This window comes from Streptomyces canus (assembly GCF_041435015.1).
GTDB classification, from domain to species: Bacteria; Actinomycetota; Actinomycetes; order Streptomycetales; family Streptomycetaceae; genus Streptomyces; species Streptomyces canus_G.
Genome location: NZ_CP107989.1, coordinates 7529720 through 7586548 on the forward strand (window position 1 = coordinate 7529720; position 56829 = coordinate 7586548).

The window sequence follows — 56829 nt, forward strand, 5'->3', positions numbered from 1 at the left end:
GCAGCGGGCGGGCGCGGAGTGGCTGCACCTGGTCGACCTGGACGCGGCGTTCGGCACCGGCGACAACCGTGAGCTGGTCCGGCAGGTCACCGAGGCGATGGACATCAAGGTGGAACTGTCCGGCGGCATCCGGGACGACGCCTCGCTGGCGGCCGCCCTCGCCACCGGCTGCACCCGGGTGAATCTCGGCACCGCCGCCCTGGAGAGCCCGGAGTGGGTCGCCAAGGTCATCGCCGAGCACGGCGACAGGATCGCGGTGGGTCTGGACGTCCGCGGTACGACGTTGAAGGGCCGCGGCTGGACCCGCGACGGCGGTGACCTCTACGAGACGCTGGAGCGGCTCAACTCCGAGGGCTGCGCGCGGTATGTCGTCACCGACATCGCCAAGGACGGCACGCTCCAGGGCCCGAACCTGGAGCTGCTGCGCACCGTGTGCGCGGCGACCGACCGCCCGGTGGTGGCTTCCGGCGGCGTGTCCTCGCTGGACGACCTGCGGGCCATCGCCGAGCTGGTGCCCCTCGGTGTCGAGGGCTCCATCGTCGGGAAGGCGCTGTACGCGAAGGCGTTCACCCTGGAAGAGGCCTTGGAGGCGGTGGCCAAGTGAGCGACGTACGACGTGTCACGACCGGCGGGCCCTGGGAGGAGACCTTCGGGTACTCCCGCGCGGTGGAACTGCCGAACGGCCTGGTGCTGGTCTCCGGCTGCACCTCGGTGGTGGACGGCGAGATCGTCGCGGGCGACCCGTACGAGCAGACGGTCAACGCCTTCGACGTCGCGTTCGCGGCGCTGGGGCAGCTGGGGCTCGGCCGCGAGGACGTCGTGCGGACGCGCCTGTACATCACCCACGCCCGGGACGTGGAGGAGGTCGGACGGGCTCACAAGGAGCTGTTCGACGCCGTCCGGCCCGCCGCGTCCATGATCATCGTCTCCGGTTTCGTGGACCCGAGTCTGGTCGTCGAGGTCGAGGTGGAGGCGTTCCGAGGAGTGTCCTCATGACGTTGGCCGTACGAGTCATCCCCTGCCTGGACGTGGACAACGGCCGGGTCGTCAAGGGCGTCAACTTCCAGAACCTGCGCGACGCGGGCGACCCCGTCGAGATGGCCAAGGTGTACGACGCCGAGGGCGCCGACGAGCTGACGTTCCTGGACATCACCGCCTCGTCGGGCAACCGTGAGACGACGTACGACGTGGTGCGCCGCACCGCCGAGCAGGTGTTCATCCCGCTGACGGTCGGCGGCGGTGTCCGCACGGCCGAGGACGTGGACAAGCTGCTGCGGGCGGGAGCGGACAAGGTCGGGGTGAACACCGCGGCCATCGCGCGCCCCGAGCTGATCAAGGAGATCGCCGAGCGGTTCGGCCGGCAGGTGCTGATGCTGTCGGTGGACGCGCGACGCACCGCTGAGGGGACCTTCGAGGTCACCACCCACGGCGGTCGTCGCGGTACCGGCATCGACGCCGTGGAGTGGGCGCACCGGGCGGCCGAGCTGGGCGCCGGCGAGATCCTGCTCAACTCGATGGACGCGGACGGCACCAAGGACGGCTACGACCTGGAGATGATCGAGGCCGTTCGCAAGCACGTGACGGTGCCGCTGATCGCCTCCGGCGGTGCGGGCAGACTCGACCACTTCCCGCCGGCGATCGGGGCGGGCGCGGACGCGGTGCTGGCGGCCTCGGTGTTCCACTTCGGTGATCTGCGGATCGGCGAGGTGAAGGAGACGCTGCGGGCGGCGGGGCACCCGGTGCGGTGACCCCTTTCTCCGTCTGAGCCCCGGTCGTCGAGGCGGCCGGGGCTTTCTCCTGGATAGACAGGAAAGGGAAGTTGCGCAAAATATATTGTGCAAGTTTTCTTTTGTATCTACGGTGAGGGCATGTCACGCGAGCAGAACCGCCCGATCACCGACCTCGGCACGCTCAAGGCCCTCGCCCACCCGCTGCGGATGCAGCTCTACCGGGGGTTGTGCGTGTCCCGGGTCGCCACCGCCTCCCACCTCGCCGACCAGGTCGACGAGGCCGTGTCGCTGGTCAGCTACCACCTGCGCAAGCTGGCCGAGCACGGGCTGATCGAGGAGGCGGAACCGCAGAGCGGGGACGGCCGGGAGCGCTGGTGGCAGCCCTCCTCCCAGGGTGTGAGCATCCGGGACCGGGACTTCCGGGATGCGCCGGAGCGGGCGGCCGCGCATCTGGCGGCCACGCGGCTCTTCCACGAGCAGCGCGCCGACATGTACCGCCGCTACCTCGACGAGCGGCCGACCTGGAGCGCCGAATGGAACGCCGCCGCCCCGGACAGCGAGTCCCTGCTGCGGCTGACCTCGGCCGAACTGGACGAGCTGCGCGAGGAGTTGCTCGCGCTTGCCAGGAAGTACGACGAGAAGGGCCGGGCCGCCGAAGCCGCGGGCGACACCGAGGGGCGCGAGAACGTCGCGCTGCACATGTACGGATTCCCGTTCCGCGTCTGAGAGGGCTCCCTTCAGTGACCGCCACGCTCACCACCCCGACCGACACCGTCGACACCCCTGCCCACCGTGACGGCAACGTCCTGCGCTGGCTCGGCGGCTACACCGCGTCGATGATCGGCGACAGCGTCTACTACATCGCCCTGTCCTGGGCGGCCGTCCAGACCGGTACGCCCTCGCAGGCGGGCGTCGTGATGGCGGTCAGCGCGGTGCCGCGCGCCGTACTCATGCTGGGCGGAGGAGTGATCGCCGACCGGTTCGGGCCACGCAGAGTCGTCATCATCAGTGACACGGTCCGCTGCGCGGCCGTGCTCGCGGTGGCGGGGCTGCTCTTCCTCACCGGGCCGGGCCTGTGGCCGCTGGCCCTGCTCGCGCTCGTCTTCGGCACCGTCGACGCGGTGTTCCTGCCGGCTGTGGGAGCCCTCCCCGCGCGCGTGACGAGCCGCGGGCAACTCGCGCGCGTGCAGGGCATGCGGGGCCTCGGCATCCGCTTCGCGAGCGTGGTCGGTGGACCGCTGGGCGGACTCGCGGTGGCGGTCGGAGGTGCGGCGGCGGCATTCACCTTCGCGGGGTTGCTGATCGCGGTGTCGGTGCCGCTGCTGATATCGGTACGGCTGCGGGAGCTGCCTGCCGGCGCCGCGACCCGGGAGGGAGCCGGGGCGGCCGACGGAGCGGTCGACGGAGCCGAAGGCACGGGGGTCTCCGGCGCGGGGTGCGGGGGCGCAGGAGGATCGGGCGGTGCGGACGCGGGGACGGCGGGTGGCGGCGAGCGGGTTGGTGGGGACGGTGGACGGGTGGTCCGGGGGCGGGTGGTCGGTCGTGGTCGTGGGGCAGGTGCGGCGGGCGGCGGCCGGGTGGTTGGTGAGGGCGGCGGTCAGGGGGTCCGTGGTGGTGGGGCGGGCCGCGGCCGGGTGGTTGGTGGGGGCGGTGGACGGGTGGTCCGGGGGCGGGTGGTTGGTCGTGGGGGTGGGACGGGTGCGGCGGCCGGCGGCCGGGTGATGGGTGAGGGCAGCGGGCGGGTGGTCCGTCGTGGTGGTGCGGCGGGCCGCAATCAGGTGGCTGGTGAGGGCGGCAGGCGGGTGGGCCGTCGAGGCGGTCGTGTGGGCGCGGTGGCCGACAGCGGTGAGCGGGTGGTCGGGGAGGCCGGGGGAGGCGCCCTCGGTCCTGGTGGTGCCGCCTGGCAGGACCTGGTCGTCGGGCTGCGCTACATCCGCCGTCACCGCGTCCTCGCCCCGCTGATGCTGGCCATCGCCCTCGGTGACCTCGGGTTCGTCGGACCGCTCAACGTCGGGCTCACCCTGCTCGCCGACGAGCGTGGCTGGGGTGCCTCCGGGATGGGCTGGGTGCTCGCCGGGTTCGGGGTCGGCGCCGGGGCCGCCTCCCTGCTGCTCGCCGTACGCGGCCGCGTGCCGCACGCCGGGCACGTGATGGTGTACGCCTGTCTCGGCGGGGCGGTCGCGATCGGTGCCCTGGCCTTCGTGCCCGGGGTCCTCGCCGCCGTCGGGGTCGCCCTGCTGATCGGACTGCTCGCCGGACTCAGCGGCGCCCTGTGCGGCGCCCTGTTGCAGACCCAGGCCGATCCCGCCTACCTGGGCCGCGTCACCGCCGTCGCCTCACTGGTCAGTCTCGGATTCGCACCGCTGAGCATGCCCCTGTCGGCCGCCGCCATCGGCGCCTGGGGCACCGGACCGGTCTTCGTGGTCAGCGCGGTGGTGTGCGGGCTCGGCGGGCTGGTCGCGCTGTGCGCGCGGAACCTGCGCCGCGCCGAGCTCCCGACGTGACCTCAGATCCCGAGCTCCTTCGCCTCGTGCAGCCTGGCGATCGCCTCCTTGTCGCCGTCCAGCTCCACCTTGGCCGCGCTCTGCCGGCCGTACAGGAACAGCAGCAGCTCCGACGGCTCACCGGTCACCGTGACGACCGGTGTGCCGCGGTGGGCGACCGCCGTCTGGCCGTCCGGGCGCCGCAGTACCAGGCCGGTGGGGACGCCGCGGCCCATCAGCCGGGCGGTGCGCTCCAGACGGGACCACAGGGCGTCCTGGAAGACGGAGTCCAGCTCGCGCGGCGCCCAGTCGGGGCGGGCCCGGCGGACGTCCTCGGTGTGGACGTAGAACTCGACCGTGTTCGACAGTTCCTCGACCTGCTTGAGCTGGAACGGCGAGAAGCGCGGTGGGCCCGTACGAATGAGCTGGATCAGCTCTTCGTAGGGCTTCTCGGAGAACTCGGTCATCACCCGGTCCAGGCGGGACGCGAGCTGCTTGATCAGCAGGCCGCCGGCGGCGTCGGGACGGCGCTCGCGCACCACCACGTGCGCCGCGAGATCGCGGGTGAGCCAGCCCTCGCAGAGAGTGGGGGCGTCCGGGCCCTCGGCCTCCAACAGGTCGGCGAGGAGAAGTCGTTCACGCTTGGCGAAAGTCGACATGCAGTCAGCCTACGGCCGCCCGACGGGTCCGCCCAGTGGACACGGCGCCTGGCTTGTCGGTGGCGCGCGGCACAATGGCCATCATGACCAGCACGCCCCAGCCCAGCACCCTGGCCCCGGAGATCGCCGCGCGCCTCAAGCGCAGCGCCGACGGGCTCGTCCCCGCGATCGCCCAGCAGTACGACACCGGTGAGGTGCTCATGCTCGGCTGGATGGACGACGAGGCGCTGCACCGCACGCTGACCACCGGCCGCTGCACCTACTGGTCGCGCAGCCGCCGGGAGTACTGGGTCAAGGGCGACACCTCCGGCCACTTCCAGTGGGTCAAGTCCGTCGCCCTGGACTGCGACGCCGACACCGTGCTGGTCAAGGTCGACCAGGTCGGTGCCGCCTGCCACACCGGTGCGCGCACCTGCTTCGACGCGGACGTGCTCCTCAAGGACGGCGTTGATTCCGGTGCCGCCGCCTCGGATCAGTAAGGTCAGCCGCCATGGACCTCGAGACCTTCCGCAAGCTGGCCACCGACCGCCGTGTCATCCCCGTCACGCGCAAGCTCCTGGCCGACGGCGACACCCCGGTCGCCCTCTACCGCAAGCTCGCCGCCGAGCGCCCCGGCACCTTCCTGCTGGAGTCCGCGGAGAACGGCCGCTCGTGGTCCCGCTACTCCTTCGTGGGCGTGCGCTCGGCCGCGACCCTGACGGCACGCGACGGCCAGGCCCACTGGCTCGGTACCCCGCCGGTCGGCGTCCCCGTCGACGGCGACCCGCTCGCCGCCCTGCGCGCCACCATCGAGACCCTGCACACCCCGCACCAGGAGGGACTGCCGCCCTTCACCGGCGGCATGGTCGGCTATCTCGGCTACGACATCGTCCGCCGCCTGGAGAAGATCGGCCCCGGCGACCGCGACGACCTGAAGCTCCCCGAGCTGACCATGCTCCTGACCAGCGACCTCGCCGTCATGGACCACTGGGAGGGCTCGGTCCTGCTGATCGCCAACGCGATCAACCACAACGACCTCGACACCGGCGTGGACGAGGCCCACGCCGACGCGGTGGCCCGCCTGGACGCCATGGAGGCGGACCTGTCCCGCGCGGTGGCCCAGCCCCCGGCGGTCCTGCCGCCCTCCGAGCTGCCCGAGTACACCGCGCTCTGGGGCGGCCCCGACTTCCAGGAGGCCGTCGAGGACATCAAGGAGCGCATCCGGGCCGGGGAGGCCTTCCAGGTCGTCCCCTCCCAGCGCTTCGAGACGCCGTGCACGGCAAGCGCGTTGGACGTCTACCGCGTCCTGAGGGCCACGAATCCGTCCCCGTACATGTACCTGTTCCGCTTCGACGGCTTCGACGTCGTGGGCTCGTCCCCCGAGGCCCTGGTCAAGGTCGAGGACGGGCACGCCATGGTGCACCCCATCGCCGGCACCCGGTGGCGCGGGGCGACCCCGCAGGAGGACCAGGCCCTCGCCGACGAGCTGCTCGCCGACCCCAAGGAGCGCGCCGAGCACCTGATGCTGGTGGACCTCGGCCGCAACGACCTGGGGCGCGTCTGCGAGCCGGGCTCCGTGGAAGTCGTCGACTTCATGTCCGTCGAGCGGTACTCCCACGTGATGCACATCGTCTCGACGGTCACCGGCAAGGTCGCGCAGGGCCGCACCGCCTTCGACGTCCTGACCGCCTGCTTCCCCGCGGGCACCCTCTCCGGCGCCCCCAAGCCCCGCGCGATGCAGATCATCGACGAACTCGAGCCGTCCCGGCGCGGGTTGTACGGCGGCTGCGTCGGCTACCTCGACTTCGCCGGCGACTCCGACACCGCGATCGCGATCCGTACGGCCCTCCTCCGCGGCGGCACGGCCTACGTCCAGGCCGGCGCCGGCATCGTCGCCGACTCCGACCCGGTCGCCGAGGACACGGAGTGCCGCAACAAGGCGGCGGCCGTCCTGCGGGCGGTCCACACGGCGAACCGGCTCGGCAAGTAGGGGTCTTCACCGAGGAATGGGGCGCTTCTCACGGAGCCCCGGGTGCCCGTTCGCCCGGGGTTCGGGTGATAGTGGGGTACGTGACTGCTGTACCTCACCCCCGTTCCGAAGCCGCCGGACCCGCCAGGGCCGGACGTCTGAGTCTCGCCGTCGCTCTGCTGTGCGGCGCGCTCGGCGCCGCCGTGGCGCTGCTGGCCACCCGTCAGCGGTGGTCCGAGGGCACCGCGACCGTGGCAGGCGGCGCCTTTCCCCTGACCGCCAAGGGCAGTGACGTCACGGGCGTCCCCGCCGCCCTGGCCATAGTGGGCCTCGCCGCGCTCGTCGCCGTCTTCGCCGTCCGCAAGGCCGGGCGGCTCCTGGTCGCCGCGCTGCTCGCGCTCTCCGGCGCGGGGATCGTCGCCGCGGCGCTGTTCGGGGCGAGTGACGCGTCCGCCCTGGACGAGCAGGCGGCCCAGGCCTCCGGCGACACCTCGGCGACGGTCGCCGCTCTCTCCCACACCGCCTGGCCGTACGTCGCGGTGGTGGGCGGTGCGCTGATCCTGCTCGCCGGGTTGCTGGCGCTGCGCTACGGGCGGTCGTGGCCCGCGATGTCCGGGCGGTACGAGCGGGACGGGGCGCCTCGGGTGCGTCGTAAGGCGGCCGTTGTGGATCCCGACCGGCCCGAGGACATCTGGAAGGCCCTGGACCGGGGAGAGGATCCCACGGGGGCGTAGCGGTCGCCCGCGAAGCGCGACCCCGGATCACTTCGTGCCCTCGCGTGCGGGACAATGACTTCGAGCGTCGGGCTCAGACACGTACTTCAGCACCTAGGAGCAAGCAATGGCGGGCAGCAGCCACGGTCACACCCCGGCCGCCTGGACCGGTGTCACGATCGCCTTCATCGGTTTCTGCGTCGCGGGCGCCTTCATGGTGATGGCCCAGCCGGCGGGCTTCTGGGCCGGTATGGCGATCGTGGTCATCGGTGGTGTCGTCGGCTGGATCATGAGCGCGATGGGGATGGGCATGCCCAAGGACGCCCACAAGGCACTCGTCACCTCGCAGCAGCGTGAGACGGCCGAGGCCAAGAGCTGACACGCGGAGAACCTCGTGGAGGGGCGGCCGGGCGGGAGCGCCGGGGCCGCCCCTCACGCGCGCGCGGGGCCTTAACAGGGCACAATGCGAGGCGTGAACGCCGACACCCAGCGCGCACCCCGACTCACCGGGCTCGCCGTCCCGGGCGGAATCCTGGCGGTCGTCGCCGGGGCCTTCGCGTACGTGGGGACCGTGGACCCCAACCAGCCCGGCCACTATCCCGTCTGTCCGCTCTACCTGATCACCGGCCTCTACTGTCCCGGCTGCGGCGGTCTGCGCAGCGCGCACGCGTTCATCCACGGTGACTTCCCGGCCGCCCTCCAGGACAACGCGATGGCCGTTGTGGGCTATCTGGGCTTCGCCGTGCTGTGGACCGTCTGGGTGGTCCGCGCGGCGCGCGGCCGACCGCTGCGGCTCGGTCTCGGACCGGTGCACCTGTGGACACTGGGCACATTGCTGCTGGTCTTCACGGTTGTCCGGAACCTGCCGTTCGGTGGCTGGCTTCATCCTTGATCAACTGATGAACGTCCAGGTAGTGGGACCGGCGTCAACCGGATGCGAGGCCTACGCCCTCCTGCGGATACCATCGCAGTGACCACTTGTTTTCATCAGTCGCCGGAACTGCCGACCGTCTGGAAGGGGGCCGCTCGCGTGAGTGTGCTCGACGAGATCATCGACGGAGTCCGTGCCGACCTCGCGGAACGGCAGGCGCGCGTCAGCCTCGACGAGCTCAAGGAGCGCGCGGCGAAGGCTCCCGCGGCCAAGGACGGCGTGGCCGCCCTGCGCGGCGACGGCGTCAAGGTCATCTGCGAGGTCAAGCGCTCCAGCCCCTCCAAGGGCGCGCTGGCCGCGATCGCCGACCCGGCGGGCCTGGCCGCGGACTACGAGGCGGGCGGCGCGGCCGTCATCTCCGTCCTCACCGAACAGCGCCGCTTCGGCGGCTCGCTGGCCGACCTGGAGGCCGTCCGCGCGCGCGTGGACATCCCGGTCCTGCGCAAGGACTTCATCGTCACGTCGTACCAGCTCTGGGAGGCCCGGGCCTACGGCGCCGACCTCGTGCTGCTCATCGTCGCGGCCCTGGAGCAGCCCGCCCTGGAGTCCCTCATCGAGCGCGCCGAGTCCATCGGACTCACCCCGCTCGTCGAGGTCCACGACGAGGACGAGGTCGAGCGCGCGGTGGACGCCGGCGCGAAGATCATCGGCGTCAACGCGCGTAACCTCAAGACCCTCGAGGTCGACCGCGGCACCTTCGAGCGCGTCGCTCCCGAGATCCCCGCCCACCTCGTCAAGATCGCCGAGTCCGGCGTCCGCGGCCCGCACGACCTGATCGCCTACGCCAACGCCGGCGCCGACGCGGTCCTGGTGGGCGAGTCCCTGGTCACCGGCAAGGACCCCAAGACGGCGGTCTCCGACCTGGTGGCGGCGGGCGAGCATCCGGCTCTCCGGCACGGGCGCGGCTGATCTTTCGCTAGGCTTGCCCCGATGACGCTCACGACGACAACCACGGACAGGTACGCCCGCCTCGCGCGCGGCTGCCGCCCCCGTGGTTGCCGCGCGCCCGCACGCAGGGTGCACGGTCGTCGGGTGCGATACGTCATCGGAGACGAACCCGGCCAGGTGAACGGCATGCGATGGCAGCGCCCCGTCAGGGGCGCGGGGCTGTATTGATCAGCGGCTACCGCCGCGCGGGCGCGACCGGCCACAACGGTCCCGCGGCCGACCGACTGTCTCCGCCCCCACGGCGAATGGTGTCTTTTCCACGCACTCACCGTGAGGTATTGCCATGCCCAGCGAGTTCTTCATCCCCGACCCCGAGGGTCAGATCCCCAGCGCCGAAGGCTACTTCGGCGCGTTCGGCGGCAAGTTCATCCCGGAGGCCCTCGTCGCCGCCGTGGACGAGGTCGCCGTCGAGTACGACAAGGCCAAGCACGACCCCGAGTTCGCCCGTGAGCTGGACGACCTGCTGGTCAACTACACCGGCCGCCCGAGTTCGCTCACCGAGGTCCCCCGTTTCGCCGCGGAGGCGGGCGGCGCCCGGATCTTCCTGAAGCGGGAAGACCTCAACCACACCGGCTCCCACAAGATCAACAACGTCCTCGGCCAGGCCCTGCTCACCCGGCGCATGGGCAAGACCCGGGTGATCGCGGAGACGGGTGCCGGTCAGCACGGCGTCGCCACGGCCACCGCCTGCGCGCTCTTCGGTCTCGAATGCACCATCTACATGGGCGAGATCGACACCCAGCGCCAGGCCCTCAACGTGGCCCGGATGCGCATGCTCGGCGCCGAGGTCATCGCCGTGAAGTCCGGCAGCCGCACGCTCAAGGACGCGATCAACGAGGCCTTCCGCGACTGGGTCGCCAACGTCGACCACACGCACTACCTGTTCGGCACGGTCGCCGGACCCCACCCCTTCCCGGCCATGGTCCGCGACTTCCACCGAGTGATCGGCGTCGAGGCCCGCCGCCAGCTCCTGGAGCGCGCCGGCCGTCTCCCCGACGCGGCCATCGCCTGCGTCGGCGGCGGTTCGAACGCCATCGGTCTGTTCCACGCCTTCATCCCGGACACCGGCGTACGCCTCATCGGGTGCGAGCCCGCCGGGCACGGTGTGGAGACCGGTGAACACGCGGCGACCCTCACCGCGGGTGAGCCCGGCATCCTGCACGGTTCCCGTTCCTACGTCCTCCAGGACGAGGAGGGCCAGATCACCGAGCCGTACTCCATCTCGGCCGGTCTGGACTACCCGGGCATCGGCCCCGAGCACTCCTACCTCAAGGACAGCGGCCGCGGCGAGTACCGCGCGGTCACCGACGACGCGGCGATGCAGGCCCTGCGCCTGCTCTCGCGCACCGAGGGCATCATCCCGGCCATCGAGAGCGCCCACGCGCTGGCCGGTGCCCTGGAGGTCGGCAAGGAGCTCGGCAAGGACGGACTGATCGTCGTCAACCTGTCCGGCCGCGGCGACAAGGACATGGACACGGCCGCCCGCTACTTCGACCTGTACGACACCGACGCCCAGGTCGCCGCCGACCAGGACGCCGACACCGCCGAGATCGAGGGGGACGCCAAGTGAGCGGGAACATTCAGCTGCTGTCCGACACCCTCGCCGGTGCCAAGGCCGAGGGCCGTGCCGCGCTCGTCGCCTACCTCCCGGCCGGGTTCCCGACCGTGGACGGCGGGATCGAGGCGATCAAGGCCGCGTTCGACGGCGGTGCCGACGTCGTCGAGGTGGGTCTGCCGCACAGCGACCCCGTCCTCGACGGCCCCGTCATCCAGACCGCCGACGACATCGCCCTGCGCGGCGGCGTCAAGATCGCGGACGTCATGCGCACGGTCAAGGAGACCTACGAGGCCACCGGGAAACCGGTGCTCGTGATGACGTACTGGAACCCCATCGACCGTTACGGCGTCGAGCGCTTCACGGCCGAGCTCGCCGAGGCGGGCGGCGCGGGCTGCATCCTGCCCGACCTGCCGGTGCAGGAGTCGGCGCTGTGGAGGGAGCACGCGCAGAAGCACGCGCTCGCCACGGTCTTCGTGGTCGCGCCCAGCAGCAAGGACGCGCGGCTCGCCGAGATCACCGCGGCCGGCAGCGGATTCGTCTACGCCGCCTCGCTGATGGGCGTCACGGGCACCCGTGAGTCGGTCGGGGCGCAGGCCCAGGACCTGGTCGAACGGACCCGGGTCGCCGGTGCCGGTGCCGACCTGCCGGTCTGCGTCGGGCTCGGCGTCTCCAACGCCGCGCAGGCCGCCGAGGTGGCCGGCTTCGCCGACGGCGTGATCGTCGGCTCGGCCTTCGTGAAGCGGATGCTCGACGCCGCGGACGACAAGGCCGGGGTGGAGGGCGTCCGCGCACTCGCGGGCGAGCTGGCGAAGGGCGTGCGCCGACAGGCGTGACCCTGCCGCGGCCCGTCATGGCGCAGTGAGATATTCGGTCACTCGAAGGGGTGGTCCTGGGGCCGGGGAGGCGCGGTGCGCCTCCCCGGTTCGTTCTGCGGGTGTGAGCGAGAAGAACCGTGAGGGAAAGCGCACCGCCCGCGAGCGGCTGGCGGAGGAGCGCGCGAAGCAGAAGACCGCGGACAAGCGGCGCCGGGTGCTGATCGTGGGCACGAGCGTGGTGTGCGTCCTGGGTCTCGCGGCGGTGATCGGTGTCATCGCGGCGAACTCCGGCAAGGACAAGGCCTCGGGTCCGGTCGTGGCGCCCTCGGGGGCCAACGGCCAGGACAGCCTCGCCGTCCCGGTCGGCAAGGAGGGCGCCAAGTCGACGCTCGTCGTCTGGGAGGACTTCCGCTGCCCGGCCTGCAAGGCCTTCGAGGCGGCGTACCGCCCGACGATCCACGAGCTCACCGGGTCCGGCAAGCTCAAGGTCGAGTACCACCTGGCGACGATCATCGACGGCAACATGGGCGGCACCGGCTCCCGCAACGCGGCCAATGCCGCGGCCTGCGCCCAGGACGCCGGGAAGTTCCCGGCGTACCACGACGTGCTCTACGAGAACCAGCCCGAGGAGACCAGCGACGACTACGCCGAGAACGGCAAACTCCTCGAACTGGCGAAGAAGGTCGACGGGCTCGACACCCCCGCCTTCCGCACCTGTGTCGAGAAGGGCACCCACACCACGTGGGTGGACAAGTCCGCGGCCGCCTTCCGTAATGGCGGCTTCTCCGGCACTCCGACCGTGCTGCTCGACGGCAAGAACATCTACCAGGACCGGACGATGACGCCGACGAAGCTGAAGCAGCAGGTGGAGGCCGCCAACAAGGGGTGACGGCGGGTAAGGCGGCGGCCGCCGTCTCTCACGCGCCTGTTATGGACCCGTTGCCGGGCCGCTTGCCGTGGGCCCGGCCCGGCAGGGTAGCGTCGACCCTGCCATGGAACTTGCCTACATTCCCAGCCCGTCGCGCGGGGTGATTCACCTCGGTCCCATCCCGCTGCGTGGCTATGCGTTCTGCATCATCATCGGTGTCTTCGTTGCCGTCTGGCTCGGCAACAAGCGCTGGATCGCCCGCGGCGGACGGGTCGGCACGGTGGCCGACATCGCGGTCTGGGCCGTGCCGTTCGGACTCCTCGGCGGCCGCCTCTACCACGTGATCACGGACTACGAGCTGTACTTCAGCGAGGGCCGTGACTGGGTGGACGCCTTCAAGATCTGGGAGGGCGGCCTCGGCATCTGGGGTGCGATCGCGCTCGGCGCGGTGGGCGCGTGGATCGGCTGCCGACGCCGGGGCATCCCGCTGCCCGCCTGGGCCGACGCCCTCGCCCCCGGTATCGCCCTCGCGCAGGCGATCGGCCGCTGGGGCAACTGGTTCAACCAGGAGCTGTACGGCAAGCCGACCGACCTGCCGTGGGCCCTGCACATCACGTCCTCCACGGACGGCCGGGTGCCGGGCCACTACCACCCGACGTTCCTGTACGAGTCGCTGTGGTGCGTCGGCGTCGCGCTCCTCGTCATCTGGGCCGACCGCCGCTTCAAGCTGGGACACGGACGGGCCTTCGCGCTGTACGTCGCCGCGTACTGCACGGGGCGCGGCTGGATCGAGTACATGCGCATCGACGACGCCCACCACATCCTCGGGGTCCGGCTCAACGTCTGGACCGCGATCATCGTGTTCGTGCTCGCGGTGACCTACTTCGTGCTGTCGGCGAAGAAGCGGCCCGGCCGCGAGGAAGTGGTCGAGCCGGGTGCCGACGTCACCGACGGTGAGGCCGAAGAGGACGAGAAGGCCGACGGTGTCGTGAAGCCCGAGGCTGAGACCGACTCCGACGAGACCGAGGCCGACTCCCGTGAGGTGACCGACGAGGCCGGGTCGGCGAAGAAGACCTGACGCTTGGTTGTACGTCGACGAGGGCGCCCCGACTGCTCGGGGCGCCCTCGTCGTATGTCAGCGGCGGTGGGCGAGGGAGAGCGTGCGGTGGGCCTGGGTCACCACCGCCGCGTCGATGAAGGTGCCGTTCGCGAGGGCCTGGGCCCCCCGGTGGGCCTCCGCTGCCTTGAGGACCGTCTCCGCGTGCTCGATTTCCTCCGCCGTGGGGAGATAGACGCGCTCGATCACCGGGAGTTGACGGGGGTGGACGGCCGCTCGGCCCAGGAAGCCCAGGGCGCGACCGTGGGCGCAGGACGCTTCGAGGCCCTCCAGGTCCCGGGTGTCGGGGTGGACCGACTGGGGTGGGGGAGGGAGCGACGCCGCTCGTGCCGCCACGATCACGCGCGAGCGGGACCAGTCCAGGCCTCTGTCGTGTCGTACGCCGAGGTCGGCGCGCAGATCTGCCTCACCGAGGGCGATGCCGCGCAGACCCGGGTGGACGGTGGCGATGGCGTAGGCGCGCTCGATGCCCAGGGCCGACTCCAGGAGGGCGTACAGGGGCGGGGCGCCTCCTTCGGCCCAGGCTGTCGTCTGTGCGACGTGGGTGATCTGGTCGGGGGCGGTGACCTTGGGCAGGCGCAGACCGGAGATGCCCGGGAGGGCGGCGATCGCTGCCAGATCCGCTGCCGCCAGCGGGCTGTCCAGGGCGTTCACCCGGACGTGCACCGGGATGGGCTGCGGGTCGGTGAGACGTTCGGCCGTCGCCTCGCGGGCGTAGCGCTTGCGGTCCGGGGCCACCGCGTCCTCCAGGTCGACGACCACGACGTCGGCGCCGGAGGCGAGGGCCTTGGTGACGGTCTCCGGGCGGTCGCCGGGGGCGTAGAGCCAGGTGAGCGGATACGGTCTCACAGCGCGCCCTCCGTGCGCAGGGCGCTCAACTCGGCCTCGGTCAGGCCCAGTTCCGTCAGGATCTCGTCCGTGTCCGCGCCGTGCGGGCGGCCCGCCCAGCGGATCGTGCCAGGGGTCGAGGAGAGCCGGAAGAGGACGTTCTGCATGCGCAGGGGCCCGAGCTCGGGGTCGTCGACCGTGGTGACGGTGTCGAGGGCCTGGTACTGCGGGTCGGCCATCACGTCCCGGATGTCCTGGATCGGGGCGACCGCGGCCTCCGCCTTCTCGAAGGCCGCGAGGACCTCGGTGCGGGTGCGTTCGGCGATCCAGGAGCCGACCGCCCGGTCGAGGACGTCGGCGTGGGCGGCCCGCTGGGCACCGGTCGCGAACCATGGCTCGTCGATCAGCTCCGGGCGGCCCACCAGGTGCATCACGCGCTCCGCGATCGACTGGGCCGAGGTGGAGACGGCGACCCAGGTGCCGTCCGCCGTGCGATAGGTGTTGCGCGGGGCGTTGTTGGCGGAGCGGTTGCCGGTGCGTTCCTGGACGAGGCCGAGCTGGTCGTACCAGGTCGGCTGCGGGCCGAGGACCGTCAGGATCGGTTCGATGATCGCCATGTCGACGACCTGGCCCTCGCCGGTGTGGTCGCGGGCCGCGAGCGCCGTCATCACCGCGTACGCCGTGGCCAGGCCCGCGATGGAGTCGGCCAGGCCGAAGGGCGGCAGGACCGGGGGCGCGTCCCGTTCGCCGGTGATCGCCGCGAAGCCGCTCATCGCCTCGGCGAGGGTGCCGAAGCCGGGGCGGTGGGCGTACGGGCCGAACTGGCCGAAGCCGGTGACCCGGGTGAGGACCAGGCGGGGGTTGACGGCGGAGAGCTCCGGCCAGCCGAGGTCCCACTTCTCCAGGGTGCCGGGGCGGAAGTTCTCGATGACCACGTCCGCCGTCTCGGCCAGGCGGAGGAAGGTGGCGCGACCGCCCCGCTTCGAGAGGTCGATCGTGAGCGTGCGCTTGTTGCGGCCCAGGACTTTCCACCACAGGCCGATGCCGTCCTTCGAAGGCCCGTGGCCACGGGAGGGGTCCGGCTTCGTGGGGTGCTCGATCTTGATGACCTCCGCGCCGAAGTCGCCGAGCATCGTGGCCGCGATCGGGCCCGCGAACAGGGTGGCCAGGTCGAGAACGCGGAGGCCGGTGAGAGGTGCGTGTGTCATGACGTGTACCGGGCCTCGATCTCGGATCGGTAGGGCATCGACGCCGAGGCGCCTTCCCGCTGGACGGAGAGTGCGGCCGCCGTGGCCGCCCAGGTCATCGCCTCCCGGATCGGCCGTTCCTCGCCGAGGGCGACGGCGAGGGCGCCCACGTAGGTGTCGCCGGCACCCGTGGAGTCCACCGCGGTGACGTGCGGGGCGGGGACGGCGAGGGGTTCGGCGTCCCGGGTCAGATAGACGCTGCCCGCCGCGCCCAGGGTGATCACCACGCGCGGGACCCGGTCGAGGAGGGCGGCGCCCGCGGCGAACGGGTCGCCGCGGCCGGTGAGGGTGGTCGCCTCGTGCTCGTTGGGGACCAACAGGTCGGTGGCGTCGAGGAGTTCGGGTGGGAGGGGCCGGGCGGGGGCGGGCGTGAGGATCGTACGGACGCCGTGGGACCGTGCCGTCTGCGCGCCCGCGAGGACAGCTGCCAGGGGGATCTCCAGCTGGAGGAGCAGGGCGTCGGCGGAGGCGATCAGGCCCTCGTCGCCGGGGGCGAGATGATCGACGGTGCCGTTCGCTCCGGGGATGACGACGATCGCGTTGCCGCCCGCGTCGTCCACGACGATGTGCGCGGTGCCGGAGGGGCCCTCGATGGTGCGCAGGTGGTCGGTGGTCACACCGGAGTGTTCGAGGGTGGAGCGCAGCCGGGTGCCGAAGCCGTCGTTGCCGACCGCGCCGATCATCGAGACGGTGGCGCCGGCGCGGGCCGCGGCGATCGCCTGGTTGGCGCCCTTGCCGCCGGGGATCGTACGGAAGTCTCTGCCGGTGACGGTCTCTCCTCGTCGGGGTGCCTTTTCGACGTAGGTGACCAGGTCCATGTTCGTGCTGCCGAGCACGGCGATGTGGGTCATGGGCGAGCAGCCTCCCGTTGGGTGAGATGGGCCAGGGTGTCGAAGCCGGTGCCGTTGAAGTCGGCGACGGAGGTGGCCAGACGGTTCTTGAGGGGGGTGGTCCAGCGGTCGGGGAGGTGGTCGGGGGCCCCGGCCAGGAGTCCGGCGATGCTGCCCGTGGTGGCGCCGTTGGAGTCGGTGTCCCAGCCGCCGCTGACCGCTCTGCAGACGGAGCCGGTGAAGTCGCCGTTCGCGTGGGTGAGGGCGGCGGCGATCAGCGCGGTGTTGGGGATCGAGTGGACCCAGTGGTGGGTGGCCGCGTGGGTGGCGTGGAGTGCGTCCACGACCTTGTCGAAGTCGTCGTGCCGCTCGGCGAGTTGGACCGCGTGGGTGATCGCTTTCGCCAGTCGGGAGTTCGGGGGGATCACGGTGAGGCCGGTGCGGAGGCAGGTGTGGATGTCGGGGGTCGTCGTCGCCCGGGCGATCACCGCCGCCGTGAACATCGCCGCGTAGACGCCGTTCGCCGTGTGGGTGAGGGTGGCGTCCCGGTGGGCCTGTTCGGCCGCGGCGGCCGGGTCGCCGGGATTGGTCCAGCCGTGGACGTCCGCGCGGATGAGGGCGCCGATCCATTCGCGGAAGGGGTTGCGGTGGCGGGCCGTTCTCGGGGGCTCCAGGCCCTGGAGGAGGTTGCGGTAGGCGAGGCGTTCGGCGGTGAAGGTGCGGCCGGCGGGGAGCTCGGCCAGCCAGAGTCCGGCCACGTCCGTGGTGGTGAAGCGCCTGCCGTGACGTTGCAGCAACAGGAGGTTCAGGAGGGGGTAGTTGAGGTCGTCGTCCTCGGGCATGCCGTCGATGTTCTCGGCGAGGGAGGTGGTTGCCGAGCGGCGGTTCCAGGGATGGGCGGCGAGGAGGTCCGCCGGGACGCCCTTGGCCGTGAAGTAGGTGGTGAGGGGCCAGTTGCCGGTTGATCCGGCGAGTTGGCGGATGGCTTCCAGAGGGAGCTTCTCCACCGGTTTGCCCAGGAGGCAGCCCACGGCTCGGCCCAGCCAGGCCGCTTCCAGACCGGCCTTGGTGGGGGGTGCCGCGGGGGTGGGGGGTGCAGCGGGGGTGGGCGACGGCCACGCCCGGCAGCGATCCTTGATCGTCGCGAGGTCGGTGGGCTCATGGTCCGCCAACGTGCTGGGAAGATCCGCCAGTTCGTCCAGCAGGTCTTCCGCCAGCTGCCGCAGGTACCTGGACGCGGGCTCCGCGGAGGCGCCCGCTCCTGCCGGCGCCTCCTTGCCTCCCGCCGCTCTCCACCTCGCCGCGACCGCCGACGGCTCCCTGCCGTCCTGCGCCGCCTGGCGGAGTTCGTGGCCGATGAGGTCCTCCGGCTGGACCCAGGTCAGTCGGAGCATCTCGGGCCTCCGAGTTCCGCGAAGGCCGCCTCGTGGGTCCTGCGGTGGGTCACGTCCCTCTCGAAGATCTCCCGGGTCACGGCCGTCAGCGTCGCTGCCGGTTCCCACAGGTCCAGGCGGCTCGCCTCCGAGACCGTTTTGGACCAGTCGTCCGGAACCGGGGAGCCCAGGGCCCCGGCGAGGGCGCCGGCCATCGTGGCGATCGAGTCGCAGTCCCTGCCGTAGTTCACCGCGCCGAGGACCGATCGGCGGTAGTCGCCCGCGGCCACGAGCACCATGGCCAGGGCGATGGGGAGTTCCTCGATCGAGTGGAGGCGGGAGGGGCGGCGGGCGCCGAGGGAGGGAGCGCGGTAGTCGGGGCCGACCGTGTCGTAGGGCGCGACCGCCTTCCGCAGCGGGTGCAGTGCCGACTCGAAGTCCGTGTGGTGGGTGGCCACTTCGCAGACCTGCTCGATCGCGGTACGGGTGCCGTCCTTCGCCAGGGAGAGGCAGGTCGTCACCACGGAGTCCGGTGTCGCGCCCGGTGTCGCCGCCGCCGCGACCGCCGCCGCGAAGACTCCCGCCGCCTCCCGGCCGTACGACGACTGGTGGGCGCCCGCGATGTCCAGGGCCTCGGCGTAGGCGGCCTGCGGGTTGGCCGCGTTGACCAGGCCGACGGGTGCCATGTACATCGCCGCACCGCAGTTGACGATGTTGCCGACGCCCGCCTCCCGGGGGTCGACATGGCCGTAGTGGAGGCGGCTGACCAGCCACTTCTCGGCGAGGAAGATCCGCTGGAGGGGGAGCGCCTCCGCCTCAAGTTCCGGGATCCAGCGCGGGTTCGTCATCAGGTCGGGGACCAGGTGGTCGGCGATCGCGTAGGCGTCGAGGTGGTCGCGGACCCGGTCGTAGACCCTGATCAGGGCGTGGGTCATCAAGGTGTCGTCGGTGACATGGCCGTCGCCCTTGTGGTACGGGGCGATGGGGCGGGCGGTGCGCCAGGCGTCGCCGTTCCAGGGGCCGACGATGCCGTGGACGCGGCCGGCGTGACGTTCGAGGATCTGCTCGGGGGAGTAGCCCTCGACGGGACCGCCGAGGGCGTCGCCCACCGCCGCGCCCACGAGGGCTCCGGTGATCCGGTCCTCAAGGATGATTTCTGAGTTTTTGGGCGTCATGCCCGGAATCATCCTCCTGGGAGGGGCGGTTGTGCGGCTACCAGGAGTTCGGCGAGTTCCACGAGGTCCGTGCCGGTGAGGCGGGGGAGGGCGCAGCCGGAGAGTTTCCGGCAGGTGTTCCGCCAGGTGGCGGGGATCGCGTCGGCGCCGCCCAGTGCCCCGGTCAGCGCGCCCACCAGAGCGGGGGCCGAGTCGGCGACCCGGGACAGGCAGGCCGCGGCGGGGATCGCCTCGGCGATACGGCCCTGTGCGGCGCCGGCCAGCGCCAGGGCCACGGGGACGGTTTCGGCGGCCGCGATGCCGTAGCTGTAGACGTGGTCGACGATCTCGTGTTCCAGGGCGGGGATCAGGGCGAAGGCGGTGTCGGCGGACCGGGCGAGGTGCAGGGCGTGGCGGGCGTTGCGGCCGATCTCCGTCTCTTCGGGGAGTTCGGTGAGGGCGGCTGCCACGCAGGCCTCGACGGGGGTGCCGACCAGGGCCAGGGAGACGGCCGCGGCCATCGCCCGTGCTCCGTGGATGCCGTCTCCGTCCTGGGTGTAGCGGGCGTCGAACTCGGCCAGGTCCGCGGCGAGTCGGGGGTCGCCGGGGTGGGCGACGGCGAGGACACAGGCTCTGATGCAGGCCGCGTCGTCGAAGTAGTGCGGGTTGTCGTGACCGGTGGCGGGTGGACGCAGTCCGGTGGCGAGGTTGCCGAGCCCCGCTCGCACGGAGATACGGGCGCGGAGGGGGAGGACGGCGGACTCGATCTCGGGGGCGCGATGCGCCGCGGCGGCCACTTCGGCGGCGAGGGCGTTCCAGGTGAGGTCGATGGCGGCTCTCGTACGGCGTTCCCCGGTCAGGTTGCCGAGGGGGGTGCCGGTGCCTGCCTTGAGGAGGGCCTCCGCGGTGAAGGCCGCCCATTCGGCGTCGTCGGAGGGGCCGAGGCGGAGGGGTTCGGGGGGTTGGTTGAGGGCGATGGGGACGGGGAGGGTGGTGGTGGCGTTCTGTTCGGCGAAGGTGTCGAGTTCGCGGGTGAGGCGGCGGGTCCAGTCGGGCATGCGGGCGGCTCTGTGGCGGGCGGCGGGCCAGCCGGCGGCGTCGCCTGCGGCCAGGCCGAGGAGGAGTCCCTGGACTCTCTTTCCGGCCTCGGCTCCGCCTTCGGCCTTTGTGTTCCCACCCGCACCACCGGTGCGACTTTCGTAGTCAGGTGCGGGTGGCCCCTGCGGGGCGAACTCACCGTCGGCGGCCGCGGGTTCGAGCGGCTTCGCCGTGGACGCGGGTTCGGCGGGGCCGGTGGTGGTCGGCGGGGCCGTGGTGCTGCACGTGGTCGGCGCCGTCGTGGTGCAGGCGGTCGGTCGGTCTGTGGTGTGGGAGTGGGGCGGTGGGGCCGTCGGGCCGGGGCCGTTCCGTGTGGACGTGGGGTCCGGGGTCTCCGCCCAGGGGCCCGGCGGCCTCATTCGTCCGCTCCCGCGGCGCCGTCCGCCGCCAGGGTGAAGGCGTCCGGGTCCGGAGGTGGCCATGGTCGACGGGTGAGGCCGGTCGTGGCCCACTTCTTGTCCTCGCCCGGCACCAGCAACTCCGCCACGTCCAGTACGTGATGGCCTGCCATGGAGGGGAGGCAGCTGCCTCTCGCCGGGCCGATCGCCGACGCCCAGTCGGTCGGGATCGCCGACGCTCCCCTCGTCGCTCCCGCCAGGGCCCCCGCCACCGCCGCCGTCGTGTCCGCGTCTCTCCCCATGTTCACCGCCGTCAGGACCGCCTCGCGGAAGTCGCCGTCGGCCGCCGCGTACGCGCCGAAGGCCAGGGCCACCGCCTCCGGGGCCAGGTCGGTCCACGGGTAGCCGCCGATCACCACCGCGGAGCGGACCGCTCTTTCGCCCCGGTGCGCCACGGCCACGGCTCGGCGCAGGGACCGGGCCGTCCAGCTGTCGTCCGGGATCACCGCCAGCGCGGACGCGACGACCACGACCGTGGGGGCGCCCGCCATCGCGGCCGCCACTCCCGCCGCCACCGCCTGGCCGCCGTAGATGCCCTCGCCGTCATGGCTCACCGAGCCGTCGATCGCCACCAGGCGGGCCGCCTCCGCGGGTCGGCCCGCCGCGAAGACGCCGAAGGGGGCCGCCCGCATGGCCAGGCCGTCACTCCAGGCGTGGCGGTGCTGGGCCGAGATGGGGGCCGCCAGGCCGCGGCGCAGGTTCTCCAGCGTGCCCCGCTCGCTGAAGCCCGCACCCCGGAACGGGCCCTCGTCGCGGTCCGCGATCCACTCGTGCCAGGCCGCCTCCACATGGGACGACGTGAGGGCCGAGCCGTGCCGGGCGAGGAGCAGACCGGAGAAGATCGTGTACTCGGTGTCGTCCGTGCCGGCCGGCTCGTCCAGCACATAGCCCTCGATCCGGCCCCAGCGGGCGCGGATCTCCGACGGCTTCATGTTCTCGGCGGGGGCTCCCAGGGCGTCCCCGACCGCCAGGCCCAGCAGGGCGCCGCGGGCCCGCTCGCGGAGTCCGGTGGCGTCCTCGGGCGCCGGGACCGGGGGAATGCAGGCGATCGATGCCATACGCGGCCTCTCCCAGAGGGGGTTCCTCATGGGGCGCGGAACCCTTTGCGCATGTGTCCCACCATCGGCGGTTGACCTGAGCCTCCGAAGCCTCAGCATCACCCGGTCGACATCTGAGCGGGGGTTCGATCGTCTGTGCATTCGAAGGTAAAGCCGCAGGTTAGCCGAGCCTTTCCTTGCTGGCGGGTGGGAATGGACCGTCGTACTGTGTGCGTTGTTGAGAATTAGAACATGTCCAAAGTTAGCTTTGGCTTAGCTTCCCTGGGGGACCGGAATGGCCATCATCGACATCGAGGCGCCACTGCACGAGGCGCACCGGGACAACCACACGCACCGCGATGTGAACGGCGGCTGGCTCAGGCCCGCCGTCTTCGGTGCCATGGACGGACTGGTCTCCAACCTCGCCCTGATGACCGGAGTCGCCGGCGGGGCCGTCGGACAGAACACCATCGTGTTGACCGGACTCGCGGGGCTCGCCGCCGGTGCCTTCTCCATGGCCGCCGGTGAGTACACCTCCGTCGCCTCCCAGCGCGAGCTCGTCGAGGCCGAGCTGGACGTGGAGCGCCGAGAGCTGCGGAAGCACCCCCAGGACGAGGAGGCCGAACTCGCGGCCCTGTACGTAGGCCGGGGTGTCGAGCCCGAGCTGGCGCGCGAGGTCGCGCGGCAGTTGTCGAAGGACCCCGAGCAGGCCCTGGAGATCCATGCCCGCGAGGAGCTCGGGATCGACCCGAGCGACCTGCCCTCGCCGCTCGTCGCCGCCGTGTCCAGCTTCGGGTCCTTCGCCCTGGGCGCCCTGCTGCCCGTACTGCCGTATCTGCTCGGGGCGACCGCCCTGTGGCCCGCCCTGCTGCTCGCTCTCGTCGGGCTGTTCGCGTGCGGTGCCGTCGTGGCCAGGGTGACCGCGCGGACCTGGTGGTACAGCGGACTCCGGCAGCTCGCTCTGGGAAGTGCGGCGGCCGGTGTGACGTACGCCCTGGGCAGTTTGTTCGGAACGGCCGTAGGATAGATCGGCTGCTACTTATGCGATGGGCCGCATAAGTAGCCGTTACTCGCTGGTTTCGATTGCTTAACCACTGGGCATGAGCCGTAAGCGCTGCGGGCAATGACGCTTGCGGCGCACTCGCGGGGTCGGCGACGACGCCTTCACCGCCCCCCGGCCCGACGGACGGCGATCTGACCGATCGGTCCGGTTCGGTCCCCACATACTTCAAGCCATGCATGCGACACCCCCCTCGCATGCCGTGGCGTCCGCATGCTGGAACGGAGTATCCGGTTCCCGAGATCCGCTCCATCATGTAACCTGCACGAAATTTTGCACTTACGCAGAGGGCCAACGTCGTCCCTCGGCAAGCTGAATATGCCAATTGACGACGACGGGAGAGCCGATGCGTACGCCGCGCCAGCCGTCCCAGCACTCCACGAGTGGCCAGAAGTGGTCGTTCATGGATGCTCGCCCTGCTGCGCAGGGTATGTACGACCCCCGCAACGAGCGCGACGCCTGTGGCGTCGGCTTCGTGGCCACCCTCACCGGCGAGGCGAGCCATGCGCTGGTCGAGCAGGCGCTCACGGTTCTGCGTAACCTGGAGCACCGCGGTGCCACCGGCTCCGAGCCCGACTCGGGTGACGGCGCGGGCATCCTGTCCCAGGTTCCGGACGCCTTCTTCCGTGAGGTCGCCGGCTTCGAGCTGCCGGCGGCCGGTGCGTACGCGGTCGGAATCGCCTTCCTGCCGGAGGACGGCGTCGAGGACGCCGTCTCGCGCATCGAGACGATCGCCGCCGAGGAGGGCCTCACCGTCCTCGGCTGGCGCGAGGTCCCGGTCGCCCCGGAGCTGCTCGGCGCCACCGCCCGCTCGACGATGCCGGCGTTCCACCAGATCTTCGTCGGCGACGGCTCGGCTGTGCCCGCCACGGACATCGACCTCGACCGCAAGGCCTTCGTGCTGCGCAAGCGCGCCGAGCGCGAGGTCGACGTCTACTTCCCCTCGCTGTCCGCGCGGACCATCGTCTACAAGGGCATGCTGACCACCGGCCAGTTGGAGCCCTTCTTCCCGGACCTGTCCGACCGCCGCTTCGCCTCCGCGATCGCGCTCGTGCACTCCCGGTTCTCCACGAACACCTTCCCGTCGTGGCCGCTCGCGCACCCGTACCGCTTCGTCGCGCACAACGGTGAGATCAACACCGTCAAGGGCAACCGCAACTGGATGGCGGCCCGCGAGTCCCAGCTGGTCTCGGACCTCTTCGGTGACGACGACAAGACCCTCGAGCGCGTCTTCCCGATCTGTACGCCGGACGCCTCCGACTCGGCGTCCTTCGACGAGGTGCTCGAACTCCTGCACCTGGGCGGCCGTTCGCTGCCGCACTCCGTGCTGATGATGATCCCGGAGGCGTGGGAGAACCACGACTCCATGGAGTCGGTCCGCCGCGCCTTCTACCAGTTCCACTCCAACCTGATGGAGCCCTGGGACGGTCCGGCCTGTGTCACCTTCACCGACGGCAAGCAGGTCGGCGCGGTCCTCGACCGCAACGGCCTCCGCCCCGGCCGCTACTGGGTCACCGACGACGGCCTCGTCGTCCTCGGCTCCGAGGTCGGCGTCCTCGACATCGACCCCGCCAAGGTCGTCCGCAAGGGCCGTCTCCAGCCCGGCCGGATGTTCCTCGTCGACACCGTCGAGCACCGCATCATCGAGGACGACGAGATCAAGGCCGGCCTCGCCGCCGAGCAGCCGTACGCGGAGTGGCTGGAGGCCGGCGAGATCGAGCTCGGCGACCTGCCCGAACGCGAGCACATCGTGCACACCCACGCCTCGGTCACCCGTCGCCAGCAGACCTTCGGCTACACCGAGGAAGAGCTGCGCGTTCTCCTCGCGCCGATGGCCAAGGCCGGTGCCGAGCCCATCGGTTCGATGGGCACGGACTCGCCGATCGCCGCGCTGAGCGAGCGTCCGCGCCTGCTCTTCGACTACTTCACCCAGCTGTTCGCGCAGGTCACCAACCCGCCGCTGGACGCGATCCGCGAGGAGCTCGTCACCTCGCTGCGCTCCGCCCTCGGCCCGCAGGGCAACCTGCTCGACCCGAGCGCCGCCTCCTGCCGGTCCGTCGTGCTGCCCTTCCCGGTGATCGACAACGACGAGCTGGCCAAGCTCATCCACATCAACGCCGACGGCGACATGCCCGGCTTCAAGGCCGCGACCCTGTCCGGTCTGTACCGGGTCTCCGGCGGCGGCGACTCCCTCGCCGCGCGCATCGAGGAGATCTGCGCCGAGGCGGACGCCGCCATCGACAACGGCGCCCGGCTGATCGTCCTCTCGGACCGCCACTCGGACGCCGAGCACGCGCCGATCCCGTCGCTGCTGCTCACCGCGGCCGTCCACCACCACCTCATCCGCACCAAGCAGCGCACCCAGGTGGGCCTGCTGGTCGAGGCCGGTGACGTCCGCGAGGTCCACCACGTCGCCCTGCTGATCGGCTTCGGCGCCGCGGCCGTGAACCCGTACCTGGCCATGGAGTCCGTCGAGGACCTGGTCCGAGCGGGCACCTTCCTGTCGGACATCGAGGCCGAGCAGGCCATCCGCAACCTGATCTACGCCCTGGGCAAGGGCGTCCTCAAGGTCATGTCGAAGATGGGCATCTCGACCGTCGCCTCCTACCGCGGCGCCCAGGTCTTCGAGGCCGTCGGTCTCGAAGAGGGCTTCGTCCAGAAGTACTTCAGCGGCACGGCCTCCAAGATCGGTGGCGTCGGCATCGACGTCATCGCCAAGGAGGTCGCCGCCCGGCACGCCAAGGCGTACCCCGCCTCCGGCATCGCGCCCGCGCACCGCGCCCTCGAGATAGGCGGCGAGTACCAGTGGCGCCGTGAGGGCGAGCCGCACCTGTTCGACCCGGAGACGGTCTTCCGCCTCCAGCACTCGACGCGCGCGAACCGCTACGACATCTTCAAGAAGTACACGGACCGCGTGAACGAGCAGTCCGAGCGCCTGATGACGCTCCGCGGCCTGTTCGGCTTCACCTCCGACCGGCAGCCGATCCCGATCGACGAGGTCGAGCCGGTCAGCGAGATCGTCAAGCGCTTCTCCACCGGCGCCATGTCGTACGGCTCCATCTCCAAGGAGGCGCACGAGACCCTCGCCATCGCCATGAACCAGCTGGGCGGCAAGTCCAACACCGGTGAGGGCGGCGAGGACGCGGACCGGCTGTACGACCCGGCGCGGCGTTCGTCGATCAAGCAGGTCGCCTCCGGCCGCTTCGGCGTGACCTCCGAGTACCTGGTCAACGCGGACGACATCCAGATCAAGATGGCCCAGGGCGCCAAGCCCGGCGAGGGCGGCCAGCTGCCCGGCCACAAGGTTTACCCGTGGGTCGCCAAGACCCGGCACTCCACCCCGGGCGTGGGCCTGATCTCCCCGCCGCCGCACCACGACATCTACTCCATCGAGGACCTGGCCCAGCTGATCCACGACCTGAAGAACGCGAACCCGCAGGCGCGGATTCACGTCAAGCTGGTCTCCGAGGTCGGCGTCGGCACGGTCGCGGCGGGTGTGTCCAAGGCGCACGCGGACGTCGTCCTGATCTCCGGTCACGACGGTGGTACCGGTGCCTCCCCGCTGACCTCCCTCAAGCACGCGGGCGGCCCCTGGGAGCTCGGTCTCGCCGAGACCCAGCAGACCCTGCTGCTCAACGGCCTGCGCGACCGGATCGTCGTCCAGACCGACGGTCAGCTCAAGACCGGCCGGGACGTCGTCATCGCCGCGCTGCTCGGCGCCGAGGAGTTCGGTTTCGCGACGGCGCCGCTCGTCGTCTCCGGCTGCGTCATGATGCGCGTCTGCCACCTGGACACCTGCCCCGTCGGCATCGCCACCCAGAACCCGGTGCTCCGCGACCGGTTCACCGGCAAGGCCGAGTACGTCGTGAACTTCTTCAAGTTCATCGCCGAAGAGGTCCGCGAGATCCTCGCCGAGCTGGGCTTCCGCTCCATCGAGGAGGCCGTCGGTCACGCCGAGACGCTCGACGTCGAGCGGGCCGTCAACCACTGGAAGGCGCAGGGCCTGGACCTGGCTCCGCTCTTCTACGTGCCCGAGCTGCCCGAGGGCGCGGCGCTGCACCAGGTCATCGAGCAGGACCACGGCCTGGAGAAGGCGCTCGACAACGAGCTCATCAAGCTCGCCGCCGACGCCCTGGCCGCCGACTCGGCGACCGACGCCCAGCCGGTGCGGGCCCAGGTCTCGATCCGCAACATCAACCGCACGGTCGGCACCATGCTCGGCCACGAGGTGACGAAGAAATTCGGTGGCGCGGGCCTGCCCGACGACACCATCGACATCACCTTCACGGGCTCCGCCGGCCAGTCCTTCGGCGCCTTCCTGCCGCGCGGTGTCACGCTGCGCCTGGAGGGCGACGCCAACGACTACGTCGGCAAGGGCCTCTCCGGTGGCAGGGTGATCGTGCGCCCGGACCGTGGTGCCGACCACCTCGCCGAGTTCTCGACGATCGCGGGCAACACCATCGCCTACGGCGCGACCGGTGGCGAGCTGTTCCTGCGCGGTCGTTCCGGCGAGCGGTTCTGCGTCCGCAACTCCGGTGCGCTGGTGGTCTCGGAGGGCGTGGGCGACCACGGCTGCGAGTACATGACCGGCGGTCACGCGGTGGTCCTCGGCGAGACGGGCCGCAACTTCGCGGCCGGCATGTCCGGCGGTATCGCCTACGTGATCGACCTCGACCCCGACAACGTCAACGTCGGCAACGCGGGCGCCGTCGAAGCGCTCGACGAGGCCGACAAGCAGTGGCTGCACGACGTGGTGCGCCGCCACCAGGAGGAGACCGCCTCCACGGTCGCCGAGAAGCTGCTCGCCGAGTGGGACACCGCGGTCGAGCGCTTCAGCAAGATCATCCCCAGCACGTACAAGGCAGTGCTCGCCGCCAAGGACGCCGCCGAGCAGGCGGGACTCTCCGAGTCCGAGATCACCGAGAAGATGATGGAGGCGGCGATCAATGGCTGACCCGAAGGGCTTCCTGAACCACGGCCGTGAGGTCGCCAAGTCCCGCCCGGTCGACGTACGTCTGAAGGACTGGAACGAGGTCTACGTCCCCGGCTCCCTGCTGCCGATCATCAGCAAGCAGGCCAGCCGCTGCATGGACTGCGGCATCCCGTTCTGTCACAACGGCTGTCCGCTCGGGAACCTCATCCCCGAGTGGAACGACTTCGCCTACCGCGAGGACTGGTCCGCCGCCTCCGAGCGTCTGCACGCGACCAACAACTTCCCGGAGTTCACCGGTCGTCTGTGCCCGGCGCCCTGCGAGTCGGCGTGTGTGCTCGGCATCAACCAGCCGGCCGTGACCATCAAGAACGTCGAGGTCTCGATCATCGACAAGGCGTGGGACAGCGGTGACGTCGAGCCGCAGGCCCCGGAGCGCCTGTCCGGCAAGACCGTCGCGGTCATCGGGTCGGGACCCGCCGGTCTCGCCGCCGCCCAGCAGCTCACCCGGGCCGGTCACACGGTCGCCGTCTACGAGCGCGCGGACCGCATCGGAGGCCTTCTCCGGTACGGCATCCCCGAGTTCAAGATGGAGAAGCGGCACATCAACCGCCGTATCGAGCAGATGCGCGCGGAGGGCACCCGCTTCCGTACCGGCATCGAGATCGGCCGCGACCTCAGGGCCACCGACCTCAAGAAGCGCTACGACGCGATCGTCATCGCCGCCGGTGCCACGACCGCCCGTGACCTGCCGGTCCCCGGCCGTGAGCTCAAGGGCATCCACCAGGCGATGGAGTACCTGCCGCTGGCCAACAAGGTGCAGGAGGGCGACTACGTGGCGCCCCCCATCACCGCCGAGGGCAAGCACGTCATCGTCATCGGCGGCGGCGACACCGGCGCCGACTGCGTGGGCACCGCCCACCGCCAGGGCGCGGCCTCGGTCACCCAGCTGGAGATCATGCCGAGGCCGGGCGAGGACCGTGCCCCGCACCAGCCGTGGCCGACCTTCCCGATGCTCTACAAGGTCACGTCCGCGCACGAGGAGGGCGGCGAGCGGGTCTACTCCGTCTCCACCACCCACTTCGAGGGCGACGAGGACGGCAACGTCCAGTGGCTGCACCTCAGCGAGGTCGAGTTCATCGAGGGCAAGCTGACCCCGAAGCCGGGCACGGAGCGCAAGATCCCCGCCCAGCTGGTCACCCTCGCGATGGGCTTCACCGGCACCGACCGGGAGAACGGCCTGGTCGAGCAGTTCGGCCTGGACCTCGACGAGCGCGGCAACATCGCCCGCGACGCCGACTTCCAGACCAACGTGCCGGGCGTCTTCGTCGCCGGTGACGCGGGCCGCGGCCAGTCGCTCATCGTGTGGGCGATCGCGGAGGGCCGCTCGGCCGCCCGCGGCTGCGACCGCTTCCTGACCGGTGCGAGTGAACTGCCCGCGCCGATCCGGCCGACGGACCGCTCGCTGATGGTGTGATCACACCCGAATAGACGTCCCGTACAACGGCGTACGGAACGCTGACGGCGCCTGCCCCGACGTCCCCGACCGGACCACAGGGCAGGCGCCGTCGCATGTTCTCCTACGGCACCCGGAACGTCTCCCCGTACACCTGCCACTCCAGCGGCGTCCTCAGGTCCAGGTTCCCGTCGTTCAGGAAGCGCCGTTGCGCGGTGTCCACGCGGGTGGTGTCGATGTCCGCGTCGCGGGTGCGCATGGCGTCCTCGCGGAGGTCGAGGAAGGTGTCGAGGTAGGACTTCTCGGAGCCGCCCTCGGTCGGGCTGTCGGACTTCTGGAGGGCCCGTTCGCGCAGGCCGTAGAAGCTGGTGGGGTCGGTGCCGGGGCCGTGGAAGACCATGGCGTCGTAGTAGACGAACTGGCCGAGGGCGCCGAGGCCGTCGAGTTTGGCGAGGCGCACCGCGGGGTCGAAGTAGACGCGGTCACGTGCGGTGTCCTGGGCCTTCCGGAAGGCCGGGACCCGGGCTTCCGCCTTCCAGGCGGCCGTGAAGCCCGGGTCCAGGCCCTCGTGGGAGTCCGTGCCGTCGACCGCGCGCAGCGCGGGGAGGTACTGGGCGAGACGGTTGCCGGGGTGGGCCTTCGTGTAGCCCTCGACGAGGGTGAGCAGGTCGTTGGTGCCCGTGCAGAAGCCGATCACGCCGGCCGTGTAGCCCTGGCCGTCGCCGATGTCCTCGATGTAGGCGTAGGCGCTGCGCCAGTCGAGGGTGGAGTTCTCGGCGCTGGCCACGAGCTGCTGGGCGAGCTCCTTCTTGGCGGGGGCGGCCAGGCCCGGCGGCAGGTCGCCGATGACCGCCTTGTCCTCCGCGCCGTTCACCCCCTCGGGCCGCTCGGCCCAGGCCTTGGCACCCTGGGCACCCTCGGCGTCCTGGGCCGCCTGGGAACGGTAGGCCGAGGAGAGGTCGGGGCCCGCCCCTCCCGCGCCGGAGTCCTCGGGCGCGAGGAGGTAGACCGACGCCGTGGCGACCACGGGGACGGCCGCGAGGAGCAGCAGGCGGGCGCCTTTCACTGCGCTCCCGTCAGTTCGGCGACCTTGCCCCAGGCAGACACCAGGAGCAGCACCAGCAGTACGGCACACGCTCCCGCCTGCACCAGGGCCCGACGGCCGTCCCGGGGAGCGTACGCGTAAGCAAGGGTGACGACGGCCCCGGCGAGCAGGCCGCCGAGGTGGCCCTGCCAGGACGTCGCCCACGCGGAGATCACCAGCCACAGCAGCAGGCCCGCCATGAACCGGTTGACCTGGGCCATGTCGGCGCCGAGCCGGCGGGCCATCACGTAGTACGCGGCGCCGAGTCCGAAGATCGCCCCGGAGGCGCCGAGCGTGGGGGCGCCGGGCGCGACCAGCAGGACGAGGACCGAGCCGCCGAGCGCGGACAGCAGATAGAGGACGACGTACCGCAGACGGCCGAGCTGGGCCTCGACCACCCGCCCGATGTTCCACAGCGACACCATGTTCATCACGATGTGCAGGATCCCGAACGTGCCCTCGGTGGGCGGCAGATGGAGGAACGCACCGGTCAGCAGGCGGTACCACTCGCCGTCGACGACACCCTCGGTGTGGAAGTCGGAGGGGTAGGTGTCCTGCCACACGTAGTGGCCGCCGTCCGGGCCCACGAGCCCGGCGCCCAGCATCTCGAAGCGGTCCACGATCGCCGGGCGCACGAGCTCGCCGACGTACGCGAGCACATTGAGGCCGATGAGGACGTACGTCACCAGGGGGACGGCCGTGATCCGCCCGCCGAACGCGGTCCGGGCCTGCCGTACCGACCGTGCCCCCTCCCGCACACACTCGGGGCACTGATGTCCCACGGCGGCCTCCCGCATGCAGTCCGGGCAGATGTACCGCTCGCAGCGGGTGCAGCGGACGTGGGACTCCACCGCCGGATGGCGATAGCAGGTGGTGACGGCGGATTCGGGGTCCACGGCCGGCTCCTCGGAGTGACAGGGGTGATGATCGAGCCGGTGGGGGCGGCGGCGAACAAAATAGCGAACGCGGGTGCGGGAGAAGAGCGGCGGGGCCGGATTCAGGAGGCTGCCCGCCCCGTTGGCATCACCCGCGTGTCGTGCCACCCTGTGGTTGATCCGACGGGGAGGCGACGACTCATGGACGGCGCACGATCGGTGAACCAGGGCACTCGTGGCGGAGCGGCCGGAAAGGGCGAGAAACTCGCCGACTGGGCCGACGGGCGGCTGGGCCTGTACGCGCTGGCCAAGGCCAACATGCGCAAGGTCTTTCCGGACCACTGGTCGTTCATGCTGGGCGAGGTCTGTCTCTACAGCTTCCTCATCCTGATCCTCACCGGCGTCTATCTCACGCTGTTCTTCGAGCCCAGCGGGGTCGAGGTCGTCTACCACGGCTCCTACGAGCCCCTCAACGGCGTGGTGATGACCAGGGCCTACGAGTCCACGCTCGACATCAGCTTCGACGTGCGCGGCGGACTGCTGATCCGGCAGATCCACCACTGGGCGGCGCTGGTCTTCGTCACCGGCATGCTCGTGCACATGATGCGGGTGTTCTTCACCGGCGCCTTCCGCAAGCCGCGCGAGCTCAACTGGGTGTTCGGCTGGACCCTGCTGTTCCTCGGCATCATCACCGGCCTGACCGGCTATTCCCTCCCCGACGACCTGCTCTCCGGCACCGGCATCCGGTTCGCCGACGGGGCGATCCTGTCGATCCCGATCGTCGGGACGTATCTGTCGTTCTTCCTGTTCGGCGGGGAGTTCCCGGGGCACGACATCATCCCCAGGCTCTTCCCGATCCATGTGCTCGTACTGCCCGGGATCATGCTCGGCCTGGTGGTCGCCCATCTGATCCTGGTCTTTTACCACAAGCACACCCAGTACCCGGGGCCCGGCCGGGACAACAGGTCCGTGGTGGGCATGCCCTTCCTGCCGGTCTACATGGCCAAGGCGGGCGGCTTCTTCTTCCTGACCTTCGGCGTGCTGGCGTTCATGGGAGGCCTCGCCCAGATCAACCCCGTGTGGGCGTTCGGGCCGTACAGCCCGCGCCTGGTGACCACCGGCGCCCAGCCCGACTGGTACCTGGGCTTCTCCGAGGGGCTGATCCGGGTGATGCCGGGATGGGAGATCAACTTCTGGGGCCACACCCTGGAGCCCGGTGTCTTCATCCCCTTCTCCCTCTTCCCGCTGATCCTGCTCGCGCTCGGGGTCTATCCCTTCGTCGAGGCGTGGATCACCGGCGACAGACGCGAGCACCACATCCTGGATCGGCCGCGCAACGTGCCCGTCCGCACGGGGCTGGGAGTCGCCTGGCTGAGCCTGTACGTGGTGCTGCTGATCGGCGGCGGCAACGACATCGTGGCCACGCATCTGCATCTGTCGATCAACGCGATCACCTGGTTCGTGCGGGTGTCCGTGTTCGTGGTGCCGGTGCTCGCCTTCGTCGTCACCAAGCGGGTCTGTCTCGGGCTGCAGCGCCGGGACCGGGACAAGGTGCTGCACGGCCGTGAGACCGGCACCATCCGGCGGCTCCCGGACGGCGAGTACGTCGAGGTCCACGAACCCCTCGCGCAGGGGCAGTTGCACACCCTCACGCAGCACGAGCAGGAACCGCCGTACGAGATCGGTCCGCTCGTCGACGCGAACGGGGTGCGGCGGCCGGTCAGGCGTTCCCAGCGGGTGCGGGCCGGGCTCGCGCGGGCGATGTTCGGGCCCGACACGCGGATCGAGAAGCCGACGGTGGAGGAGTACCGCGAGGTCACCAGCGGCGACCACCACTGAGGACGGTGTCGCGGCACTCGTCGGGGTTGCCCCAGGCGGTGCGCAGGGCGCGGGCCTTGGTGAGCCACAGGGACAGGTCGCACTCCGCCGTGTACCCGATCGCACCGTGGAGCTGGAGCGCGGTGCGGGCCGTTCTGTACGCCGCCTCGCACGCCGTGACCTTGGCGGCGGCGACGTCTTCCGCGGTCATCGTCAGGGCGGCGCCCAGGAGGAGGGGGCGGGCGAACTCCAGCGCGATCTTCGCGTCGGCGAGTTGGTGTCCGACCGCCTGGAACGAGCCGATGGGGACGCCGAACTGGGTGCGCTGCTTGACGTACGCGACGGTCCTGTCGAGCAGCGCGAGGCCGACGCCCAGGGCCTGTGCGGCGGTGGTGAGGCGGGCCAGGAGGAGGGCGGGGGCCAGGGGCGGGTCGGTGGCGAGGAGTTCGCCGCCGTGAGGGACGACCGGGAAGAGGCGGCGGCCTGGGTCGAGGGAGGGGCGTGGGGGGCCGGGTGGGGGAGCGAGGCGCAGCTCGGCGGGGGTGCGCGTGGGGCTGGATTCGCCCCCGCCGTCCTCAAGCTCCCCCAGAGGGGGTCCCGGACGGGCTGAGAGGGCCAACCGTACGTCCGCCATGTCCGCGTCCAGTGCGTACGCCCCCGTCGCCACGGTCGCCGCGGACTCGCCCGAGACCAGAGCGGGCAGCAGCCGCTTCGCCGGTCCCGCGTCGTCCAGTGAGGCGAGCAGCGTCGTCGCCGTGACCGTCTCCACCAACGGGCCCGGTACGGCGTGCCTCCCCAACTCGACGAAGGCGAGGGCGAGTTCGACGGGACGTGGCCCCAACCCCTCGTACGCCTCCGGTACCGCCAGCGCGAAGACCCCCGCCTCGGCGATACGGCGCCACAGTGCGCGCCCGCTCGCGTGGTCCCCTCGGCTCCAGTCCCGTACCACCGACGGCGTGTCCGCGGCCGTCAGCATCGCGTCCAGGGAGGCCGTGAACTCCCGTTGCTCGGCGTCGAGAAGGAAACGCATCAGCGGCGGCCCTTCGGCAGGCCCAGCAGGCGCTCGGCGATGATGTCGCGCTGGATCTCGTTCGTGCCCGCGTAGATGGGGCCGGCGAGGGAGAAGACGTACCGCTCGGACCAGTCCGTGTCGGCCAACTCGCCCTCCTCGCCCAGGAGATCGAGGGCCGTCTCGGTGAGGGCGATGTCGTACTCGGACCAGAAGACCTTGTTCAGGCTGGACTCGGGGCCGATGGTGTCGCCGTCCAGGAAGCGGGAGGCGGCCGCGTAGGTGAACAGCTGGTAGGCGCGGGCGCCGATCAGCGCGTCCGCGACGCGGGTTCCGGTGTTCGCGGGACCGCTGTGGGACCTCCAGAGGTCGTGCAGGCGCTCGGCGGACGCCAGGAAGCGGCCCGGTGAGCGCAGCATCAGGCCCCGTTCGTTGCCCGCCGTCGACATCGCGATCCGCCAGCCCCGGCCGGGCTCGCCGATGACGTCCTCGTCCGGCACGAACACCTCGTCCAGGAAGAGCTCGGCGAAGGCCGGTTTCCCGTCGAGGCGGCGGATCGGGCGGACGGTGACGCCGGGGGCGCGCAGGTCGAACATCAGGTAGGTCAGGCCCTGGTGGGGTTTCGGGGTGTCGGGGTCGGTGCGGAAGAGTCCGAAGGCGCGGTCCGCGAAGGCGGCCCGGGAGGACCAGGTCTTCTGGCCGCTCAGCAGCCAGCCGCCTTCCGTGCGCACCCCCTTCGCCCTCAGGGAGGCCAGGTCCGAGCCCGCCTCCGGTTCCGACCAGGCCTGCGCCCACACCGTCCGCCCGGTGGCCATGGACGGCAGGACACGGTCCCGCTGCTCCTGGGTGCCGTGGTCGAAGAGGGTCGGGGCGAGGAGGCTGATGCCGTTCTGGTTGACGCGTCCGGGAGCCCCGGCCGCGTAGTACTCCTCCTCGAAGACCAGCCAGCGGACGATCCCCGCGTCCCGGCCGCCGTACGCCGTCGGCCAGTTGACCACCGACCAGCGGTCCGCGGCGAGTTCGGCCTCCCACGCGCGATGGGCCGCGAAGCCCTCCTCGGTCTCCAGGGAGGGGAGCGGGGAGGCGGGCACATGCGCGTGCAGCCATGAGCGGGCCTCGGCGCGGAAGGCCTCGTCTTCCTGCGTGAACGCCAGATCCATGGACACCCGTCCTTCCCTAACAAGTGTTTGGTAGGTTAGCGTGGCGCCATGACAGGCGTCGAGAGCCCGGTGTACGAACCGGGGCACGGGCTGCTGAAGGGGCGCACCGCCGTCATCACCGCCGCGGCCGGCGCGGGCATCGGCGGGGCGACCGCACGCCGCTTCCTGGAGGAGGGCGCGCGCGTCCTGATCAGCGACGCGCACGCACGACGGCTCAAGGAGTACGGCGCCGAGCTGGCCGGGGAGTTCGGGCCCGAGCGGGTCGCCGCGCTGCCCTGTGACGTGACGGACGAGGCACAGGTCCAGGCTCTGTTCGAAGCGGCCCTGCGGGAGCACGGCCGACTCGACGTCGTCGTCAACAACGCCGGCCTCGGCGGCACCTCAGCCCTCGTCGACATGACCGACGAGCAGTGGACCCGTGTCCTGGACGTCACCCTGACCGGCACCTTCCGGTGCACCCGGGCGGCCCTGCGGCTGATGCGCGACGCGAGGGGCTCCGGCGGCGTGATCGTCAACAACGCCTCCGTCGTCGGCTGGCGCGCCCAGACCGGACAGGCGCACTACGCCGCCGCGAAGGCCGGCGTGATGGCGCTGACCCGCTGCGCGGCCCTGGAGGCCGCCGAGTACGGCGTACGCGTCAACGCCGTGTCACCGAGCCTCGCCATGCACCCGCACCTGGTGAAGGTGACCTCGGCCGAGCTGCTGGAGGAACTGACCGCGCGTGAGGCCTTCGGGCGGTACGCCGAGCCCTGGGAGGTGGCCAACGTGATCGTGTTCCTGGCGTCCGGCTACTCCTCGTACATGACCGGCGAGGTCGTCGCCGTCAGCAGCCAGCACGCATAGGACGACAATGACTCCGTGCCGACCAAGCCGACCAAGAAGAAGCCCCAGATGAGCGCCGCAGCGCCCGCGCGCCGTCGCGAACTCCTCGACACCGCCGCCGAGGTCTTCGCCGAACAGGGCTACAACGCCACGACCGTACGCAAGATCGCGGACCACGCGGGCATGCTCGCGGGCAGCCTCTACTACCACTTCGACTCCAAGGAATCGATGCTGGAGGAGATCCTGCGGACCTTCCTCGACGAGCTCTGGGGCGGCTACGACGCCGTCCTGGGCGCCGAACTCGACCCGCGCGAGACGCTGGAGGCCCTGGTCACCGAGTCGTTCCGGGAGATCGACCGGCACCGCGCGGCCGTCGCGATCTACCAGAAGGAGAGCAAGCAACTGGTGGCGCAGGAGCGGTTCGCGTTCCTCGCCGAGTCGCAGCGCAGGTTCGAGAAGGCCTGGCTGTCCACGCTGGAGCGCGGGGTCGCGGCCGAGGTGTTCCGGGCCGACCTCGACGTACGGCTGACCTACCGGTTCGTGCGCGACACCGTGTGGGTCGCCGCGTCCTGGTACCGGCCCGGCGGACAGCACAGCCCGGAGGAGATCGCCCGGCAGTACCTGTCGATGGTGCTGGACGGGATCGCCGTACGCGAATAGCCCTTACACGCAAGGGAGTTGTCATGGCCGAGGCCTACATCGTCGAAGCGGTCCGTACGCCCGTCGGGCGGCGCGGGGGAGGACTGAGCGGGGTCCACCCGGCCGATCTGGGAGCGCGGGTGCTGGTCGCGCTGGTGGAGCGGGCGGGGGTCGATCCGGCCGCCGTGGAGGATGTCGTCTTCGGCTGCCTGGACGCGGTCGGGCCGCAGGCCGGGGACATCGCGCGGACCTCGTGGCTCGCCGCCGGGCTGCCCGAGGAGGTGCCCGGGGTGACCGTGGACCGCCAGTGCGGGTCCTCGCAGCAGGCCGTGCACTTCGCCGCGCAGGGCGTGCTGTCCGGGACGCAGGACCTGGTCGTCGCCGGCGGGGTGCAGAACATGTCGATGATCCCGATCGCCTTCGCGACCCGGCAGGCCGCCGAGCCGCTCGGACTGACCCAGGGGCCCTTCGCGGGCAGCGAGGGGTGGCGGGCGCGGTACGGGGACCGGGCGGTGAACCAGTTCGTCGGTGCCGAGATGATCGCCGGGAAGTGGGGGATCAGCCGCGAGGACCAGGAGGAGTTCGCGCTCCGGTCCCACCGGCGGGCCCTGCGGGCCATCGACGAGGGGCGCTTCGAGCGCGAGACGGTGGCCTACGGCGAGGTCGCGGTCGACGAGGGCCCGCGCCGGGACACGTCGTTGGAGAAGATGGCCGGTCTGAAGCCGGTGATCGAGGGCGGCACCATCACCGCTGCCTGCTCCTCGCAGGTCTCCGACGGGGCGGCGGCCATGCTGCTGGCCTCGGAGCGGGCGGTGCGCGAACACGGCCTGACCCCACGCGCACGTGTGCACCACCTCTCCGTACGCGGCGAGGACCCCATCCGGATGCTCACCGCCCCCATACCGGCCACCGCCCACGCCCTGAAGAAGACCGGCCTCACCATCGACGACATCGACCTCGTCGAGATCAACGAGGCCTTCGCCCCGGTCGTCCTGGCCTGGCTGAAGGAGACGGGCGCGGACCCGCGGAAGGTCAACGTCAACGGCGGCGCGATCGCCCTCGGTCATCCACTGGGGGCGACCGGGGTGAAGCTGATGACGACCCTGCTGCACGAACTGGAGCGCACGGGCGGACGGTTCGGCCTCCAGACCATGTGCGAGGGCGGGGGGCAGGCGAACGTGACGATCATCGAGAGGCTGTGATGCCGGCGGGGCACCCGCTTCGGCGGACGGAGTCCGGCGCAGGCTCCCGAAGCCCGTGAGGCCCCCGGGGGCCGAGCGGTGCGAGGGGGCCGTCGGGGATGGTGCCCATGTGCGAGGGCGGGGGGCAGGCGAACCTGACGATCATCGAGAGGCTGTGAGGCCCGTCAGGACCTGCTCCGCCTCCTTCATGATCCGTTCCACCAGTTCCGCGCACGAGGGCAGGTCGTCGATCACCCCGGCGACCTGCCCGGAGGCCATGACTCCGAGATCCGTACGGCCGTCCACCATCGCCGACCTGAGCAGCATGGGGGTGTTGGCGGCGAGCAGCACCTGGCTCCAGGCGAGGTCCTTGCCGTGGCGCATCGCGAGGCCGTCGTGGACCAGCTGCCGCCAGGTCAGGCCGGAGAGCCTGCGGAAGGCGGCGGCGTGCCGGGTCGCGCGCAGCAGGGTGCGTGCACGGCCCGTGTTCTCCAGGGACTCCACCAGGTCCGTGCGGAGCATGCGGTGGGGGAGGCCGTCGACCGCCCGGGTCACCGTCACGTCCTTGACCGTCGCCGCCAGATAGCGGGCCTTCACCGCGTCCGGCACCGTCGAGTCCGAGGTGAGCAGGAAACGGGTCCCCATGGCGACGCCCGCCGCCCCGTACGCCAGCGCCGCGACCAGACCCCGCCCGTCGAAGAAGCCCCCCGCCGCCACGACGGGGATGTCCACCGCGTCCACCACCTGCGGCAGCAGGACCGTCGTCGCCACGTCCCCGGTGTGCCCGCCGCCCTCGCCGCCCTGCACGATCACCGCGTCCGCGCCCCAGGCAGCGACCTTCTCGGCATGCCGCCGGGCCCCGACGGACGGGACGACGACCACCCCCGCCTCCTTGAGCGCGCCGATCAGCTCGGCGGAGGGCGCGAGGGCGAAGGACGCCACCCGCACCCCTTCCTCGACGATCACGCGCACCCGGTCACCGGCATCCGCCGCGTCGGCCCGCAGATTGACCCCGAAGGGGGCGTCCGTACGGGACTTCACCTCCCGCACGGCATCCCGGAGCCGGTCGACCGTCATGGTCGCGGAGGCCAGGATGCCGAGCGCGCCCGCGTTCGCCGCGGCGGAGACCAGGCGCGGGCCCGCCACCCACCCCATCCCGGTCTGCACGATCGGACGGCGGACACCCACCAGCCGGGTGAGCGTGGTCTCCATCAGGCGCCGACCTCCCTGGACCGGGCGTTCTGCGGATCGATCACCTCACGGATCAACCGCAGCTCCCGCTCGGTCGGTTCGCGCGTGTACGGCACCTCGTCCGGGACCACCAGATCGAACCCGGTGGCCTCCCGCACCTGTGCCACGGTGACCCCCGGATGCACCGACGCCAGCCGCATCGAGTGGTCCGGCGTCGCGAAGTCGAAGACACCCAGGTCGGAGACGACCCGGGGGATACGGTGATGGGGGGCGCCGTCCGCATGGTCGTACCCCACCCCGCACACCATGTCGACCTTCTCCACGAAGACGCGCGGAGAGTGCCTAGGTACCCAGTAACTGGTCGGGTTGTTGAGGGTGTTGACCGGTGCCCCCCGCACGCCGAGCAACTGCCGCTTCGGCCGCGTCCAGTCGCCGATGCACGAGATGTTCTGGTTGCCGTACCGGTCGATCTGGCTCGCGCCCATCATCACGTGCCGTCGGCCGCCGGTGACCAGGGCGAGGTGCCGACGGTAGGGCAGCCAGCCCTCGACGGTGCCGTCGACGCCCACCAGCAGGGCCTCGCCGTCGGTCATGAGGAGGTCGGGGGAGAACGTCCGCCGGGCGAGCCGGGCGCCGACGGCCGGGATCAGACCCATGGGGCTGGCCAGCACCTCGCCGTTACCCCGCCAGGCCTCGGCGCAGGCGATCACGCAGTACTCGGCACGGGTGACGGTCATGAGCCGGTCCCTTCGGGGGATGCGAGGTAGCGCTCGGCGAACTCCGGCCAGGGGGTGGTCGCGTACTCCCGCTGGGCGGCCTCGTCCCGGGCGTAGTCGGGTGCGCAGGACGTGAAGTGGGCGCCGTTCGGGGCTTCGACGACCCCCGTCACCGTGTGCCGTGCGATCAGCAGCGACTGCGGAGCCGCCTCCTTCGTCAACTCGGCGGTGTCGACGACCCGTTCGCACGAGAGGTAGGCCGCGTCCGCCGCCTCGCAGAAGAGGTCGTCGAAGTAGGGGTCGGGGCCCAGGTACTGCCCGTTGCCCTGCCGGTCGGCGCGGTTGACGTGGACCAGGGCCGCGTCCAGGCGCAGGGCGGGCACCGCGACGAACGTCTCCCCGTCGTCGTACGGCGAAGTCACCGTCCTGAGGCCCGGGTTGACCCGCATGACGTCGGAGCCGAGCCCGGCTCGCACCGGCAGGAACGGCAGCCGGTTCGCGGCCGCGTGCAGGCCCCACATGAACATCGCCTCGTCGATCTCCATGAGCTCGAAGGCACCGGCCTCGCGGGCCGCGCGGTAGTGCGGTTCCAGGGGGATCGAGTCGAGCGTGACGAAGGCGGCTACCAGTTTCCGTATCCGTCCGGCGGCGGCGAGCATGCCGACGTCGGGGCCGCCGTACGCCACGATCGTCAGGTCGGTGATCTCGGAGCGCAGCAACGCGCGGACCAGGGCCATGGGTTTGCGGCGGGATCCCCAGCCGCCGATGCCGAGGGTCATGCCGCTGCGCAGGCGGGAGACGGCCTCGTCGGCGGTCATCGTCTTGTCGGTCATGCCTCTTCCTTCCCGAACCGGTCCCGGACCCGGTCCGCGACCCCGCTGACGCTCGCCTCGAAGGTGAAACCCTGCTCGAAGCGGTAGCTGCGGCGGACGTCGACGGGGTCGATGCCGTTGATGGCGGCCTTGGCCAGGCGCAGCAGCTCCCCGTCCTTGGCGGCGATCTCGCGGGCCAACTCCAGTGCGGCCGCGTTGAGTTCATCGCGTGGCACCACCCGCCACACCGATCCGTGCGCGTGCAGCTCGGCCGCCGTCACCGTGCGCGAGGTGTAGTACAGGGCCCGCATCAGATGCTGCGGGACCAGCCGGGACAGATGGGTGGCCGCGCCCAGCGCGCCGCGGTCCAGCTCGGGCAGTCCGAAGACGGCGTCCTCGCTCGCCACGACGACGTCCGCGTTGCCCACGAGCCCGATGCCGCCGCCCAGGCAGAATCCCCGCACGGCCGCGACGACGGGCACCTCGCACTCGTACACCGCCGAAAAGGCCTCGAAACAGCCGCGGTTGGCGCCGACCAGTGCTCCGGGGCCCCTTGCCTGGAGCTCCTTGATGTCCACCCCGGCGTTGAACCCGCGTCCCTTCGCCGCCAGCACCACGCACCGCACCCGAGGGTCCCGGCCGGCCGCGCGCACCGCGTCGGCCAGGGCGAACCAGCCGTCCACCGGCAGGGCGTTCACCGGCGGGAAGTCGACCGTGACGACGGCGATCCCGTCCTTTTCCGGCCCCTTTTCCGGGGGCGAGGTGGAGACACCCATGGAAGCATCAGCTACCTTTCCACCAAACGTTTGTTAGGTGAAGGGTAGCGGTGAATGGAGCTGAACGGGAGGGTCGTGGTCGTCACCGGCGGGACGCGTGGAGTCGGCGCCGGGATCGCCCGCTCCTTCGCGGAGGCGGGCGCCGAGGTCGTCGTCTGTGCGCGCAGACCGCCCGAAGTGCCGTTGCCGAAGGCGCGGTTCGTGAGCCTGGACGTCCGGGACGCGGACGCCGTACGGCAGTTCTTCGCCGAACTGCCGCGCCTGGACGTACTCGTCAACAACGCGGGAGGGGCGCCCTACCGGCTGCTCGCCGACGCCGGCCCCGAACGACACCTCCGTGTGCTGGAGTTGAACCTCCTCGCCCCGTTGACGGTGTCGCTGGCCGCGTACGACCACCTGAAGCGGACCCGCGGGTCGATCGTCATGATCGGGAGCGTCAGCGGCGGCCGGCCCTCGCCCGGCGTGGCCGCGTACGGGGCGGCCAAGGCGGGCCTGGAGAACCTCGCCCGCTCGATGGCCGTGGAGTGGGCGCCGGACGTGCGCGTCAACACTCTGGTCGTCGGCATGGTCCGCACCGAGCGGTCGCATCTGCATTACGGCGACGAGGAGGGCGTCGCCGCCGTCTCCCGCACGGTCCCGCTCGGGCGCCTCGCCGAGCCGTCGGACGTCGGGGCGGCGGCCGTGTTCCTCGCCTCGGACGCCGCCGCGTACATCAGCGGGGCCTCGCTGCTGGTGCACGGCGGCGGCGAACGGCCGGCGTTCCTCGACGCCGCAACCGTCAACAAGGAGACGTGAACCATCGACAAGGAGACGTGAGATGACCGGAATCTGCGACGGCCGGGTCGTCGTCGTCACCGGCGCGGGCCGCGGTCTCGGCCGCGCCCACGCCCTCGCCTTCGCCGCCGAGGGAGCTCGGCTCGTCGTCAACGACCTCGGCGTCGGCCTCGACGGCACCCCGGGCCCCGACAGCCCCGCCTCCCTCGTGGCCGAGGAGATCCGCGCGGCGGGCGGCGAAGCGGTCGCCCACGGCGGCGACATCGCCACGGCCGACGGTGCCGCGTCCCTCGTCCGGGCGGCCCTGGAGACGTACGGCCGCCTCGACACCCTCGTCAACAACGCGGGGTTCCTGCGCGACCGGATGCTGGTGAACCTCGACGAGGAGGACTGGGACGCGGTGACGCGGGTCCACCTGAAGGGCCACTTCCTGCCGCTGAGGCACGCGGCGGCACACTGGCGGACCGAGGCGAAGGCGGGACGCACGCCGACCGCCCGCATCATCAACACCAGCAGCGGAGCAGGCCTGTTGGGCTCGGTCGGACAGGGCAACTACAGCGCCGCGAAGGCCGGGATCGTCGGCCTCACCCTGGTCGCGGCGGCCGAGCTCGCCCGCTACGGCGTCCAGGTCAACGCGATCGCCCCCGCGGCCCGGACGAGGATGACGAAACAGACCTTCGCCGACACGATGGCCGCCCCGACCGACGGCTTCGACGTGATGGCACCGGAGAACGTGTCACCCCTGGTGGTCTGGCTGGGCTCCGAGGCGAGCGCGGGAGTGACGGGCAGGGTCTTCGAGGCGGAGGGCGGCCGCATCACGGTGATGGAGGGCTGGCGGCCCGGCCCGACCGCCGACAAAGGGGCGACGTGGACTCCGGCGGAGGCGGGGGAAGCGACCCTGAAGCTGCTCGGCGAGGCGGAGGCGCCGGGCCCGGTGTACGGGGCGTAACCGGGTCCGCCTGCCCTACGTGTCACACTCCAGAACCGTCCGGCACAGAGCACACCGCGCCCGCACCCGCCCCCGGACCGGCACCCGAATCCGCTGATGGCAGGTAGGACAGGGGAACGACACCCGCAGGCGCCCGGGGCCGTCCGGGGTGAAGGTGTAGGGGACGCCCGGCTGCGGGCCGGGCGCGTGCCGACGGTCTCGTGCGTAGCGGCGTCGGCCCGCCCAGCCCGCCGCCGTGAGGGGCGGTTGCTCGGAGTCCTGGCGGGCCTGCGCCATCCCCTTCACATACGCCGTGTACGCCTGCGCACTGGTGAACCACACCGAGGGATCCTCCCCGAACACCAGCGACCGCTTCGCCAGCACGTACCCGAACTCCTCCGGCGTGAGATACCCCAGCTTCTGCGACGACGCCGCGTCCTCCCGGTACGCGTCCAGCAGGAGCCACCCCGCCCCCAGATACGTCGCCGCCGTGTCCGTGAGGATCTCGTTCTCGCGCACCCCCGGGAAGGAGAGATCCAGCCGGTGCAGATACACGTGCATGACCTCGTGCGCCAGCGCCGCGCCGATGTCCCGCCGATGCGTGCGGAACCGGTCGTTCAGCTCGACGAAGTACTCCGGGCCCGCGGTCAGTTCGACGTTCGCCGCGTGGGTCATCTCCCGGAAGCCGACCACGAACCGGGCGTCCGGCAGCCGGTAGTGCCGCACCAGCTCCCGGGCCACCCGCTGCGCGCCGAGATGGAGATCGTCGGTGTCGCAGAACGCCACATCCACCGGCGCCACACTCGTCGCGAACGTCTGGACGGTGTCGTAGGAGAGCCGTTTGTAGAGCGCGTTGATCGACGCCCGCACCGTCTCCAGGTGCGGGTAGCCGTGCTGGACCGGTCCGTCGTTCGTCACGCCCGTACCCCCAAGACGCCCAGAACCCGACTCCACTCTACGAGGTCGTGAGCGGATTCTCGTGGGTCGGACCGGGCGTACGAAGCCGGAGCACGGTCCCGCTCGCCGGTGCCTCCTCCAGCTCCAGCACCCACACGTCGTTGCCGCCCTCCCGCAGCACGGGACCGGGCACGTACAGCGTCCGCTGCGGGCCCGTCGACCAGTACCGGCCGAGGTTGAAGCCGTTGACCCACACGAATCCCCGGGTCCAGCCCGGAAGCTCCAGCACCGCGTCCCCGGCGCCCCGCACGGACACCTCACCCCGGTACAGCCCCGGCGAGCCTCCCCCCGGGACCTCCTGGAAGCCGATCCCGGTCACGGAGTCCAGCGCGTCCAGCCGCAGCCCCCGCGCCCGCACCCCGTGCAGGAACTGCCGCTCGTGCAGCAGCCCCCCGGTGATCCCCTTGCCCTCCCCGCTCCGCGGCCCGTAGTTGACCCGCCCCAGCGACTCCACCCACAGCTCCACGCGCGCGTGCCCCGCGACCGGCTCCTTGAGCTGGACATCCTCCTCGGTGAGCACCCCGGCCCGCTCCCCGTCGACGTACACCACCGCGAGATCCCTGAGCCCCCGCGCGGTCAGCGGATACGGCTGCCGCGGCCCCGGCACGGTCACCTCGTACCGCACGAGCCCCCGATCGACGTCCAGTTCCTCGAAGGTCGGCGGGACGGGGCCCTCCTGGGGAGGTCCGCCGCGCTCCTCCAGCACGGCGGACAGGGACGCCCACCCGGACAGGTCCACGTCGGCGTCCGCCTCCAGCACGCCGGGCGCGGGCGGCAGGTCGGCCACCGGACCGTACTGCGCCAGCACCTCACGGAAGCGCCAGAACTTCTCCGTCGGCCTGCCGTACTCGTCGATCGGCGCGTCGTAGTCGTACGACGTCACGTCCGGCTCCAGCGGACCGTCGTGCAGCGCGCCGCCGCCCCGGTTGGCGCCCGCCCAGCCGGCGAAGTTCGTGCCCCCGTGCGCCATGTAGAGGTTCACCGAGGCGCCGCACTCCAGAATCTCCCGCAGCGCCGCGGCCGCGTCCCCGGCGTCCCGTACGACCTGCTCGCCGCCCCAGTGCTCGAACCAGCCGCACCAGAACTCCATGCACATCAGCGGGCCGTCCGGGCGGTACCGGCGCAGCGACGCGAAGGCCGTCCGTGCGTCGGAGCCGAAGTTGACCGTGGCGAGGACACCGGGAATCGAGCCGCCGGTGAGCATGTGGTCCTCGGGGCCGTCCGAGGTGAACAGCGGCACCGTGACCCCCTGCGCGCGCAGCAGCTCGGCCAGCCGCAGCAGATAGGCGGCGTCCGAGCCGTAGCTGCCGTACTCGTTCTCCGCCTGAACCATGATCACCGGGCCGCCGCGGTCGATCTGCCGCTCCACGACCTGGGGCAGCAGCCTCCGGAACCAGCGCTCCACCTGCCCCAGGTACACCTCGTCGCTCGTGCGTGCGTGACCCTTCAGCCAGTGCGGCAGACCGCCGTTCTCCCACTCCGCGCAGATGTAGGGGCCCGGGCGGACGATCGCCCACAGCCCCGCCTCCCGGGCCGCGTCCAGGAAGCGGCCCAGCGCCTCCACGTCCCGGACGTCACCCGGGTGCGGCTCGTGCAGGTTCCACGGCACGTACGTCTCCACGCAGTTGAGGCCCATCGCCCGCAGCATCGCCAGCCGGTGCCCCCACTGGGCCTCGTGCACGCGGAAGTAGTGCAGCGCGCCGGACAGCAGCCGCACCGGCCGTCCGTCCAGCAGGAAATCGGTTTCACCCACCGTGAACTCGCTCATAGGCTCCACCCTCACGACTGGCGGCGGCCAGGTCCATGGACAAAGATCGTCGCTGCTTGGACCGAAGCGCAGGCAAGGAGCGCGATGTACCACACGTGGATGCGGTTCCTCACGCCCAGCCCCGTCCATCACCGCCTGGGCCTGGTCTGCCTCGGGGTCGGACTCCAGTACGGCCCGCTGCCCACCGTCGGTCCCCGCACCCTCGACAGCCACGTCGCCGTCGTCATCAGCACCGGCACCGGGTGGTACGAGACTCCCGACGGCCGGCGCAGGACCGTCACCGCGCCCGCGCTGCTGTGGCTCACCCCCGGTGTCCCGCACCACTACGCGCCCGACCCGGGGGCCGGCTGGGACGAGGGCTTCGTCGGCTTCACCGGGCCCGCCACCGCCACGTACACCGAACTGGGTTACATCGAGCCCGACCGCCCTGTCGTGGCCCTGTCCGACGCCACCGGACCGCGTGCGGTGATCGCCCGCATCGCCCGGGCCGCCCGCCGCGACAACCCCCTCCTGGAGGTGGAGACCGGCGCCGCCGTCCATGAACTCCTCGTCGCCCTGCGCCGCGCCCGCGCCGACCTCGCCCCCGACGGCGATCCGGTCCTCAAGGCCCTCGCCCGCGACGCCTGCAAGCCGATGTCGGTCGCCGACCACGCCGCCCGGCACGGCATGACCCTCGCCGAACTGCGCACCGCCGTCCGCCGGGGCGCCGGCTGCAGCCCCAAGGACTACCTCCTCGGCATCCGCCTGGGCCGCGCCAAGGAACTCCTCGCCGCCACCGACCTCCCCGTCGCCTCGATCGCCCGCCGCGTCGGCTACGACGACCCCGCCTACTTCTCCCGCCTGTTCACCCGCCGCGTCGGCATGCCCCCGATCCGCTTCCGCGCCCAGGAGAGCCGGACGGTCCCCGGCGGCTGGAGCAACCAGGTACCGGATCCGGACGATCCGCCGCGGGTCTGATCGCTCGTGTTGCTGGGCGGGGCGGTCTGGCGTGGGTCGGGTCGTTTGTGTGGGTGGGCATGGCGGTCCGGCGGGGGTCGGGGGGCGGGTCGGTACTGCCGTGGTTCTGGTCGTCTGTGTTGGCGGTAGGCTGGTCCGCTGTGGTTCTGGTCATCTGTGCTGGTGGCCGGTTCGGTCTGCTGCGGATCTGGTTGCCCGTGCTGTCGGTCGGTCCGGTCTGCCGTGGACCTGATCGCCCGTGCTGCCGGTAGGCCCGCCCGCTGTGCTTCTGGCCGCCCGCGCCGGCGATCGGGTCGGTTCGCTGAGGCTCTGATCGCTCGCGCCGCCGATCGGTCCGGTCTGCCGTGGACCTGATCGCCCGTGCTGCCGGTAGGCCCGTCCGCCGAGGATCTGGCCGCCCGCGCCGGCGATCGGGTCGGTTCGCTGAGGCTCTGATCGCCCGCGCCGCCGATCGGTCCGGTCTGCCGTGGACCTGATCGCCAGTGCTGCCGGTAGGCCCGTCCGCCGAGGATCTGGCCGCCCGCGCCGGCGAACGGGTCGGTTCGCTGGGATCTGATCGCCCGCGCCGCCGATCGGGCCGGTCTGCCGTGGACCTGATCGCACGCGTTCCCGGCCGGGCCGGTTCGCCGATGACCTGACCACCCGCGCTGCCGATCGGCCGGTCCGCCTGCGATTCGTTGGCCCCGCGCCCGTAGGGTTGTCGCCCATGACCACCAGCAACAACGGATCCGGTGACGTCGACCCCGCCGTCCGCGAGGAGCTCGCCCGTCTGCGGGACAGCATCGACAACATCGACGCGGCCGTCGTCCACATGCTCGCCGAGCGCTTCAAGGCCACCCAGCAGGTCGGCCACCTCAAGGCCCGCCACCAGCTGCCGCCCGCCGACCCGGCCCGCGAGGCCCGCCAGATCGAGCGGCTGCGCACCCTCGCCGAGAACGCCAAACTCGACCCGGCCTTCGCTGAGAAGTTCCTGAATTTCATCATCGCCGAGGTGATCAGACACCACGAGCGCATCGCCGAGGACACCGTGAACGGCCCCACCCCCCTGGCCGATTGACCTCGACCGACGCCCCGGGGAGGTGACACGGCGGCCCGCACGCGGCATGCTGCGCTGTGCACTCCTTGTCAGCCCGCGAGCACTCCGCGTCAGGACGCGGGCGTAGGCTGGCTGTCCGCGAGGGAGGGAGGTCGGGCCATGCCTTCGGATGCCAAGATCCTCATCGTCGACGACCACGAGGACACCCTCTACGCCCTGGAGAGTGCCCTGGCCCCGCTGGGCTACCGGCTCGCCCGCGCCACCAGCGGGGACGAGGCCCTCAAGCAGGTGCTCCGGGGCCAGGTCGGCCTCCTGCTCCTCGACGTGCGGATGCCCGGCGTCAGCGGCCTCGACGTGGTCCGCTACATGCGGCGCCTGGAGCAGACCCAGCACATCCCCGTCATCCTGCTCACCGGCTTCGGCGCCGACCACGAACTGACCTCCACCGCCTTCGGCCTCGGCGTCGCCGACCTCGTGATGAAACCCATCGACCCATGGGCCCTGCGCACCAAGGTCCGGTACCTCTTCGACGCCCACCGGCGCCACCTCGCCCTCGAACACGAGGTGCGGGAGCTACGCGCTCTCGTCAAGGGCCACGGCGAGAACGACGAGGAGAGCGCCGCCCGCCGACCCCTGCCCCACCCGGACGCCCGGGTACCGGTGCAGCGCGGACAAGGGGCGCACACCGGGGAGCTCGAACAGGACCGGACATAAGGCGTGTACCGATCCGCCTCTGTGAGTTGCCCCTGCCATCAGGCAGCATGTCCTGCATGTCCGTACTGACGCGCGACGAAGCGCAGACCCGTGCCAAGCTCCTCGACGTTGACCGTTACACCATCGCGCTCGACCTCACCACCGGCGACGAGACCTTCGAGTCCCAGACCGTCATCCGGTTCACCGCGCGCGCGGAGGCGGACACCTTTGTCGAGCTCAAGCCGGTCGAACTGCGAGGGGCCACCCTGGACGGCCACCCCCTCGACCCGGAGACGCTGCACGAGAACCGGCTGCCCCTCAAGGCGCTCACCGCCGGCGAGCACGAACTGCGCATCGACGCCGTCATGCGGTACTCCCGCACCGGCGAGGGCATGCACCGCTTCACCGACCCCACCGACGGCGAGACCTACGTCTACACCCAGCTGTTCATGGAGGACGTCCAGCGCGTCTTCGCCGCCTTCGATCAACCCGACCTCAAGGCCGTCTTCGACCTGTCCGTGAAGGCCCCCGAGGACTGGACCGTCCTCGCCAACGGCATCACCTCCGACCTCGGCGACGGCCGCTGGCAGGCCGCCCCCACCCCCCTGATCTCCACCTATCTCGTCGCCGTCGCCGCCGGCCCCTGGCACTCCGTGCGCACCGAACACCGCGGCCTGCCCTTCGGCATCCACTGCCGCCGTTCCCTCGCGCCCTACCTCGACCCGGACGCCGACGAACTCTTCGAGATCACCCGGCAGTGCTACGACCGCTACCACGAGAAGTTCGAGGAGCCCTACCCCTTCGACTCCTACGACCAGGCGTTCGTCCCCGAGTTCAACGCCGGCGCCATGGAGAACCCCGGCCTCGTCACCTTCCGCGACGAGTTCGTCTATCGCTCCGCCGTCACCGACACCGAACGCCAGACCCGCGCCATGGTCATCGCCCACGAGATGGCCCACATGTGGTTCGGCGACCTCGTCACCCTGCGCTGGTGGGACGACATCTGGCTGAACGAGTCCTTCGCCGAGTACATGGGCTACCAGACCCTCACCGAAGCCACCCGCTTCACCGACACCTGGGTCGACTTCGGCGTCATGCGCAAGGGCTGGGGCTACGACGCCGACCAGCGCCCCTCCACCCACCCCGTCGCCCCCGACGAAGTCAACGACACCGCCTCGGCCCTCCTCAACTTCGACGGCATCTCCTACGCCAAGGGCGCCTCCGCACTCCGGCAACTGGTGACCTGGCTCGGCGAGAAGGACTTCCTCGCCGGCATCAACACCCACTTCGCCCGCCACAAGTTCGCCAACGCCACCCTCGCCGACTTCATCGAGTCCCTCGCCTCCGCCACCGAACGCGACGTCCACGCCTGGGCCGACGCCTGGCTGCGCACCACCGGCGTCGACACCCTCAGGCCGACCGTCACCCGCGCCGAGGAAGGCACGTACACCCTCCAGGTCGAGCACAAGGGCAGCCGCCCCCACCGCATCGCCGTCGGCCTCTACGACCAGGACGTGTCCGACGAGGGCCGCCACCTCGTCCTGCGCGAACGCCTCGACCTCGACGTCCCCAGGGCCGACTCCCAGGGCCCGCTGCCCATCGGCAAGCGCCCCACCCTCCTGCTGCTCAACGACGGCGACCTCACCTACGCCAAGGTCCGCTTCGACAACGAGTCCTTCAAAGCGGTCACCGAGAGCCTCTCCGGCCTGCCCTCGCCGCTGACCCGCGCGGTCGTCTGGAACGCCCTCAGGGACGCCGTCCGCGACGGCGAACTCCCGCCCACCGCCTACCTGGAGGCGGCCCGCGCCCACCTCCCGCACGAGACCGACCTCGCTCTCGTCCAGGGCGTCCTCGCCTTCGCCTCCACCTACGTCGCCGACCGCTACGTCACCCCCGAACAGCGCCCCGCGGCCCTCGCCACCCTCTCCTCCCTGTGCCGCGACCTCATCCGCCGCACCGAGGACGGCGACAACCCCGGCCTGCGCCTGATCGCCGTCCGGCACGGCATCAACGTCACCTCCCAGCCCGACACCATCGCCGCCTGGCTCGCCGACGGCACCGTCCCCGGCGGCCCCGAACTCGACCCCGAACTGCGCTGGCGCGTCCTCGCCCGCCTCGCCGTCCTCGGCGCCACCGACGAGACCGCGATCGCCGCCGAACTGGAACGCGACCCCTCGGCCACCGGCCAGGAAGGCGCCGCCCGCTGCCGCGCCGCCCTCCCCACCGAGGAGGCCAAGGCACAGGCCTGGGAGGCGATGTTCACCGGCGACGACCTCTCCAACTACCTGTTCACCGCCACCGCCCAGGGCTTCTGGCAGCCCGAACAGGCCGAACTCGTACGGCAGTACGTGCCCCGCTACTACGAGGACGCCGTCGCCCTCGCCGCCCGCCGGGGCCCCGCGATCGCCGACGCCGCCGGCCGCTGGGCATTCCCCGACCACGCCATCGACGACGACAACCAGGCTCTCGGCCGGGCTTGTCTGCGCGACGCCGACCCCATCCCCGCCCTGCGCCGCAAGCTGGTCGACCAACTCGACGATCTGGGACGCGCGTTGCGCGTGAGGCAGATGTAGAGCGGGTTTTCCCCGTACGGGAGTACCCCCTTTCGGGTCAGGATCGTTGAACCCTCCGGGCGCGCCCAAGCAACCGCGTCCAAGCTGGAAGCCCCCAGCGCCCCCGGAGGTCGACGATGAACACGCCGCCCCTGGCCTCGGGCCCCGAAGGCCCGTCCTCGCTGCGCCCGCTGCTCGACACGGTCCTGGAGGCGCTGGGGGAGGGGGCGCGGGCGCGCGGGGGCCCACTCCCGGCGGGCGGCCCGGGGGCGGTCGCGGATCGGGTGCGCGATGCGCTGGGGGACGTACTCCCGAACGAGGGCGATCCGGACGCCCTACGACACCTGGTGCGCGCCTTGGCGGAAGGCGCGGCGGACCCGGCGGACCCGCTCTGCGCGGCCCACCTCCACTGCCCGCCTCTCGCGGTGGCCGCAGCGGCAGACCTGGCTGTCAGCGTTCTGAATCCGTCGATGGACTCATGGGACCAGGCCCCGGCAGCCTCGGAGCTGGAGGCCCAGGTAACCCGAGCACTGGCAAACGACGTCTACCTGGACCCACCCAGGGGCGCGGGGAACTGCGCGACAAGCCCCCACCGGCCAGACGCTTTGATCACTACGGGTGGCACGGAATCGAATCAACTCGCCCTCCTCCTGGCCCGAGAGACCCTGGGCCCGGGCGTCCGACTGGTCTGCGGCGGAAACGCCCACCACTCCCTCCCAAGGGCCGCCTGGCTCCTGGGCATGCCCGCCCCGGTCATCGTCCCCACCCCCGACGGCACCCTCGATCCCGCAGCCCTCGACACGACCCTGCATGGACCGTTGGTCATCGCCGCGACAGCGGGAACCACCGACGCCGGTCTGATCGACCCACTGCCCGAGATCGCCGACTGGTGCACGCAGCGCGGCGCACGGCTCCACATCGACGCGGCCTACGGCGGAGGCCTCCTGTTCAGCTCACGGCACCGAGACCGACTCACCGGCATCGACACCGCCGACACCGTCACCCTCGACCTGCACAAACTCGGCTGGCAGCCCGTCGCCGCAGGACTCCTCGCCATCCGGAACGGCAACGACCTCACCGCCCTCCACCAGCGCGCCGACTACCTCAACGCCGACGACGACACCGAAGCCGGCCTCCCCGACCTCCTCGGCCGCTCCCTGCGCACCACCCGCCGCCCCGACATCCTCAAGATCGCCGTCACCCTGAAAACCCTGGGACGCACAGGACTCGGCGCGCTGGTCGACCAAGTCTGCGAGCGAGCACGGGAATTCGCGCAGCTCGTCCACGACCACCCCGGATTCGAACTCCACGAACCCCCCACCATCAGCACGGTCCTGTTCCGACCGGCGAGCGCCACCGACGACGCCGTGGCCGCCGTACGCCGACAACTCCTCACCGACGGCCGCGCCGTCCTCGGCCGAGCCCGCGCAGCACACCGGCTCTGGCTCAAGGTCACCCTCCTCAACCCCACCACCCGGCCGGCCGACCTCGCCGGACTCCTGAAACTCGTGGAAGGAACCACCCCCCGATGAACCCCCACCCCCCACACCACGAGCCCGACGCACCCCGCGACCTCGTCGGCATCGGCATCGGCCCCTTCAACCTCTCCCTCGCCGCCCTCGCCCAGCCCCTCACCACACTCGACGCCGTCTTCTACGAACAGCGCCCCACCTTCGGCTGGCACCCCGGACTGCTCATCGACGGCGCCACCATCCAAGTCCCGTTCCTCGCCGACCTGGTGACCCTCGCCGACCCCGCCAGCCACTGGAGCTTCCTCAACTACCTCAAGGCCCGCGAGCGCCTCTTCCCCTTCTACTTCGCCGAGCGCTTCCACATCCAGCGCGCCGAATACGACGCCTACTGCCGCTGGGTCGCCGAGAACCTCCCCGGCCTCCACTTCCACCACCAGGTCGACGCCGTCCGCTTCAACCCCGAACGCGACGTCTTCGAAGTCGACTTCACCCAGCTCGACTCCGACGGAGAAGCCGAGGCACTGGGCCGGACGTACACGAAGAACATCGTCCTCGGCATCGGCACCGAACCCCACGTACCCGAGCCCCTCAAACCCCTCGTCGAGGCCCCCGGCGTGCCCGTCGTCCACGCCGGCGACTACCTCGCCCACCGCCAGACCCTCCTCGCCGCCGACCACATCACCGTCGTCGGCTCGGGACAGTCCGGCGCCGAGGTCTTCCTCGACCTGCTCCGCAACCGCCCCACCGGTCACGAAGGACTCCACTGGCTCGGCCGCACCGAAGCCTTCGCACCGATGGAGTACTCCAAACTCGGCCTCGAACACTTCACCCCCGACTACACCCGCTACTTCCACGCCCTCTCGGAAAGCGTCCGCGACCGCCTCGGCACCACCCAGTGGCAGCTCCACCGCGGCATCGACGCCGACACCATCGCCGCCATCCACGACGAGCTCTACCGCCGCACCCTGCACGGCGGCTGGCCCGACACCGTCCTCACCCCCGGCGTCCGCGTCCGCACCGCCGGCAGAATCGCCACCACGAAGATCGAACTCCACCTGGAACACATCCAGCAGGGCACCCGCTCCCGCCTCACCACCGACGCCGTCGTCCTCGCCACCGGCCACCGCGAACGCCCCCTCGACCGCATCCTCGCCGGACTCGACCCCTACCTGCGCCGCGACAGCCGCGAACGCCTCCGCGTCGACGAACACTTCCGCCTCGTCCTCGACCCGTCCGTCAGCGGCGCCGACTGCCACGTCTACGTCCAGAACGCCGAACGCCACACCCACGGCGTCGGAACCCCCGACCTCGGACTCGCCGCCTGGCGCAGCGCCACCATCCTCAACACCGTCACCGGCAAGGACGCCTACCCCCTCCCCGCCCGCACGGCCTTCACCACCTTCGGCCTCGACCACCGGGCCCAGATCCCATCCGCCCGGCAGGCCCCCACCCTCACCCCCCTGCTCGAGGGACGGTAAAAAACCGGCGGCGGCGGAAGAACCCCGGCACCGGCCCGGTTGGCTCCCACATGACGACCACCTGGACCGCCGCCCACCGCGCCGCCGCCATCAACCCCCGCGAAAACCTCGCCCTCTTCGAGTCCCGCGGCTTCACCGACCAGACCGTCCGCCAGTCCCTGCGCCTGGCCGGCGGCGGCGAGGCCGTCCGCATCCACCTGACCAACCGCTACGGCACCACACCCCTGGACATCGGCGGCGCCCACCTCGCCCTGCGCACCAAAGGCAGCGGCATCGACCCCGGCAGCGACACCCCGCTCCGCTTCTCCGGCAACCCCACCGTCACCATCCCCGCCGGCGAGGAGACGATCAGCGACCCCGTCGAACTCCCCGTGAGCGCGGGCGAGGAACTCACCCTCAGCCTCTACCTGCCCGGCGACACCGGACCGACCACCTTCACCGCCATGCCCTACGACACCGGACACGCCGTCCCCGGCAACCAGCTGTCCGCCGCCGTACTCGAAGACCCCGAGGAGTTCGCCACCGGCCACCTCCTCGCCGGCGCGGACGTCCTCGCCCCGGCCGGCACCCGCATCGCCGTCGCCTTCGGCGACTCCTGGATCGAAGGCGCCGCCACCACCCCCGGCACCGACAACAGCTTCCCCGGACAGCTCAGCCGCCGCCTGACACACGGCTGGATCGTCAACGCGGGCATCTCCGGCAACCGGCTCCTCACCGACGAGATCGGCGAACACCTCCTGGCCCGCATCGACCACGACGTCCTCGCCGTCCCCGGCGTCAGCCACGTCATCATCCACATCGGGCTCAACGACCTAGGCCTTCCCGGCCACTTCGCCCACCCGGAACAACCCGCCGAAAGCCCCACCGCGGCCGAGTTCAAGGCCGGCCTCACCACCCTCGCCGACCGCCTCCACACCGCCGGACTCACCGTCATCGGCTCCACGATCGGCCCCTACAAGGGCACCGTCCACGACGGCTACGACACCCCGCGCGGCCAAGCCGTACGCGCCGAGGTCAACGCCTGGCTGCTCGGCGACGACCACCCCTTCGACGGGATCGTGGACGTGGCCGCCGCCGTCGCGGACCCGGACCGACCCGACCGGATCCGCGACGAGTTCAACGCCGGCGACGGCCTCCACGTCAACGACGCCGGCGCCAAAGCCATCGCCGACGCCGTGGACGTCACCCTGCTGGACCTCTAGAACACAGGCGTTCCGTCGCGCGTGAGCCTCCAGTCCACCGACGCGAAGTCCTTCGGATCCAGCACGCCCTTCGCGGTCACCCACTCCGCGATCCGCGTGCGGATCTCTGTCGACTCCGACCACAGCTCGGTGGCCGAGGCCACGTGCGGGAACGCGCCGCCACCGTTCGCCCGGTAGTTGTTCACCGCGAACACGAACTTCTGTGCGTCGTCCAGCGCGGCACCGTTGTAGGCCAGGTTCTTGATCCGCGAACCGGCCGCCTGCGCGATGTCGATGTCGTACGACAGCCCCGACACGTAGTCGTAGTTGTAGTCCGGACGGTTGTTCGCGTTCGTCAGCTTCTCCACGTCGACCGGCGCACCCGCCGCCGTCTGCACGAAGTACTCCGCCGAGTACTCCAGGTACGCCCTGAGCTGCGCACCCGTCAGCAGCTTCGCCACCAGCGTGTTGTCGTACACGTACAGGCTGGACAGATCCCGGATCGTCACCTTGCCCGCCGGGATCTCCGAAGTCCGCGAGAACGGCGACGCCTGCGCGATCACGGGCAGCGAGGCGTACTCCGTGCCCGCCAGCGCCGTCCTGACCACGTCCTCCTGGACCTTCGTGATCAGGTCGATGATCGGGGCGTCCTTGTAGCGCGCCTCGACCGTCGTCAGCGTCTGCGTCGCCGTACCGACGACCTGGTTGACGTACTTCACGACGACGTCATGGTCGGCCTTCAACAGCTTGGTGATCTTCGGGTCGTCCGCGACCGAGTTCGAGTTGAGCACCTTGGACGAGACCGACTCGACCGCCCAACGGCCCTTCGCGAAAACCAGCTCGATGTCGAACAGCGACAACCGCTCGGCAAACGCCAACGGCTCCGACAGCACGACCGTCTTCCCGGTCTTCGTGTTGGTGACCTTCAGCTCCGGAATCTCCACATGCGCATGCCCGACCAGAATCGCGTCGATCCCCGGCACCTGCTGCGCCACCAGCGCCGCCGAGTTCTCGACGTACGGCAACTGGTCACCGTACGACGACGTCCCCGACGAACCCGAGTGCGCCGACACGAGCACCACGTCCGCACCCATCGACCGCAGCTTCGGCACCCACTTCGCCGCCTGCTCCTCAAGCCCCGGGAACGTCAACTTGCCCTGCACATACGCCTTGTCCCAGATCGCGATACCCGGGTTGGTCAGACCCAGCACCGCGACCTTCACCGGCGGCGCGCCCTTCACATGGAACGTCTTGATGAAGTACGGCGGAAAGGCGGGCTTCTGCGTCTTCGCGTCCAGCGCGTTCGCACCCAGCAGCGGGAAGTCGCACTGCTCCTCGAACTTCCGCAGCGTCTCGATGCCGTAGTTGAACTCGTGATTGCCCAGCGCCACAGCGTCGTACCCGATGGCGTTCATGGCCGCGGCCATCGGGTGAATGGGACCGCCCTTGGCCGTGATCGGGTCGACCTTCGCGTAGTAGTACGTCAGCGGCGTCCCCTGGATCGTGTCGCCCGCGTCGAGCAGCAGCGTGTTGCAGCGGCCCTTCTCCGCACGCACCTGGTTCACCAGCGTCGAGATCCGGGACAGCCCCTGCGCGTTGCCCGCCGCGTCCTTGTACTCCGCGTCCTTGAAGTAGTCCCAGTTGAAGACATGACCGTGCAGATCGGTCGTGCCCATCACCGTCAGGGAGTACCGCTTCTCGTGACCCTTCTTCGCCTCCGCGGCCTCGGCCGCCGGCGCACCCACGGCACCCGCCAACGCGACACCCGC

Annotated in this window: 51 protein-coding genes (2 of these 51 only partly in view); 32 read left to right on the forward strand and 19 right to left on the reverse strand. The window is 71.3% G+C overall.

Going from position 1 to position 56829, the window contains the following annotated elements; genetic code table 11:
* From priA to OG841_RS34410, 5 genes are all read left to right on the forward strand, one after another.
* Positions 1–604, forward strand: the 3' portion of a protein-coding gene (gene priA, locus OG841_RS34390) for a bifunctional 1-(5-phosphoribosyl)-5-((5-phosphoribosylamino)methylideneamino)imidazole-4-carboxamide isomerase/phosphoribosylanthranilate isomerase PriA (protein WP_328637832.1). The gene continues 122 nt to the left of window position 1, outside the view; the window shows 604 of its 726 coding nt (coding positions 123–726); its start codon lies beyond the left edge, outside the window; the stop codon is at positions 602–604.
* Complete coding sequence (locus tag OG841_RS34395; protein ID WP_328637831.1) at positions 601–996, forward strand: RidA family protein; 396 nt, start codon at positions 601–603, stop codon at positions 994–996. Before priA ends, OG841_RS34395 begins: the two co-directional genes overlap by 4 nt.
* Positions 993–1748, forward strand: coding sequence for an imidazole glycerol phosphate synthase subunit HisF (hisF, locus tag OG841_RS34400; protein ID WP_328637830.1), 756 nt, complete (start codon positions 993–995; stop codon positions 1746–1748). The genes OG841_RS34395 and hisF overlap by 4 nt, the downstream gene beginning before the upstream one ends.
* A gap of 120 nt (positions 1749–1868) precedes the next feature.
* On the forward strand, positions 1869–2456 hold the full coding sequence (locus OG841_RS34405) for an ArsR/SmtB family transcription factor (protein WP_311713976.1): 588 nt from the start codon (positions 1869–1871) through the stop codon (positions 2454–2456).
* Between the two features lie 110 nt (positions 2457–2566).
* On the forward strand, positions 2567–4234 hold the full coding sequence (locus OG841_RS34410) for an MFS transporter (RefSeq protein ID WP_371570904.1): 1668 nt from the start codon (positions 2567–2569) through the stop codon (positions 4232–4234).
* A gap of 2 nt (positions 4235–4236) precedes the next feature.
* On the opposite strand, the gene OG841_RS34415 is transcribed toward OG841_RS34410, so the two are convergent.
* Positions 4237–4872, reverse strand: a complete 636-nt coding sequence (locus OG841_RS34415) for a TIGR03085 family metal-binding protein (protein WP_328637828.1) — start codon at positions 4870–4872, stop codon at positions 4237–4239.
* 83 nt (positions 4873–4955) lie between these two features.
* Here OG841_RS34415 and hisI point away from each other — a divergent pair, with 83 nt between their 5' ends.
* From hisI to lgt, 11 genes are all read left to right on the forward strand, one after another.
* A complete protein-coding gene (gene hisI, locus OG841_RS34420) occupies positions 4956–5351 on the forward strand; it encodes a phosphoribosyl-AMP cyclohydrolase (protein ID WP_062038026.1) in 396 nt (131 codons plus the stop codon).
* Positions 5352–5362: 11 nt separating this feature from the next.
* Positions 5363–6841: an anthranilate synthase component I gene (locus OG841_RS34425; protein WP_328637827.1), complete on the forward strand. Its 1479-nt coding sequence runs from the start codon at positions 5363–5365 to the stop codon at positions 6839–6841.
* Between the two features lie 71 nt (positions 6842–6912).
* Positions 6913–7554, forward strand: coding sequence for a TIGR02234 family membrane protein (locus OG841_RS34430; RefSeq protein ID WP_328637826.1), 642 nt, complete (start codon positions 6913–6915; stop codon positions 7552–7554).
* Positions 7555–7660: 106 nt separating this feature from the next.
* The gene (locus OG841_RS34435) at positions 7661–7912 is read left to right on the forward strand and encodes an HGxxPAAW family protein (protein ID WP_057618472.1); all 252 of its coding nucleotides are present in this window, start codon (positions 7661–7663) and stop codon (positions 7910–7912) included.
* 84 nt (positions 7913–7996) lie between these two features.
* A complete protein-coding gene (locus tag OG841_RS34440) occupies positions 7997–8425 on the forward strand; it encodes a DUF2752 domain-containing protein (protein ID WP_371568024.1) in 429 nt (142 codons plus the stop codon).
* A gap of 138 nt (positions 8426–8563) precedes the next feature.
* Positions 8564–9373, forward strand: a complete 810-nt coding sequence (trpC, locus tag OG841_RS34445) for an indole-3-glycerol phosphate synthase TrpC (RefSeq protein ID WP_057618470.1) — start codon at positions 8564–8566, stop codon at positions 9371–9373.
* 21 nt (positions 9374–9394) lie between these two features.
* Entirely contained in the window at positions 9395–9580 is a 186-nt protein-coding gene (gene trpM / locus OG841_RS34450) for a tryptophan biosynthesis modulator TrpM (protein WP_368082243.1), read from the forward strand.
* 115 nt (positions 9581–9695) lie between these two features.
* Positions 9696–10982 carry a tryptophan synthase subunit beta gene (gene trpB, locus OG841_RS34455; RefSeq protein WP_326669394.1) on the forward strand — a complete coding sequence of 429 codons (1287 nt, stop codon included), beginning with the start codon at positions 9696–9698 and terminating at the stop codon, positions 10980–10982.
* Complete coding sequence (trpA, locus tag OG841_RS34460; RefSeq protein WP_365118419.1) at positions 10979–11803, forward strand: tryptophan synthase subunit alpha; 825 nt, start codon at positions 10979–10981, stop codon at positions 11801–11803. The genes trpB and trpA overlap by 4 nt, the downstream gene beginning before the upstream one ends.
* A gap of 103 nt (positions 11804–11906) precedes the next feature.
* Entirely contained in the window at positions 11907–12674 is a 768-nt protein-coding gene (locus OG841_RS34465) for a DsbA family protein (protein ID WP_365118421.1), read from the forward strand.
* Between the two features lie 103 nt (positions 12675–12777).
* On the forward strand, positions 12778–13731 hold the full coding sequence (gene lgt / locus OG841_RS34470; RefSeq protein ID WP_371568030.1) for a prolipoprotein diacylglyceryl transferase: 954 nt from the start codon (positions 12778–12780) through the stop codon (positions 13729–13731).
* Positions 13732–13788: 57 nt separating this feature from the next.
* Here the strand turns inward: lgt and OG841_RS34475 are convergent, their stop codons facing one another.
* The 7 genes from OG841_RS34475 to OG841_RS34505 are packed head-to-tail and all read right to left on the reverse strand — an operon-like array spanning position 13789 to position 21756.
* Positions 13789–14619, reverse strand: a complete 831-nt coding sequence (locus tag OG841_RS34475; protein ID WP_328637821.1) for an HpcH/HpaI aldolase/citrate lyase family protein — start codon at positions 14617–14619, stop codon at positions 13789–13791.
* Positions 14616–15806, reverse strand: coding sequence for a CaiB/BaiF CoA transferase family protein (locus OG841_RS34480; RefSeq protein ID WP_328637820.1), 1191 nt, complete (start codon positions 15804–15806; stop codon positions 14616–14618). The genes OG841_RS34475 and OG841_RS34480 overlap by 4 nt, the downstream gene beginning before the upstream one ends.
* Positions 15803–16696 carry a ribokinase gene (gene rbsK / locus OG841_RS34485; RefSeq protein ID WP_328637819.1) on the reverse strand — a complete coding sequence of 298 codons (894 nt, stop codon included), beginning with the start codon at positions 16694–16696 and terminating at the stop codon, positions 15803–15805. Before rbsK ends, OG841_RS34480 begins: the two co-directional genes overlap by 4 nt.
* Positions 16693–18069 carry an ADP-ribosylglycohydrolase family protein gene (locus tag OG841_RS34490; RefSeq protein ID WP_371568035.1) on the reverse strand — a complete coding sequence of 459 codons (1377 nt, stop codon included), beginning with the start codon at positions 18067–18069 and terminating at the stop codon, positions 16693–16695. Before OG841_RS34490 ends, rbsK begins: the two co-directional genes overlap by 4 nt.
* Positions 18057–19223, reverse strand: coding sequence for an ADP-ribosylglycohydrolase family protein (locus OG841_RS34495; RefSeq protein ID WP_371568038.1), 1167 nt, complete (start codon positions 19221–19223; stop codon positions 18057–18059). Before OG841_RS34495 ends, OG841_RS34490 begins: the two co-directional genes overlap by 13 nt.
* Positions 19224–19231: 8 nt before the next feature.
* The gene (locus OG841_RS34500) at positions 19232–20659 is read right to left on the reverse strand and encodes an ADP-ribosylglycohydrolase family protein (protein ID WP_371568041.1); all 1428 of its coding nucleotides are present in this window, start codon (positions 20657–20659) and stop codon (positions 19232–19234) included.
* Positions 20656–21756 (reverse strand): ADP-ribosylglycohydrolase family protein, encoded by a 1101-nt coding sequence (locus OG841_RS34505; RefSeq protein ID WP_328637815.1) that lies wholly within the window; start codon positions 21754–21756, stop codon positions 20656–20658. The genes OG841_RS34500 and OG841_RS34505 overlap by 4 nt, the downstream gene beginning before the upstream one ends.
* A gap of 274 nt (positions 21757–22030) precedes the next feature.
* Here OG841_RS34505 and OG841_RS34510 point away from each other — a divergent pair, with 274 nt between their 5' ends.
* The 3 genes from OG841_RS34510 (at position 22031) to OG841_RS34520 (ending at position 29202) form a co-directional block, all read left to right on the forward strand.
* On the forward strand, positions 22031–22762 hold the full coding sequence (locus OG841_RS34510; protein WP_371568044.1) for a VIT1/CCC1 transporter family protein: 732 nt from the start codon (positions 22031–22033) through the stop codon (positions 22760–22762).
* A gap of 379 nt (positions 22763–23141) precedes the next feature.
* The gene (gltB, locus tag OG841_RS34515) at positions 23142–27749 is read left to right on the forward strand and encodes a glutamate synthase large subunit (RefSeq protein WP_371568047.1); all 4608 of its coding nucleotides are present in this window, start codon (positions 23142–23144) and stop codon (positions 27747–27749) included.
* On the forward strand, positions 27742–29202 hold the full coding sequence (locus tag OG841_RS34520) for a glutamate synthase subunit beta (protein WP_328637812.1): 1461 nt from the start codon (positions 27742–27744) through the stop codon (positions 29200–29202). The genes gltB and OG841_RS34520 overlap by 8 nt, the downstream gene beginning before the upstream one ends.
* A 103-nt stretch (positions 29203–29305) precedes the next feature.
* Here OG841_RS34520 and OG841_RS34525 read toward each other — a convergent pair whose 3' ends face one another.
* Together OG841_RS34525 and OG841_RS34530 are read right to left on the reverse strand one after the other, a co-directional pair.
* On the reverse strand, positions 29306–30247 hold the full coding sequence (locus tag OG841_RS34525; protein ID WP_328637811.1) for a chitosanase: 942 nt from the start codon (positions 30245–30247) through the stop codon (positions 29306–29308).
* Positions 30244–31161 (reverse strand): rhomboid family intramembrane serine protease, encoded by a 918-nt coding sequence (locus OG841_RS34530; RefSeq protein WP_328637810.1) that lies wholly within the window; start codon positions 31159–31161, stop codon positions 30244–30246. The genes OG841_RS34525 and OG841_RS34530 overlap by 4 nt, the downstream gene beginning before the upstream one ends.
* 180 nt (positions 31162–31341) lie before the next feature.
* Here OG841_RS34530 and qcrB point away from each other — a divergent pair, with 180 nt between their 5' ends.
* On the forward strand, positions 31342–32979 hold the full coding sequence (gene qcrB / locus OG841_RS34535; protein WP_328637809.1) for a cytochrome bc1 complex cytochrome b subunit: 1638 nt from the start codon (positions 31342–31344) through the stop codon (positions 32977–32979).
* Here the strand turns inward: qcrB and OG841_RS34540 are convergent.
* A complete protein-coding gene (locus tag OG841_RS34540) occupies positions 32957–33988 on the reverse strand; it encodes an acyl-CoA dehydrogenase family protein (protein WP_328637808.1) in 1032 nt (343 codons plus the stop codon). The two genes, qcrB and OG841_RS34540, sit on opposite strands and share 23 nt — an antisense overlap.
* A complete protein-coding gene (locus OG841_RS34545; RefSeq protein WP_328637807.1) occupies positions 33988–35127 on the reverse strand; it encodes an acyl-CoA dehydrogenase family protein in 1140 nt (379 codons plus the stop codon). Before OG841_RS34545 ends, OG841_RS34540 begins: the two co-directional genes overlap by 1 nt.
* 48 nt (positions 35128–35175) lie before the next feature.
* On the opposite strand from OG841_RS34545, the gene OG841_RS34550 reads away from it, so the two are divergent.
* Genes OG841_RS34550 through OG841_RS34560 form a run of 3 tightly spaced genes read left to right on the forward strand, consistent with a single transcriptional unit; the run spans position 35176 to position 37790 of the window.
* Positions 35176–35970 carry an SDR family oxidoreductase gene (locus OG841_RS34550; RefSeq protein ID WP_328637806.1) on the forward strand — a complete coding sequence of 265 codons (795 nt, stop codon included), beginning with the start codon at positions 35176–35178 and terminating at the stop codon, positions 35968–35970.
* A gap of 48 nt (positions 35971–36018) precedes the next feature.
* Positions 36019–36609 (forward strand): TetR/AcrR family transcriptional regulator, encoded by a 591-nt coding sequence (locus tag OG841_RS34555; RefSeq protein ID WP_328643504.1) that lies wholly within the window; start codon positions 36019–36021, stop codon positions 36607–36609.
* A 23-nt stretch (positions 36610–36632) separates the two neighbouring features.
* Positions 36633–37790 (forward strand): acetyl-CoA C-acetyltransferase, encoded by a 1158-nt coding sequence (locus OG841_RS34560; RefSeq protein WP_328637805.1) that lies wholly within the window; start codon positions 36633–36635, stop codon positions 37788–37790.
* Positions 37791–37931: 141 nt separating this feature from the next.
* Here OG841_RS34560 and OG841_RS34565 read toward each other — a convergent pair whose 3' ends face one another.
* Genes OG841_RS34565 through OG841_RS34580 form a run of 4 tightly spaced genes read right to left on the reverse strand, consistent with a single transcriptional unit; the run spans position 37932 to position 41264 of the window.
* Entirely contained in the window at positions 37932–38981 is a 1050-nt protein-coding gene (locus tag OG841_RS34565; RefSeq protein ID WP_328637804.1) for an NAD(P)H-dependent flavin oxidoreductase, read from the reverse strand.
* Positions 38981–39697, reverse strand: a complete 717-nt coding sequence (locus OG841_RS34570) for a CoA-transferase subunit beta (protein ID WP_328637803.1) — start codon at positions 39695–39697, stop codon at positions 38981–38983. The genes OG841_RS34565 and OG841_RS34570 overlap by 1 nt, the downstream gene beginning before the upstream one ends.
* Positions 39694–40509 (reverse strand): CoA transferase subunit A, encoded by an 816-nt coding sequence (locus OG841_RS34575; protein WP_328637802.1) that lies wholly within the window; start codon positions 40507–40509, stop codon positions 39694–39696. Before OG841_RS34575 ends, OG841_RS34570 begins: the two co-directional genes overlap by 4 nt.
* Positions 40506–41264 (reverse strand): enoyl-CoA hydratase family protein, encoded by a 759-nt coding sequence (locus OG841_RS34580; RefSeq protein ID WP_328637801.1) that lies wholly within the window; start codon positions 41262–41264, stop codon positions 40506–40508. The genes OG841_RS34575 and OG841_RS34580 overlap by 4 nt, the downstream gene beginning before the upstream one ends.
* 54 nt (positions 41265–41318) lie before the next feature.
* Between OG841_RS34580 and OG841_RS34585 the strand changes: the two genes are divergently transcribed.
* Together OG841_RS34585 and OG841_RS34590 are read left to right on the forward strand one after the other, a co-directional pair.
* Positions 41319–42059: an SDR family oxidoreductase gene (locus OG841_RS34585; RefSeq protein WP_371568055.1), complete on the forward strand. Its 741-nt coding sequence runs from the start codon at positions 41319–41321 to the stop codon at positions 42057–42059.
* A gap of 22 nt (positions 42060–42081) precedes the next feature.
* Positions 42082–42987 carry an SDR family oxidoreductase gene (locus tag OG841_RS34590; RefSeq protein WP_371568058.1) on the forward strand — a complete coding sequence of 302 codons (906 nt, stop codon included), beginning with the start codon at positions 42082–42084 and terminating at the stop codon, positions 42985–42987.
* Positions 42988–43002: 15 nt separating this feature from the next.
* Here OG841_RS34590 and OG841_RS34595 read toward each other — a convergent pair whose 3' ends face one another.
* Both OG841_RS34595 and OG841_RS34600 read right to left on the reverse strand, forming a co-directional pair.
* Positions 43003–43884 carry a hypothetical protein gene (locus OG841_RS34595; RefSeq protein ID WP_328637798.1) on the reverse strand — a complete coding sequence of 294 codons (882 nt, stop codon included), beginning with the start codon at positions 43882–43884 and terminating at the stop codon, positions 43003–43005.
* A 37-nt stretch (positions 43885–43921) separates the two neighbouring features.
* Positions 43922–45691 carry a glycoside hydrolase family 35 protein gene (locus OG841_RS34600; RefSeq protein ID WP_365118445.1) on the reverse strand — a complete coding sequence of 590 codons (1770 nt, stop codon included), beginning with the start codon at positions 45689–45691 and terminating at the stop codon, positions 43922–43924.
* A gap of 84 nt (positions 45692–45775) precedes the next feature.
* Here OG841_RS34600 and OG841_RS34605 point away from each other — a divergent pair, with 84 nt between their 5' ends.
* The 7 genes from OG841_RS34605 (at position 45776) to OG841_RS34635 (ending at position 55081) form a co-directional block, all read left to right on the forward strand.
* Positions 45776–46648, forward strand: a complete 873-nt coding sequence (locus OG841_RS34605) for a helix-turn-helix domain-containing protein (protein ID WP_328637796.1) — start codon at positions 45776–45778, stop codon at positions 46646–46648.
* 706 nt (positions 46649–47354) lie between these two features.
* Positions 47355–47705, forward strand: a complete 351-nt coding sequence (locus OG841_RS34610) for a chorismate mutase (protein ID WP_328637795.1) — start codon at positions 47355–47357, stop codon at positions 47703–47705.
* Positions 47706–47843: 138 nt separating this feature from the next.
* Positions 47844–48398, forward strand: coding sequence for a response regulator (locus OG841_RS34615; RefSeq protein ID WP_328637794.1), 555 nt, complete (start codon positions 47844–47846; stop codon positions 48396–48398).
* 56 nt (positions 48399–48454) lie between these two features.
* A complete protein-coding gene (gene pepN / locus OG841_RS34620; RefSeq protein ID WP_328637793.1) occupies positions 48455–50950 on the forward strand; it encodes an aminopeptidase N in 2496 nt (831 codons plus the stop codon).
* 116 nt (positions 50951–51066) lie between these two features.
* The gene (locus tag OG841_RS34625; RefSeq protein ID WP_328637792.1) at positions 51067–52461 is read left to right on the forward strand and encodes a pyridoxal phosphate-dependent decarboxylase family protein; all 1395 of its coding nucleotides are present in this window, start codon (positions 51067–51069) and stop codon (positions 52459–52461) included.
* A complete protein-coding gene (locus OG841_RS34630) occupies positions 52458–53879 on the forward strand; it encodes a lysine N(6)-hydroxylase/L-ornithine N(5)-oxygenase family protein (RefSeq protein ID WP_328637791.1) in 1422 nt (473 codons plus the stop codon). The genes OG841_RS34625 and OG841_RS34630 overlap by 4 nt, the downstream gene beginning before the upstream one ends.
* 50 nt (positions 53880–53929) lie before the next feature.
* Positions 53930–55081, forward strand: coding sequence for a GDSL-type esterase/lipase family protein (locus OG841_RS34635; RefSeq protein ID WP_328637790.1), 1152 nt, complete (start codon positions 53930–53932; stop codon positions 55079–55081).
* Here the strand turns inward: OG841_RS34635 and OG841_RS34640 are convergent.
* Positions 55078–56829: the 3' portion of a bifunctional metallophosphatase/5'-nucleotidase gene (locus OG841_RS34640; protein ID WP_328637789.1), read on the reverse strand. 48 nt of this gene lie beyond the right edge of the window; 1752 of the gene's 1800 nt are visible here — the last part of the coding sequence; its start codon lies beyond the right edge, outside the window; the stop codon is at positions 55078–55080. The genes OG841_RS34635 and OG841_RS34640 overlap by 4 nt on opposite strands.

Bases quoted from the DNA above. Each gene is read 5' to 3' on its own strand.
- hisF (WP_328637830.1), top strand. From the start codon at position 993: ATGACGTTGGCCGTACGAGTCATCCCCTGCCTGGACGTGGACAACGGC.
- OG841_RS34405 (WP_311713976.1), top strand. From the start codon at position 1,869: ATGTCACGCGAGCAGAACCGCCCGATCACCGACCTCGGCACGCTCAAG.
- OG841_RS34410 (WP_371570904.1), top strand. From the start codon at position 2,567: ATGATCGGCGACAGCGTCTACTACATCGCCCTGTCCTGGGCGGCCGTC.
- OG841_RS34415 (WP_328637828.1), bottom strand. From the start codon at position 4,872: ATGTCGACTTTCGCCAAGCGTGAACGACTTCTCCTCGCCGACCTGTTG.
- hisI (WP_062038026.1), top strand. From the start codon at position 4,956: ATGACCAGCACGCCCCAGCCCAGCACCCTGGCCCCGGAGATCGCCGCG.
- OG841_RS34425 (WP_328637827.1), top strand. From the start codon at position 5,363: ATGGACCTCGAGACCTTCCGCAAGCTGGCCACCGACCGCCGTGTCATC.
- OG841_RS34435 (WP_057618472.1), top strand. From the start codon at position 7,661: ATGGCGGGCAGCAGCCACGGTCACACCCCGGCCGCCTGGACCGGTGTC.
- OG841_RS34440 (WP_371568024.1), top strand. From the start codon at position 7,997: ATGCGAGGCGTGAACGCCGACACCCAGCGCGCACCCCGACTCACCGGG.
- trpM (WP_368082243.1), top strand. From the start codon at position 9,395: ATGACGCTCACGACGACAACCACGGACAGGTACGCCCGCCTCGCGCGC.
- trpB (WP_326669394.1), top strand. From the start codon at position 9,696: ATGCCCAGCGAGTTCTTCATCCCCGACCCCGAGGGTCAGATCCCCAGC.
- lgt (WP_371568030.1), top strand. From the start codon at position 12,778: ATGGAACTTGCCTACATTCCCAGCCCGTCGCGCGGGGTGATTCACCTC.
- OG841_RS34480 (WP_328637820.1), bottom strand. From the start codon at position 15,806: ATGACACACGCACCTCTCACCGGCCTCCGCGTTCTCGACCTGGCCACC.
- rbsK (WP_328637819.1), bottom strand. From the start codon at position 16,696: ATGACCCACATCGCCGTGCTCGGCAGCACGAACATGGACCTGGTCACC.
- OG841_RS34490 (WP_371568035.1), bottom strand. From the start codon at position 18,069: ATGCTCCGACTGACCTGGGTCCAGCCGGAGGACCTCATCGGCCACGAA.
- OG841_RS34495 (WP_371568038.1), bottom strand. From the start codon at position 19,223: ATGACGCCCAAAAACTCAGAAATCATCCTTGAGGACCGGATCACCGGA.
- OG841_RS34500 (WP_371568041.1), bottom strand. From the start codon at position 20,659: ATGAGGCCGCCGGGCCCCTGGGCGGAGACCCCGGACCCCACGTCCACA.
- OG841_RS34505 (WP_328637815.1), bottom strand. From the start codon at position 21,756: ATGGCATCGATCGCCTGCATTCCCCCGGTCCCGGCGCCCGAGGACGCC.
- OG841_RS34510 (WP_371568044.1), top strand. From the start codon at position 22,031: ATGGCCATCATCGACATCGAGGCGCCACTGCACGAGGCGCACCGGGAC.
- gltB (WP_371568047.1), top strand. From the start codon at position 23,142: ATGCGTACGCCGCGCCAGCCGTCCCAGCACTCCACGAGTGGCCAGAAG.
- OG841_RS34520 (WP_328637812.1), top strand. From the start codon at position 27,742: ATGGCTGACCCGAAGGGCTTCCTGAACCACGGCCGTGAGGTCGCCAAG.
- qcrB (WP_328637809.1), top strand. From the start codon at position 31,342: ATGGACGGCGCACGATCGGTGAACCAGGGCACTCGTGGCGGAGCGGCC.
- OG841_RS34540 (WP_328637808.1), bottom strand. From the start codon at position 33,988: ATGCGTTTCCTTCTCGACGCCGAGCAACGGGAGTTCACGGCCTCCCTG.
- OG841_RS34545 (WP_328637807.1), bottom strand. From the start codon at position 35,127: ATGGATCTGGCGTTCACGCAGGAAGACGAGGCCTTCCGCGCCGAGGCC.
- OG841_RS34550 (WP_328637806.1), top strand. From the start codon at position 35,176: ATGACAGGCGTCGAGAGCCCGGTGTACGAACCGGGGCACGGGCTGCTG.
- OG841_RS34555 (WP_328643504.1), top strand. From the start codon at position 36,019: ATGAGCGCCGCAGCGCCCGCGCGCCGTCGCGAACTCCTCGACACCGCC.
- OG841_RS34560 (WP_328637805.1), top strand. From the start codon at position 36,633: ATGGCCGAGGCCTACATCGTCGAAGCGGTCCGTACGCCCGTCGGGCGG.
- OG841_RS34565 (WP_328637804.1), bottom strand. From the start codon at position 38,981: ATGGAGACCACGCTCACCCGGCTGGTGGGTGTCCGCCGTCCGATCGTG.
- OG841_RS34570 (WP_328637803.1), bottom strand. From the start codon at position 39,697: ATGACCGTCACCCGTGCCGAGTACTGCGTGATCGCCTGCGCCGAGGCC.
- OG841_RS34575 (WP_328637802.1), bottom strand. From the start codon at position 40,509: ATGACCGACAAGACGATGACCGCCGACGAGGCCGTCTCCCGCCTGCGC.
- OG841_RS34580 (WP_328637801.1), bottom strand. From the start codon at position 41,264: ATGGGTGTCTCCACCTCGCCCCCGGAAAAGGGGCCGGAAAAGGACGGG.
- OG841_RS34585 (WP_371568055.1), top strand. From the start codon at position 41,319: ATGGAGCTGAACGGGAGGGTCGTGGTCGTCACCGGCGGGACGCGTGGA.
- OG841_RS34590 (WP_371568058.1), top strand. From the start codon at position 42,082: ATGACCGGAATCTGCGACGGCCGGGTCGTCGTCGTCACCGGCGCGGGC.
- OG841_RS34600 (WP_365118445.1), bottom strand. From the start codon at position 45,691: ATGAGCGAGTTCACGGTGGGTGAAACCGATTTCCTGCTGGACGGACGG.
- OG841_RS34605 (WP_328637796.1), top strand. From the start codon at position 45,776: ATGTACCACACGTGGATGCGGTTCCTCACGCCCAGCCCCGTCCATCAC.
- OG841_RS34610 (WP_328637795.1), top strand. From the start codon at position 47,355: ATGACCACCAGCAACAACGGATCCGGTGACGTCGACCCCGCCGTCCGC.
- OG841_RS34615 (WP_328637794.1), top strand. From the start codon at position 47,844: ATGCCTTCGGATGCCAAGATCCTCATCGTCGACGACCACGAGGACACC.
- pepN (WP_328637793.1), top strand. From the start codon at position 48,455: ATGTCCGTACTGACGCGCGACGAAGCGCAGACCCGTGCCAAGCTCCTC.
- OG841_RS34625 (WP_328637792.1), top strand. From the start codon at position 51,067: ATGAACACGCCGCCCCTGGCCTCGGGCCCCGAAGGCCCGTCCTCGCTG.
- OG841_RS34630 (WP_328637791.1), top strand. From the start codon at position 52,458: ATGAACCCCCACCCCCCACACCACGAGCCCGACGCACCCCGCGACCTC.
- OG841_RS34635 (WP_328637790.1), top strand. From the start codon at position 53,930: ATGACGACCACCTGGACCGCCGCCCACCGCGCCGCCGCCATCAACCCC.